This is a genomic window from Rhizobium oryzicola (assembly GCF_030504645.1).
GTDB classification, from domain to species: Bacteria; Pseudomonadota; Alphaproteobacteria; order Rhizobiales; family Rhizobiaceae; genus Neorhizobium; species Neorhizobium oryzicola.
In genome coordinates, this window is sequence record NZ_JAUKWQ010000003.1 from 1 (window position 1) to 57,671 (window position 57,671).

44 protein-coding genes and 10 pseudogenes (1 of these 54 running past the window's edge) are annotated in these 57,671 nt (G+C 57.9%); 25 read left to right on the top strand and 29 right to left on the bottom strand.

Annotated elements, in window-relative coordinates:
* Window positions 1–246 precede the first annotated feature (246 nt).
* Window positions 247–429 (top strand): hypothetical protein, encoded by a 183-nt coding sequence (locus Q2T52_RS10660; protein ID WP_302076732.1) that lies wholly within the window; start codon window positions 247–249, stop codon window positions 427–429.
* 279 nt (window positions 430–708) lie between these two features.
* A pseudogene (locus Q2T52_RS10665) lies at window positions 709–813 on the top strand (transposase); the annotation flags it as partial.
* A gap of 404 nt (window positions 814–1,217) precedes the next feature.
* Here the strand turns inward: Q2T52_RS10665 and Q2T52_RS10670 are convergent.
* On the bottom strand, window positions 1,218–2,504 hold the full coding sequence (locus tag Q2T52_RS10670; RefSeq protein WP_302076733.1) for a CitMHS family transporter: 1,287 nt from the start codon (window positions 2,502–2,504) through the stop codon (window positions 1,218–1,220).
* A 307-nt stretch (window positions 2,505–2,811) separates the two neighbouring features.
* Here Q2T52_RS10670 and Q2T52_RS10675 point away from each other — a divergent pair, with 307 nt between their 5' ends.
* Together Q2T52_RS10675 and Q2T52_RS10680 are read left to right on the top strand one after the other, a co-directional pair.
* Complete coding sequence (locus Q2T52_RS10675) at window positions 2,812–3,768, top strand: LysR family transcriptional regulator (RefSeq protein ID WP_302076734.1); 957 nt, start codon at window positions 2,812–2,814, stop codon at window positions 3,766–3,768.
* Between the two features lie 99 nt (window positions 3,769–3,867).
* Window positions 3,868–4,806 carry a LysR substrate-binding domain-containing protein gene (locus tag Q2T52_RS10680; protein WP_302076735.1) on the top strand — a complete coding sequence of 313 codons (939 nt, stop codon included), beginning with the start codon at window positions 3,868–3,870 and terminating at the stop codon, window positions 4,804–4,806.
* Here the strand turns inward: Q2T52_RS10680 and Q2T52_RS10685 are convergent.
* The gene (locus Q2T52_RS10685) at window positions 4,801–5,667 is read right to left on the bottom strand and encodes an alpha/beta hydrolase (protein ID WP_302076736.1); all 867 of its coding nucleotides are present in this window, start codon (window positions 5,665–5,667) and stop codon (window positions 4,801–4,803) included. The genes Q2T52_RS10680 and Q2T52_RS10685 overlap by 6 nt on opposite strands.
* Before the next feature lie 392 nt (window positions 5,668–6,059).
* Between Q2T52_RS10685 and Q2T52_RS10690 the strand changes: the two are divergent.
* The 8 genes and pseudogenes from Q2T52_RS10690 to Q2T52_RS10725 all read left to right on the top strand — a co-directional run.
* Window positions 6,060–6,287: pseudogene (locus Q2T52_RS10690) on the top strand (hypothetical protein); the annotation flags it as partial.
* A 239-nt stretch (window positions 6,288–6,526) separates the two neighbouring features.
* A complete protein-coding gene (metC, locus tag Q2T52_RS10695; protein WP_302076737.1) occupies window positions 6,527–7,690 on the top strand; it encodes a cystathionine beta-lyase in 1,164 nt (387 codons plus the stop codon).
* A gap of 102 nt (window positions 7,691–7,792) precedes the next feature.
* A complete protein-coding gene (locus tag Q2T52_RS10700) occupies window positions 7,793–8,668 on the top strand; it encodes a LysR substrate-binding domain-containing protein (protein WP_302076738.1) in 876 nt (291 codons plus the stop codon).
* A gap of 150 nt (window positions 8,669–8,818) precedes the next feature.
* Complete coding sequence (locus tag Q2T52_RS10705) at window positions 8,819–9,724, top strand: ABC transporter substrate-binding protein (RefSeq protein WP_302076739.1); 906 nt, start codon at window positions 8,819–8,821, stop codon at window positions 9,722–9,724.
* A gap of 67 nt (window positions 9,725–9,791) precedes the next feature.
* The gene (locus Q2T52_RS10710; protein WP_302076740.1) at window positions 9,792–10,682 is read left to right on the top strand and encodes an amino acid ABC transporter permease; all 891 of its coding nucleotides are present in this window, start codon (window positions 9,792–9,794) and stop codon (window positions 10,680–10,682) included.
* Window positions 10,679–11,455, top strand: coding sequence for an amino acid ABC transporter ATP-binding protein (locus Q2T52_RS10715; RefSeq protein WP_149748075.1), 777 nt, complete (start codon window positions 10,679–10,681; stop codon window positions 11,453–11,455). The genes Q2T52_RS10710 and Q2T52_RS10715 overlap by 4 nt, the downstream gene beginning before the upstream one ends.
* Before the next feature lie 31 nt (window positions 11,456–11,486).
* Window positions 11,487–12,821 carry a M20/M25/M40 family metallo-hydrolase gene (locus Q2T52_RS10720; RefSeq protein WP_302076742.1) on the top strand — a complete coding sequence of 445 codons (1,335 nt, stop codon included), beginning with the start codon at window positions 11,487–11,489 and terminating at the stop codon, window positions 12,819–12,821.
* A 12-nt stretch (window positions 12,822–12,833) separates the two neighbouring features.
* Window positions 12,834–14,069 carry an MFS transporter gene (locus tag Q2T52_RS10725; protein ID WP_302076743.1) on the top strand — a complete coding sequence of 412 codons (1,236 nt, stop codon included), beginning with the start codon at window positions 12,834–12,836 and terminating at the stop codon, window positions 14,067–14,069.
* On the opposite strand, the gene copD is transcribed toward Q2T52_RS10725, so the two are convergent.
* The 8 genes and pseudogenes from copD to Q2T52_RS10765 all read right to left on the bottom strand — a co-directional run.
* On the bottom strand, window positions 14,064–14,945 hold the full coding sequence (gene copD, locus Q2T52_RS10730; RefSeq protein ID WP_302076744.1) for a copper homeostasis membrane protein CopD: 882 nt from the start codon (window positions 14,943–14,945) through the stop codon (window positions 14,064–14,066). The two genes, Q2T52_RS10725 and copD, sit on opposite strands and share 6 nt — an antisense overlap.
* Complete coding sequence (gene copC, locus Q2T52_RS10735) at window positions 14,945–15,313, bottom strand: copper homeostasis periplasmic binding protein CopC (RefSeq protein ID WP_302076745.1); 369 nt, start codon at window positions 15,311–15,313, stop codon at window positions 14,945–14,947. The genes copD and copC overlap by 1 nt, the downstream gene beginning before the upstream one ends.
* A gap of 100 nt (window positions 15,314–15,413) precedes the next feature.
* Window positions 15,414–16,196, bottom strand: a complete 783-nt coding sequence (locus Q2T52_RS10740) for a DJ-1/PfpI family protein (protein WP_302076746.1) — start codon at window positions 16,194–16,196, stop codon at window positions 15,414–15,416.
* Complete coding sequence (locus Q2T52_RS10745; RefSeq protein WP_302076747.1) at window positions 16,193–16,798, bottom strand: SCO family protein; 606 nt, start codon at window positions 16,796–16,798, stop codon at window positions 16,193–16,195. The genes Q2T52_RS10740 and Q2T52_RS10745 overlap by 4 nt, the downstream gene beginning before the upstream one ends.
* Entirely contained in the window at window positions 16,795–17,328 is a 534-nt protein-coding gene (locus tag Q2T52_RS10750) for a copper chaperone PCu(A)C (RefSeq protein WP_302076748.1), read from the bottom strand. Before Q2T52_RS10750 ends, Q2T52_RS10745 begins: the two co-directional genes overlap by 4 nt.
* A gap of 167 nt (window positions 17,329–17,495) precedes the next feature.
* Window positions 17,496–18,152 (bottom strand): helix-turn-helix domain-containing protein, encoded by a 657-nt coding sequence (locus Q2T52_RS10755; RefSeq protein WP_302076749.1) that lies wholly within the window; start codon window positions 18,150–18,152, stop codon window positions 17,496–17,498.
* A 740-nt stretch (window positions 18,153–18,892) separates the two neighbouring features.
* On the bottom strand, window positions 18,893–20,218 hold the full coding sequence (locus tag Q2T52_RS10760) for an LLM class flavin-dependent oxidoreductase (RefSeq protein ID WP_302076751.1): 1,326 nt from the start codon (window positions 20,216–20,218) through the stop codon (window positions 18,893–18,895).
* A 60-nt stretch (window positions 20,219–20,278) separates the two neighbouring features.
* Window positions 20,279–21,205 (bottom strand): annotated as a pseudogene (locus Q2T52_RS10765) (LLM class flavin-dependent oxidoreductase); the annotation flags it as partial.
* Between the two features lie 53 nt (window positions 21,206–21,258).
* Here Q2T52_RS10765 and Q2T52_RS10770 point away from each other — a divergent pair.
* A pseudogene (locus Q2T52_RS10770) lies at window positions 21,259–21,965 on the top strand (IS6 family transposase).
* 41 nt (window positions 21,966–22,006) lie between these two features.
* Here the strand turns inward: Q2T52_RS10770 and Q2T52_RS10775 are convergent.
* The 5 genes and pseudogenes from Q2T52_RS10775 to Q2T52_RS10800 all read right to left on the bottom strand — a co-directional run.
* Window positions 22,007–22,337, bottom strand: a pseudogene (locus Q2T52_RS10775) (transposase); the annotation flags it as partial.
* Between the two features lie 164 nt (window positions 22,338–22,501).
* Window positions 22,502–23,179, bottom strand: a complete 678-nt coding sequence (locus Q2T52_RS10785) for a peroxiredoxin-like family protein (RefSeq protein WP_302076752.1) — start codon at window positions 23,177–23,179, stop codon at window positions 22,502–22,504.
* Window positions 23,180–23,273: 94 nt separating this feature from the next.
* Window positions 23,274–24,137 (bottom strand): alpha/beta fold hydrolase, encoded by an 864-nt coding sequence (locus tag Q2T52_RS10790; RefSeq protein ID WP_302076753.1) that lies wholly within the window; start codon window positions 24,135–24,137, stop codon window positions 23,274–23,276.
* Between the two features lie 63 nt (window positions 24,138–24,200).
* Window positions 24,201–24,971 carry an enoyl-CoA hydratase/isomerase family protein gene (locus Q2T52_RS10795; RefSeq protein ID WP_302076754.1) on the bottom strand — a complete coding sequence of 257 codons (771 nt, stop codon included), beginning with the start codon at window positions 24,969–24,971 and terminating at the stop codon, window positions 24,201–24,203.
* Between the two features lie 69 nt (window positions 24,972–25,040).
* The gene (locus tag Q2T52_RS10800) at window positions 25,041–25,673 is read right to left on the bottom strand and encodes a glutathione S-transferase family protein (protein WP_302076755.1); all 633 of its coding nucleotides are present in this window, start codon (window positions 25,671–25,673) and stop codon (window positions 25,041–25,043) included.
* A gap of 107 nt (window positions 25,674–25,780) precedes the next feature.
* Here Q2T52_RS10800 and Q2T52_RS10805 point away from each other — a divergent pair, with 107 nt between their 5' ends.
* Window positions 25,781–26,656: a LysR family transcriptional regulator gene (locus tag Q2T52_RS10805; protein WP_302076756.1), complete on the top strand. Its 876-nt coding sequence runs from the start codon at window positions 25,781–25,783 to the stop codon at window positions 26,654–26,656.
* 250 nt (window positions 26,657–26,906) lie between these two features.
* Here the strand turns inward: Q2T52_RS10805 and Q2T52_RS10810 are convergent, their stop codons facing one another.
* From Q2T52_RS10810 to Q2T52_RS10840, 7 genes are all read right to left on the bottom strand, one after another.
* The gene (locus tag Q2T52_RS10810) at window positions 26,907–28,175 is read right to left on the bottom strand and encodes a glycerate kinase type-2 family protein (RefSeq protein ID WP_302076757.1); all 1,269 of its coding nucleotides are present in this window, start codon (window positions 28,173–28,175) and stop codon (window positions 26,907–26,909) included.
* Between the two features lie 130 nt (window positions 28,176–28,305).
* The gene (locus Q2T52_RS10815) at window positions 28,306–29,553 is read right to left on the bottom strand and encodes an MGH1-like glycoside hydrolase domain-containing protein (protein WP_302076758.1); all 1,248 of its coding nucleotides are present in this window, start codon (window positions 29,551–29,553) and stop codon (window positions 28,306–28,308) included.
* A gap of 19 nt (window positions 29,554–29,572) precedes the next feature.
* Window positions 29,573–30,631 (bottom strand): ABC transporter ATP-binding protein, encoded by a 1,059-nt coding sequence (locus tag Q2T52_RS10820; RefSeq protein ID WP_302076759.1) that lies wholly within the window; start codon window positions 30,629–30,631, stop codon window positions 29,573–29,575.
* Window positions 30,632–30,644: 13 nt separating this feature from the next.
* Window positions 30,645–31,511, bottom strand: coding sequence for a carbohydrate ABC transporter permease (locus Q2T52_RS10825; protein ID WP_302076760.1), 867 nt, complete (start codon window positions 31,509–31,511; stop codon window positions 30,645–30,647).
* Window positions 31,508–32,359: a carbohydrate ABC transporter permease gene (locus Q2T52_RS10830; RefSeq protein WP_302076761.1), complete on the bottom strand. Its 852-nt coding sequence runs from the start codon at window positions 32,357–32,359 to the stop codon at window positions 31,508–31,510. The genes Q2T52_RS10825 and Q2T52_RS10830 overlap by 4 nt, the downstream gene beginning before the upstream one ends.
* A gap of 113 nt (window positions 32,360–32,472) precedes the next feature.
* Window positions 32,473–33,747: an ABC transporter substrate-binding protein gene (locus Q2T52_RS10835; RefSeq protein ID WP_302076763.1), complete on the bottom strand. Its 1,275-nt coding sequence runs from the start codon at window positions 33,745–33,747 to the stop codon at window positions 32,473–32,475.
* 55 nt (window positions 33,748–33,802) lie between these two features.
* The gene (locus Q2T52_RS10840; protein ID WP_302076764.1) at window positions 33,803–34,801 is read right to left on the bottom strand and encodes a LacI family DNA-binding transcriptional regulator; all 999 of its coding nucleotides are present in this window, start codon (window positions 34,799–34,801) and stop codon (window positions 33,803–33,805) included.
* Between the two features lie 419 nt (window positions 34,802–35,220).
* Between Q2T52_RS10840 and Q2T52_RS10845 the strand changes: the two are divergent.
* Window positions 35,221–35,978: pseudogene (locus Q2T52_RS10845) on the top strand (IS5 family transposase).
* A 13-nt stretch (window positions 35,979–35,991) separates the two neighbouring features.
* On the opposite strand, the pseudogene Q2T52_RS10850 reads toward Q2T52_RS10845, so the two are convergent.
* Both Q2T52_RS10850 and Q2T52_RS10855 read right to left on the bottom strand, forming a co-directional pair.
* Window positions 35,992–36,772 (bottom strand): annotated as a pseudogene (locus Q2T52_RS10850) (IS5 family transposase).
* Window positions 36,773–36,842: 70 nt separating this feature from the next.
* Window positions 36,843–37,034, bottom strand: a pseudogene (locus tag Q2T52_RS10855) (IS6 family transposase); the annotation flags it as partial.
* A gap of 290 nt (window positions 37,035–37,324) precedes the next feature.
* On the opposite strand from Q2T52_RS10855, the gene Q2T52_RS10860 reads away from it, so the two are divergent.
* The 8 genes from Q2T52_RS10860 (at window position 37,325) to Q2T52_RS10895 (ending at window position 49,854) form a co-directional block, all read left to right on the top strand.
* Window positions 37,325–37,969 carry a VOC family protein gene (locus tag Q2T52_RS10860; protein WP_302076766.1) on the top strand — a complete coding sequence of 215 codons (645 nt, stop codon included), beginning with the start codon at window positions 37,325–37,327 and terminating at the stop codon, window positions 37,967–37,969.
* 1,262 nt (window positions 37,970–39,231) lie between these two features.
* Window positions 39,232–41,307, top strand: a complete 2,076-nt coding sequence (locus tag Q2T52_RS10865; RefSeq protein WP_302076767.1) for a hydantoinase/oxoprolinase family protein — start codon at window positions 39,232–39,234, stop codon at window positions 41,305–41,307.
* Complete coding sequence (locus tag Q2T52_RS10870) at window positions 41,304–42,977, top strand: hydantoinase B/oxoprolinase family protein (protein WP_302076768.1); 1,674 nt, start codon at window positions 41,304–41,306, stop codon at window positions 42,975–42,977. The genes Q2T52_RS10865 and Q2T52_RS10870 overlap by 4 nt, the downstream gene beginning before the upstream one ends.
* 40 nt (window positions 42,978–43,017) lie before the next feature.
* Complete coding sequence (locus Q2T52_RS10875; RefSeq protein ID WP_302076769.1) at window positions 43,018–44,565, top strand: ABC transporter substrate-binding protein; 1,548 nt, start codon at window positions 43,018–43,020, stop codon at window positions 44,563–44,565.
* Window positions 44,566–44,577: 12 nt separating this feature from the next.
* Entirely contained in the window at window positions 44,578–45,492 is a 915-nt protein-coding gene (locus tag Q2T52_RS10880) for an ABC transporter permease (protein WP_302076770.1), read from the top strand.
* Between the two features lie 4 nt (window positions 45,493–45,496).
* Entirely contained in the window at window positions 45,497–46,372 is an 876-nt protein-coding gene (locus Q2T52_RS10885; protein WP_302076771.1) for an ABC transporter permease, read from the top strand.
* Window position 46,373: 1 nt separating this feature from the next.
* On the top strand, window positions 46,374–48,071 hold the full coding sequence (locus Q2T52_RS10890; RefSeq protein ID WP_302076772.1) for a dipeptide ABC transporter ATP-binding protein: 1,698 nt from the start codon (window positions 46,374–46,376) through the stop codon (window positions 48,069–48,071).
* An 82-nt stretch (window positions 48,072–48,153) separates the two neighbouring features.
* Window positions 48,154–49,854, top strand: coding sequence for a hydantoinase B/oxoprolinase family protein (locus Q2T52_RS10895; RefSeq protein WP_302076773.1), 1,701 nt, complete (start codon window positions 48,154–48,156; stop codon window positions 49,852–49,854).
* Window positions 49,855–50,082: 228 nt separating this feature from the next.
* On the opposite strand, the pseudogene Q2T52_RS10900 reads toward Q2T52_RS10895, so the two are convergent.
* Window positions 50,083–50,783: pseudogene (locus tag Q2T52_RS10900) on the bottom strand (IS6 family transposase).
* Window positions 50,784–50,908: 125 nt separating this feature from the next.
* Window positions 50,909–51,772 carry a LysR family transcriptional regulator gene (locus Q2T52_RS10905; protein ID WP_302076774.1) on the bottom strand — a complete coding sequence of 288 codons (864 nt, stop codon included), beginning with the start codon at window positions 51,770–51,772 and terminating at the stop codon, window positions 50,909–50,911.
* 97 nt (window positions 51,773–51,869) lie between these two features.
* Between Q2T52_RS10905 and Q2T52_RS10910 the strand changes: the two are divergent.
* Window positions 51,870–52,109: pseudogene (locus tag Q2T52_RS10910) on the top strand (type II toxin-antitoxin system HipA family toxin); the annotation flags it as partial.
* A gap of 237 nt (window positions 52,110–52,346) precedes the next feature.
* Here Q2T52_RS10910 and Q2T52_RS10915 read toward each other — a convergent pair.
* From Q2T52_RS10915 to Q2T52_RS10925, 3 genes are read right to left on the bottom strand one after another with little or no spacing between them, the layout of a single operon-like run.
* Window positions 52,347–53,930, bottom strand: a complete 1,584-nt coding sequence (locus Q2T52_RS10915; RefSeq protein WP_302076775.1) for a hydantoinase B/oxoprolinase family protein — start codon at window positions 53,928–53,930, stop codon at window positions 52,347–52,349.
* Window positions 53,927–55,957 carry a hydantoinase/oxoprolinase family protein gene (locus Q2T52_RS10920; protein ID WP_302076776.1) on the bottom strand — a complete coding sequence of 677 codons (2,031 nt, stop codon included), beginning with the start codon at window positions 55,955–55,957 and terminating at the stop codon, window positions 53,927–53,929. Before Q2T52_RS10920 ends, Q2T52_RS10915 begins: the two co-directional genes overlap by 4 nt.
* A 3-nt stretch (window positions 55,958–55,960) precedes the next feature.
* Complete coding sequence (locus tag Q2T52_RS10925; protein WP_302076777.1) at window positions 55,961–56,977, bottom strand: 1-aminocyclopropane-1-carboxylate deaminase/D-cysteine desulfhydrase; 1,017 nt, start codon at window positions 56,975–56,977, stop codon at window positions 55,961–55,963.
* Window positions 56,978–57,144: 167 nt separating this feature from the next.
* Between Q2T52_RS10925 and Q2T52_RS10930 the strand changes: the two genes are divergently transcribed.
* Window positions 57,145–57,671, top strand: the beginning of a protein-coding gene (locus tag Q2T52_RS10930; RefSeq protein ID WP_302076778.1) for an ABC transporter ATP-binding protein. Its footprint extends 1,318 nt past the window's final position; the window shows 527 of its 1,845 coding nt (coding positions 1–527); it begins with the start codon at window positions 57,145–57,147; the stop codon falls past the right edge of the window.

Sequence of the window (57,671 nt, forward strand, 5' to 3'; positions counted from 1 at the left end):
ACCACTATTGTCTCAAGTCACCGGAAGAATAGCGCTGGTGGCGCCGCTTCCGTACGTACAGCAAAAAACGCATGCGCAATAATTGCCTATCGCTTGTAAAACAATAGTTTTTGCCTTCCCCCACAAGCGACGGGCAGGGGTATAAAGCCGCGTCATTGTGATCTAAAGGGTGTCGCGGCCAACGGCATTCATGATGCCGATTGTGGTTGATCTGTCATTGACCGTGCCCATGGAAGGAGAAGCGCCATGGGCAAACCGCATCCGATGGAGTTGCGCGTGCGTGTCGTTGCGTTTGCGAATGAAGGCAATAGTGATCGGGAAGTCGCCGGCATTTCCGGGCTTCTCTACGGCTGGTCAACACATGCAGATCCTGCACCGTTTCTCTGGTTCTCTTCGCCTGCCCAGATAGGCCCATCGACCTGGCAGTAACTTTCTCCACATAGGGAATGGATCTGTGGGTGCATTGCTCTGCATGGCGAAGTCACTCTGGATAAATTGTATATCGAACTGGCCGAACGCGGCATCGACGTCCATCGCGCGAACGTCGGGCGGTTTTCTCCATCGGCTTGGGCTCAGCAATAAAAAAGCCTCAAGGAAAGCGAGCAGCACAGACAGGAGATCGCCAAAGCGCGTAACCTTTGGATCAACTGGCGAAAGCCGTTCTTCAACAAGGCCTTGTCTCGGCTCATCTTTATCGAAGAGCCTTCCAAGGCGAAGGCGGCCTGGCTTCTGTTCCTGCCGCCCTATTCGCCGGACCTCAACCCCATCGATATGGCAGTCTCAAAACTCAAGAGCCCGCTGCGAAAGCAGGCCGTTCTATATTTCGCCGCTATCGCCCAAGCCATCCGATAAATCTGTAATCTCTAATCCGTCACAGAATTGAAAGCAGCAGGATATGAGTGCGATTAAACGCGATACGCTTTAAGTGCACCGTGTCGATGCCAATTTTGTCTTTCATGTTGCCTTAAACGAGGCGGCGAACAATCATTATTGCACTGGTTTCCCTGCATGCGCTGCCGGTGCACATTGCGTTGCTAAGATGATTTCAAGCAGATGGTGCAATTCGCAACAAAGTCGCGTTGATCAATCCGGGAGGTGCAAAAGCCGACTTCCCGGAAGAATCTACCTCTGCTGGTCTGGAAACTTGGATCTGTAAGACTTCAAATTACCTCCTCGCAGCGGAATCAACTTCGGTGGTAGGTCACTCACTACCGATGTCATAACGCTCCGGAGAAAAATGCGATAGCCAACATGATCAATGCTATGGACCACATGTAAAAGACCGAGTGTCGTATATGAGCAGCAAAATCGACACCTGCAAGACCAACCAGCATGTAAGCGCTGCCGATAACGGGGCTAATAGAGTAGCCGACATTTTCACCGATCAGCATCGCCCGGGCTACCGCCTCCGGCGCGACGCCGTGCGCTTTCCCAACACTCACCAGTACAGGCAAAATTCCGAAGTAATAGGTGTCTCCACCAAACATCATGCCGAGCGGTAGAGCAAGAATGCCAACAATCAGATGGACACTGCTTCCAAGGTTCGCGGGTATGAGTGAGATCAGCAGCTTGGCCAAAGCGTCCAGCATGCCGCTATCGTTGAGGATCCCCAGAAAGACGCCTGCCGCCAAAATAATGGCCGAAAGGCTGACCGCTTCGGCGCCATGTTTCTTGATCGCTGCCATCTGAGCTGTTGAGCCGTTGTAGTTGAGAGGCAGTGCAATAGCTACCGCTATCATCATGACAATTCCCAAGGGAATGCCGGAAAACACCATAGTCGCAATCGTGGCGAGGGTGAGCAACGTGTTCGCTGCACGTTTCCAGTTGTCCGAGATACTTTCTGAACCCAATGCATTGCCATCTGCTGCGGGTTCGAAGCTTTGTTCAGGCAAACCTGTCTGGGGCAAGTTGCGTCCAACCCACCAAGCCAAAGCGAGTGAACTGCATATACCGGCGAGGTGTGCTGGCCAAAGCGGTCGCCACAGTGCCGCAGGATCGACATGCAGCACTGTCGCAGCGCGCAGAACCGCAGGTGTCCACGGTTCAATGTTCATGATGCCGGCCATTAAACCGGTCAGCATAGCCAGGTGAAGTGGGCTGATCTGAAACCGCCTATAGATTGGAAGGAACGCGGAGATGGTGACGAGGTAGGTCGTCGGCCCGGCTCCGTCCAAATGAACCAGCGCTGCGGTGACAACCGTCGCCATCAAAATGCGGTGGGGGCGGTTACCGGCGAACTTCAAGAGGAGGCGAATAAGTGGCTCAAAAATTCCTTGAGCATACATAATTCCAAAATAGACTATGGCGAATATAAATATGACCACCATGGGCGCGACGGTGCTCAGACCCGACAGAACAAATTTCTGTACATGAGGGATGTCATTCCCTGCCAAAAATGCGCCGACAAGGGGTATGGCTGTAAAGGTAACGACGGGCGACACACGTCCGCTCATGAGTATGGCCACGGACAAAACGACGACAAAAAGCCCGATATAGGCAAGCATTTATGATATTCCTCCCAGTCACACGCATCAATTGATTGCAAACGGATCGAAGCGATCGCCGAGCGTTACGACCCGTCGATTATCTCCTCCAGCCACTTCGGTGATGCTTCCGCCCGATAGCCAGCTACCCGCGTTGGCACCCCCTCCAGGAGGTTGACGTGCTCGACCTCCAACAGGGATGGCTAGTCAAGATCGCCGAAACGTTTCTCCCCCTCGATCTCCACGCGTTGCGGAGATTTGAGAGAACCAGAAAATGCCATAATTGACTGTTGAGAATAAGTGAAAAATTTACAGTGTTTATCTCGCTATGAGCATTAATTACAGTCTGACGGAAATACGCGCCTTCATTGCGGTTGCAAGCTTTCAAAGTTTCGGCCGCGCGGCGGATGTCTTGGGTTTGTCGCCCTCTGCTGTGAGCCGGAGGATCTTCGAACTCGAGCAAACATTGGGCACGCAATTGTTCGAGCGGACGACCCGGTCTGTCGTCTTGACTCGCGCGGGGCGAATTTTGCTGGCCGATGTGACGCCTGTTTTGCAGAAGATGGATGAGAGTCTCACAAAGATCGCGCAGGAAGCGCAGGGCGACGGCGGCTGGCTCGATGTGGGTTGCGTCACCTCTGTATGCTTTGCGATCGCGCCGCGTGTCGCCCGAGCCTTCAAAGCTCTTTATCCGAAAATGCATTTGCGCCTGCATGACAGCACGGGGAAAACGGTTACCCACAGCGTTTTGCGCGGCGATACTGTCTTTGCGGTCAACTCGGTTCTCAACCCACCCAGCGATCTCTACGTGCGGGAGGCGTTACACGACAGCTATGTGCTCGTCGTACCAAAGGGTCATGCTATGGCCACAGAAAGCGAAGTTTCCTGGAAAAGATTGGCAACGCTATCGGAACTTGGCCTGACTTTGTTGGCTTTGAACCAAAGTAGTGCAAATCGCCAGGAGGTCGATCAGGAGCTTCGGAGTGTCGGGGTTGCCGTTCCTTGGGGTGATGAGGTTCAGCACTTCTCCAGCCTTATAGGCTTTCTGAAGTCGGGCGGATTTGCAGCTGTTCTGCCTCAGATCGCCATGCATGCTTGCGAGGAATGGGGGTTAAAAGGGATCGCTTTGAAAGACCCAACTATCCATCGGCGGATCGGCCTGATCAGGCGTCGTGACTTTGTTCTGCCGCAACCGGCCGCAGCTCTTTGGACATTGTTTGAGAAGGAACTCGCCAATCTTGCGGCACAAGGCGGGCAGATTCCTGATCTGCTTCACATGGAATAGGCGAGCGATGTGGAGCTTTGATCGCAACCTTTCAAATTGCCTTTTCTAAAGGGTCAAGCGCAAATCGGGCGTTCCTCAATTCAGGCTAGCGGGCATATCGTGAATACCAGCATTCTTTCCCGGATACCTTTGCTCGCGCTGCGTCATTTGGAAGCCGCAGTGCGTTTAGGATCATTTGAAACGGCTGCCCGGGAACTGAATGTATCTGCGAGCGCCGTCAGTCAGCAAATCCATCGCATCGAAAGATCGATTGGCTTTTCGTTGTTCGAGCGCCTTGGCAATCGAACCGTGCCCACCCGACGAGGCCTTGAGCTCGGCAGAGTGCTGACACAGGCGTTCGATGCCATCGCGATCGGTGTCGAGGAAGCGGCCAGTTCCGGAATGTCTCATGGCGTCAAAATCCGGGTCTATCAAACCTTGGCGAATCGCTGGCTGATTCCCAATCTGGAAGATTTCTCCAGACAATATCCAGAGGTCTCCGTGGAGTTTGAAACTGGCAGTGGTGATGTTGACTTCAGCCATACCGATGCGGATATGGCCATTTGCTTTAACGCTGCGTCCAGCCGCCGTGTCCTTCGTCAGGAACTTTTTTCATCCCGCCTTACTCCAGTTTGCACCCCACGCGTGGCTTTGGAAAACGCCACCGATCTCGCTTCCGTCCCGCGCATTTCCTCGCGAAATCGCATGAGTGACTGGCCAACCTGGCTATCAGCTTCAGGGTTTAAGCAAGAGCGGCAAACCCGCCTGCTGCTGTTCTCCAACTCAACATTGGCATATGAAGCCGCTCTGGCGGGAATGGGAATGGTCGTGGCTCAAATTGAACTGGTCATCAATGACCTCCAAAGCGGCCGCCTTGTTCAGCCTTTCGCCACCTGTATTCGTTCCCAACAATCCGTTGCTCTGCTCGAGCCGGAAATCCGTCCCCGTAATCCAGCGGCAACGGCATTTCGGCAATGGGTCGTTCAAGAAGTTAAAGCCTTGACCCATCGTACAGATTTATTCCTAGCCCAGCGGCAGCGCGGTGAGATGAGCTTATAACGCCATCACTCGATCGATAAATCGCACAATTCGATCGGAGATTGGCGGCTGCCGAAAAACCTCATCACCGTGGCCTGCATTGGGGATGATTTCGAAATCTACAGACGCGCCCTGCTTTACCAGTTCGCCAGCAAGGGATGCACTCTGGGCCCAAGGAAGCACTTTGTCCTGTTCGCCGTGCATGATCAAAAAGGGCGGTGCATCACGCCGTGCGTATGTCACGGGGCTGATGGTGACGAGCTTATCCGGATGTCGCAGCGGATCACCACCAATCAACAGACCCAAGGGCGATTCAGCGCTCGATTGGTCGGTTTCACTGTTCTGCACCGCAGTGAGGAATTGCGGGAAATCATAGGCACCGTATATGGCGACCACACCCTTGAGCTCAAGGTTTGGCACGGTGTTGAAATCCGCTTGGTCCCTTGCCAAGGCAGCCAAGGCTGCGAGATGGGCGCCCGCTGAAGTTCCCGCAAGGACAATCCTTGAGGTATCAACGCCATACGTGCTGGCATTCTCTATCAAATGCTTCATTCCTGCGTTGACGTCTTGCACCTGCGCCGGAAAGCAAGCGTCTTGGGCCAATCTGTAGCCAATACTGACCAAAGCGTAACCATGCTCAAGCACAAACATCGTACGCACTGCGCGCTTGTCGCGTCGCATCCAGCCCCCGGGGTGAAAAAACACCACCACGGGCATGGGCGCGGAGAGAGCTTGCGGTAGATATACGTCGTATCGCTGGCGTTCATGCGAACCAAATTCAACGTCACGAATAACGTTGACGCCGGCCGGTGGTTCGGGAAGAGGAATGACGGACCCGGTATATTGCGGCTTTCCGCCGGTTTGAAGGGTATTGTCGATCATATTTGTTCCGCTTCCTGGTTTGCCCCAAATTCCTAATATCCACTCAAGTGGGAGCACCATAACGACGATCGCATGCAACAAAAGCAAGATGCTCTAAGGGTAGGATAAGACAAGCTGGGTGTGGTGCAATTGCGCCGGATTTCGCGCGCCAGATTGTGCCATAGATCCTGCTGGCTTCCGTACGAGGTGAACCGCGCCGGCTTTGCCGGAGCCCCCAACTTCTGAGAAGCAGGGTCTATGACAAGCAAGACGACGAACAAGTTTTCTCCTGAAGTTCGCGCCTGCGCCGTTCGAATGGTGGCGGAACATGAGGCAGAACATTGGTCGCGGTGGGCTGCCGTTTGCTCGATAGCTGCAAGATCAGGTGCTCTGCGCATACGCTGAATGAGTGGGTGAAGAAGGCCGAGGTCATCCATTGGAGAGGACCGTGGCGAAACTTCGAAGCCGTAGAGTTCGCCACTTTGGAATGGGTTGATTGGTTCAACAACCGCCGCCTTCTGGAGCCCATCGGGATCATACCGCCAGCCGAGGCAGAAGAGCGATATTATGCCATGCCGGACGCGCCAGCCATGGCCGCATACCTTAAACCAAACGGTCTCCGGCAGGGAGGGCGCGGTTAAGATCGATACAGGCCATACTTATCAACTGATAGAGCGGAGTTCGAACCGTAGCTGCGGCGTGAAGGAATTTGCAGCAGTGAAAGGTCAAAACGCACCTCATGATCGCGTTGGCAATCTGGAATAACTGGTTCCGGTACCGTCGATCATAAACTTTCGTTATGAACTCATGTGCCGGGTGTGCTTGGCTGAGGTTCCGTCTCCGGGGTATCGCTTGCCGTGCCAAGAGAGGATTTCAAACCATGCATGATCTCACACGCTGCGTTCATCATCCTGCCGTATCGCAGGAGGGCTTCAGTAGTCTTGCTGTTCCGACCTACCGGGCGTCGACGATTGTGTATCCGGATGCGGAATCCTTTTCCGCACGGGGGAAGCGGGGATTCGACGGCTATACTTATGGCCTGCATGGCACGCCGACGACACGCACTCTGGAAGCGCAGATTACCCAGTTGCATGGTGGTGTTCGAACCGTACTGGTGCCGTCCGGACAGGCTGCCGCATCCATGATCATGCTGACCTTCCTGATGCCGGGAGATTGCGTGCTGATCCCCGATAATGTCTATGGACCGGTCCGCTATTTCTGCGCGGATTACCTCAAGCCGCGGGGTATTGAGTACAAAGTCTACGATCCGTTGATCGGCGCCGGAATCTCGTCACTGATCGACGACAAGACCAAACTCGTCTGGATCGAGTCGCCTGGTTCGGGAACGATGGAGGTGCAGGATGTCCCGGCGATCATTCAAGCGGCGAAGGCAAGGGGCGTCCTGACCGCCTGCGACAACACCTGGGCAACGCCATTGCTGTTTAAGCCTCTCGCCCACGGCGCAGACTTTGTTGTCGAGGCGTTGACCAAGTATATCGGCGGTCATTCTGACCTGCTGCTCGGCTCCATCACCGTCTCCGATATTGAGTTGCGCCAGCGCATCAAGCTTGTTCTCCGCGATATGGGCATTGGTGTTTCGCCTGATGAGGTGGCGCTGGCACTGCGCGGCATCGAGACTATGGGGGTTCGTCTACGTCATGTGGGCCGCGTGTCCGAAGAGTTTGCGCAGGCGCTTCAGGAAAGCGCTGTCGTTGAACGCGTCCTGCACCCGGCCTTGCCATCCTGCCCTGGGCATGAGTTGTGGAAGCGGGATATGGGCGGTTCCGCTGGTGTCTTCAGCGTCGTGTTGAAACCAGGCGCAGAGGCCAATCTGAAGCGCGCAATGACGGAGCTGCGGATCTTTGCGATTGGCGCCTCCTGGGGCGGCACCCGCAGTCTCATCGCTACAACGGCGCTGAAGGAGGAGCGGACGGTGCGTCCCTGGACCTCTGCAGGTACGGTGCTTCGCATCAGCATCGGCTTGGAGGATGAGCAGGATCTGTGGCGGGATCTTTCGGAAATGCTCGGCAAGCTTGAACACTGACTGCATCGCTATTCGCTTATACGACAAGGCCTTCGTACAATGAGGGCCTTTTCCTATTTCTGCAGACTGCGCATGATGCAGAAAAGATGCGGGGAGGAGTTGATGAACTTTCGACAGATCGAAATCTTTGCAGCCATCATGAAAACCGGGACCGCGTCCAAGGCGGCCGAACTGCTTGATATCACGCAGCCCGCAGCAAGCCGTGCCTTGTCCGATCTGGAAAGCGATCTGGGCTTTCTATTGTTTGACCGCGTTCGCCAAAGGCTCCAGCCAACGCCGGAAGCTTGGCAATTCTACAAGTCCGTGGAAGCATCCTTTCGAGGCCTTGATACCATCAAGGCGGAGGCGGCGCGCATCCGCGACCAGGGAAGCGGTCGATTAAGAATAGCTTCCCTCGCGCTCCTGGGGTCTACGCTGGTGCCAAGGTCCATTGCTCGATTTCGAACCCGCCACCCGGACATCAATGTGACGCTGCACGTGCTGGTCTCGCGGGACGTACGTGATCTTGTGGCGTCGGGGCAGTTCGATGTCGGGCTTGCCGCGGACGAAATCGATATCACCGGGCTCAATCATCAGCTCTTTCTGTCGCCGCAGGCCATGATTGCCATGCCTGTGGGCCATCCGCTCGCGGCCCGCGAAACGATCAGGCCTCATGATCTGATAGGATTTCCCTTCGTTTCCTATGTGCCGGAGGATCGGGCGCGCCAACGTTTCGATGCCATTCTGTCTGAGGCGGGCGTCAAGCTCGATATTGTCGTTGAAACGATCTACGCTTCCACGGTGTGTGCCCTGGTGACAGAAGGTGTCGGCCTCGGGCTTGTCAGTCCCTATGTCGTCAGCAATCTCGATAAGACCCGCGTTGCTCTTCGACCCTTTGAACCGGCGGTCTCCATCAAGACACTGCTTATTCTACCACCTGACAAACCGAAGTCATTGCTGGTGAGAGATTTCATCACAGCGCTGATGGAGTCACGCTAGCGTCTATCTTCATAACATCTGCGCATGAACTCATGCGGGCCGTTCCCTTGTTCTGCCACGGGTCGAAAAATACGATCTGACCCGTGTTGGTGATGCTCCTCCAGCAAACGAGAGGTTGCCGTCAACACGGTCTTCAGAAAGGGAACGCAGATGGAAAAGTTCATAAGTAACGTATCGGCGGCCAGATTATTGGCGCTGATGTTGGGTACTGCGCTATCGCTGGCGTCGCCCATTGCATATGCCGCCGAGGGTTTCGATGCGGCGAAGATTGCCAAGGATGAGGCGCTGGCAGCCCGACTGCCAAAGGATATCAAGGCAAAGGGTACGCTCACGATAGGATCGGACACGACCTATCCCCCGGCGGAATTCCTTGCGGGACCGGACGGCCAGACGCCCGAGGGCATCGACGTCGATCTGGCCAAGGCCATGGCTCAGAAATGGGGCCTGAAGCTCGAATTCCTGACAGCCCAGTTTGCCAGCATCCTGCCGGCCATTGGCCCCCGTTATGATCTCGGCGTTTCTGCATTTACAATTACAAACGAGCGCTACAAGGCGGTCGACTTCGTCAGTTATTTCAATGCTGGAAAGCAATGGGCTGTGCAGGCTGGCAACCCCGCGCATTTCAACCCCGAAGATCCCTGCGGCACGACCGTTGGAGCACAGACAGGTTCGACAGGCGAAAAGGCTGTGGTTGCAATGAGCAATGCCTGCGTCGCTGCCAAAAAGGCCCCTATCGAAATCGTATCGATGCCAAAGCAGACGGATCTCATCACGCGTTTGATCAACGGCGCCGTTCACGCCGTCTATGCGGGCTCGACCAATATTGGTTACGCAGTCAAGCAGACCAACGGCCAACTGGAAACGATCGGCAAGATTACCAATCCGTCGCCAAACGGCATTGCTGTTGCCAAGGGCCAGACCGAGTGGGCGAAGCTTGTCGCCGATACGATCAATGGACTGATTGCCGACGGCACCTACGGGCAAATCATGGCGAAGTGGGGCATCCAGTCTGCCGCGCTCGAAAAGGCAGAGGTGAATCCGAAGGTAGAGGAATAGAGCGGTGAACTCAGCCGGACCGCCGCGGGGCAGGTCCGGTTCCCACTCATTGCGACCAGGAGGCTCCATGCACCAGGTGCACGAAGATCAACAGATTGAACTTAACCGACCCATTCCGGTGAAGCATTACGGTCGATGGCTGCTGACAGCATTCCTGCTCGCTTCAGCCGTAATCGTGGCGAGCAGCCTTGCAACCAATCCGAATTTTCACTGGGATGTGGTTGGTGAGTATCTCTTCGACGCTCAGATTCTACGCGGTGTCGGCTGGACGCTGGCGCTTACGCTGGTGGCAATGATCTTCTCGATCCTGATCGCTGCCGCCCTCGTCATCATGCGGGATTCTGGAAACCCGGTGCTGTCGACATTGAGCTGGCTCTGGGTCTGGTTTTTCCGGGGTACGCCCGTTTATACCCAGCTTGTGTTCTGGGGGCTACTGTCGGTGCTCTATCCAAGGATTTCACTTGAACTGCCAGGGCTTGGCGCCATCCTTGATCTACGAACAAAGGATGTGTTCACGCCGGCCATCGCAGCCATTGCTGGGCTTGCCTTCAACGAATCTGCCTATCTCGCGGAAATCTTCCGGGCTGGCTTCAAAGCCGTCGATGGCGGGCAGACTGAAGCCGCACAGGCACTCGGTATGCGTCGCATGAAGATCCTTTGCCGCATCATCATTCCGCAAGCGATGCGTATGATCATTCCGCCCACCGGCAACGAAACCATCGGCATGCTGAAAACGACGTCGCTCGTGCTGGCCGTTCCGTTTGCCTACGATCTTACCTTCGCAGCCAACACCATTTCAAACAGGCTGTATCTGCCGATCCCGCTGCTGGTCGTCGCTGGCCTCTGGTATCTCTCGATCACGTCCCTTCTGATGTGGGGGCAATCCTACCTGGAGCGCTATTTCGGCCGTGGCATCGATCGAAATCAAATCAGTATTGCCCCGAAGGAGAGCGCATGAGCACGGTCAGTTCCGATGTATGCGTCGATATCCGAAGCGTCCACAAATTCTATGGTGACTTCCAGGTGCTCTTCGACGTCAACCTTGAGATCGCAAAAGGCGAGGTTTGCGTCGTACTCGGTCCATCCGGTTCAGGAAAGTCCACGCTTCTGCGCTGCATCAATCATCTCGAAACGATTGCCGCTGGGCGGATCTACGTCAACGGCGACCTGATCGGCTACAGCGAGAGAAACGGAAAGCTCTACTGCTTGGCCGAGGAGGCAATCGCCGCCCAACGTCGCAACATCGGCATGGTCTTTCAGAGGTTCAATCTGTTTGGCCATATGACGGCGATCCAGAATGTGATGGCTGGACCGGTGCTTGTGAAGGGGCATTCGCGAAGATGCGCTGAACTGCTGGCGATGTCCCTGCTGGAGCGCGTCGGGCTTGCCGACCGGGCGCGCCAGTATCCCTCGCAATTGTCCGGTGGGCAGCAGCAGCGGGTTGCTATTGCGCGCGCCATGGCGATGCAGCCGGATGTGCTGTTGTTCGACGAACCGACCTCAGCGCTTGATCCCGAACTTGTCGGCGAAGTGCTTGAAACGATGAAGGATCTGGCGCGAACGGGCATGACGATGATTGTCGTAACCCACGAGGTGGGGTTTGCCCGCGAGGTGGCCGATCGTGTTGTCTTCATGGACCAGGGGCGCATCGTCGAAAAGGGTGCACCGGAAAGCGTTCTCGACAACCCGCGCAATCCTCGCACCCAAGCCTTCCTTTCGAAGGTTCTCTGATCTTATCCATTCACTTCTGGAAGACGGTATAATGTCCCTGGTATACGAACCCTCCGCAGCTTTCAGCGTCGCGGAAACTGAAGCTGTTTCCTTCGTCAGCGATCTCATCAGGATTCGCTCGGTCAACACGGGCGACCCGGACACCATAGGGGACGGCGAAGCGATTGCCGCTGCCTATATCCGGGATCGTCTAAACGAGGTTGGACTCGCGTCCGATTATGTCGAGCCGGTGTCCGGTCGCGGCAATGTGATCTGCCGGATTAAGGGATCGAACCCCAACGCACCGGCCCTCATACTGCATGCTCATCTGGATGTGGTGCCGGCTGATGACGCGGAATGGTCCGTGCCTCCCTTCTCCGGCGAGATCCGCGACGGAATGCTCTACGGCCGTGGCGCCGTCGACATGAAGAACATGGCTGGCATGATGCTGGCCGTCGCCCGTGACTTGGCGCGAGAGCGGTTCGTTCCGGAACGCGATATCGTTTTCATGTGGTTTTCCGACGAGGAAAACGGCAGTGTTTACGGGTCGCAATGGCTGACGGAAAAGGAAGCCCACTTCTTTGAAGGCGCATCGGAAGCCATCAGCGAAGTTGGAGGTTTCTCCATCACTCTGCCAAACGGGAAACGCGCCTATCCTTTGGCAACGGCGGAAAAAGGCGTTGCGCGCGTGAAATTGACGGCGCGTGGCACTGCCGGCCATGGTGCGCTGGTCAACGGAGACAACGCCGTCACACGTCTTGCCGAAGCCGTCCATCGCATCGGAACTCACACATTCCCCATTCATCGGACACCGCATCTCGATGCGATGTTACGCGGCCTAGAAGAATTGCTGGACACCAAGTTCGATGATGACAAGCTCGATCAACAGCTTGGGCAGTTCGGTTTCTTTGCCTCGACGATCCGTGCCTCTCTGCGCAATACCGCAAACCCGACGATGATGAACGCGGGCTACAAGCGCAACGTCATTCCATCGACTGCTGAAGCCATTATCGATGGTCGGGTGCTGCCCGGGCTGCAGGACGAATTCGTACGGGAAGTGGAGGCATTGGTTGGACCCGGTATCGATATCGAATGGACGTTTGGCTGGACGATTGAGTCACGCGTGGATGGTCCCCTGATGGAAAAGATGTCGGCAGCCATCCGCGCCGAAGATCCGGATGGGACGGTCATCCCCTATTTGCTGCCAGGAGGTACGGATAACAAGTTGCTTTCGAAGATTGGTATCTCCGGTTACGGCTTCGTGCCGATGAGAGTTCCCGCCGATTTCGATGTCTGGGGCCTGTTCCACGCGGTCGACGAACGCGTGCCCATCGCGGGGCTGGCCTTTGGCGTGCGGGTCTTCCTGCGTCTGCTCAAAGCCTGTTAGCAACGCTCGGTCATGCGTTTATTGCGACCCTTGGGTCACGGCCAGTTTCTCGGGCTGTGGACGGCGTATACATTGTCGATCGCTGCGACAACGGTATTGCCAACGATCCTGGCATTGATGATTCTCGATTGGCAAACTGGCATCGGGGATCTCGGCATTGCACTTTCCTCCAGGACGGCCGGATTTCTCGTGGGGGCATTGCTGGGCGGACAGATCGCTGATCGGTTCCCGCGGCATGCCGTCATTGCCTTTGCGTCGCTATCTCGCGGCTTGGCGGTGATCTTCATTGCTCTTTTCTTTGGTCGCGACATCACACTGATCGCACTCTGCCTGTTCATTGCCGGAGCTGGTGAGGGTGCATTCCGCAGTGCCTATCAATCAGTATTGGTCGAGGTTCTGGAGCAGGATCTTCTGCAGCAGGCCAATGCCTTAACGACGCTCAGTGCCCGCATCCTGCAGACCGGCGGTCCGCTTGCGGCAGTTGCCGTCTACAGCCTCTTCGGCGCAGCGACCGCTCTGCTGATTGCGGGATCGCTTTGGGTCTCGGGCGCGCTCCTTATCGTCATTATGTGGCGAACGTTCTCGACTATCAGCCCTGAAGAAGAACATTACGGCGGATCTTCTGCCGGATTTTGGACATCATACCGCGACGGCCTTCGCGAAGCGCTCAGACATCACTGGTTCCTTGCGGGTCTTGCCGCATTGCTTGTCTGGTTGGCACTGGGGAACAGCGTCCAGCAACTTCTGCTGCCCGTGATCAGCCGAGATCTGCTTGGCGGTAATACCTTTATGGGACTTGCGCTGTCGTCCTATGCGGCTGGTGCGCTCATAGGCGCCCTGTACCTTGGTAGCACGAAGGCGCAGCCATTAGGATGCATTGCCTTCATTGGCCTTGCCCTATACGGCTTGGTACCGCTCGCCCTTGCTAGCGGTGAAAACTGGTTCATCCTGGCGGCATATTTCCTGGGCGGCCTTGGGATAGAGCTGTTCAACATCCCCTGGTTTACCACCATCCAGAGCAGAATACCGCGCGATTTACTTGGGCGCATATCGTCGATCGACTTCCTCGTATCCTATGGCATTTCCCCTCTCGCGCTCGCCGGATTGCCCAGCATCACCCTGGCAGTGGGAAGGACTGAAGTGTTGATCGTCGCCGGCGTACTGGTGATATTCGCGCCGCTCGCCTGCTGGATCCTTCTCATCACTTCCGAATTTCGTCGAACGCAAAAGACGCAGGACAAATCATGAAGGATCGAGCGTACCGAACCAGGCGACAAGACCAAGAACAAGTGATGCTAGGATACACTCGACCAGCGTCATCATGCGTAGATGCGCATATGCCCGCTCCCGGGAAAGCCCTATTCTGGGAACCACAACATAACGATTGAAGACTGCGACGAGGACCATAATGCTGACGATCAGGATTTTGATCGCCAGAAGACGCAGATATTCCGAGTTCGGATCAAGCGATGTTCCCTGGAGTATCAGCGATGAGTTGATCACTCCTGTCAGGAGGACGAGGAGAACGGTAACGTGACCGTATCTCGAAAAGCGGATAAGCGCTTTTTCGCGCTCCGGGATGCTATCGGCATGCGAAGCATGGCTAAGTGTCAGGAGGACAGGCACAAGTGCTCCGGCCCAGGCGCCACCAGACAGGATGTGCAGGCAGTCGTTGATGCGGTGGACAACATCCCGCCATCCATCATTCATCGTCGCATGCCCTGTCATGCTGGAGGTTGCCAGAAGCGCTCCACTTGCCATGACGATGAGGGGAAGCGCGTGCCTTCTAGCGCGCGATGCCAGACAGAGCGCGATCAGGCAGGCCGATTGGGCGAGCCAAGCCTGCCCGATCGAGGTCGAGAAAAGAACGTCCTTGATGACGGTGGGGGAGACGGCATCAGTCCATCCGTCTGCGATCAGTGCCGTTCTGACAGGCAGCAGCAACACGGTCGCAGTGAACACTGTGACCAAGGCTATGCGGTTTCCGCGTCGTAGCGGCAGTTCCAGGACTGGCAGAAGCGGCCCGCGAACGCAGGCCGCGAGATAGGCGTTGGCGCCCCACAGATAAATGGCGGCGCCAAAGAAAGCCCATCGGCACAGGATGAATACCGTCTCCGGGGACATCAGGGCTTCACGGAAAAGCCGTAGGTGCCCTCGGTCCTGTGCCCATCCGTGGAAAGAACGTGCCACTCGACAGTGTAGTCACCCGCCGAGAGCTTCACAGGGACAGTCACCATCAGCGTCTTGTCGGCATCCATGAGCATCGGTGCTCCAGTCTTGATCTCGGACTTATCGGGACCAATGAGCTTGATGCCGGAAAACTTGAGGTTCAGGGGTTCGGAAAAGGTCAGGTCCAGTTCCTTGGGAGAATCACTGACGGCCGCCTTGTCGGCAGGTGTCGCGGCTTTCAGATGCGCGTGGGCCAAGGCCGGACCCGCAAAGGCGAGAGTGATCATGATGGCGGCCAAGCGAGAGGCAGATGTCTTGGACATGGAAGCGTTCCTTATTGATGTGAGTATATGAGACGAAGGGTGGTTTGTTGTCTTGAGGATGACGGGCCGGCGAACAAGGGCGGCAAGCGTGGGCAGGTCACTAGAGCTTGGTGCGGGGATGCCAGCGTTCTGCAGCAGCCCGGGCTCCATCGAGGGCAGGCTTTCGTCGTTTGAGAAGAGCAGCCGTCAGATCATGACCTGCCTTCTCGGGCGATCCCGCAGTGAAGGGCGGTTCGGGATCGTATTCCAGGAGTAACTGGATTGATTTCGCCGCATCTTCCCCCAGAAGCTTTGCCGCGATCGCCAGGCCGAAATCCAGGCCTGCTGTGACGCCCGCTCCAGTGATGACATTTCCATCGACGACCACGCGCTCGGACACCGGGGTGGCACCGAAGATCGGTAGCAGATCGCGTGTATACCAGTGCGACGTTGCGCGTTTGCCCTGGAGCAATCCGGCGGCACCCAGCACCAGCGATCCCGTGCAGACACTGGTGATATAGGTGGCATTTGAACCACGAGCTTGGACGAAATCGAGAACCTCCTGATCCTCTATCATTGCCGTGGTGCCGCCGAGCCCTCCTGGTACGAACAGAATGTCAGCATCCTGGGGGCACTGGGCAAATGTCGTCGTCGGGGCAATGCTGATCCCTGTGTCTGTCTTGACGGGGTCGTTTGTTTTCCAGGCAAGGTGGACATCCGCCATCATCATGTTGAAGCAGGTCAGCGGTCCCGTGAGGTCCAGCAGGATCATGCCTGGATAGATCAGGACAACGACAACAGGCTTTTTGCCCTGAGGCTGCATGGTCTGCGCCAGACCAATCGAGCTTGCGGACAGCATCCCAAGCGAAGCGAGCGTCACTGCATTGAAGGTGCGGCGTTTCATGCCTTTGCATCCTTTTCCTTGAGAAGAAGTCCGCGAATGCGCGTGAGTGCTTCCTGTTTGTCGACACCATAGGGCAGCATGCCCTTCAACCGGCCATCCGGACCGACGAGAAGAAGAGAAACGGTATGGCTCATGTGATAGTCGCCATCTTCGCTCGGCAGCTTGGCGGCATGAATCATCCATCCATCGACGACCTTCTTCATTTCTTCCGGCTTGCCGGTGATCCCGGTGATCCGGTCGGTAAAGGCGGTCACATAGCCGTGCATGACATCGGGCGTGTCACGCTCCGGATCAATGGAGAAGAAATAGGCCTTCAGGCGCTCACCTTCCGGTCCGAGCGTCTTCAACCAGTCCGCAACCTCGAAAAGGGTTGTCGGGCAGACTTCCGGGCAATGGGTATAGCCGAAATAGACGAGCGCCGGAGATCCCTGGAATATGGATGGCCCGACCGGGTTGCCACGATCGTCGCTCAGCGCGAACTGTGCTCGAAACGGTCCAGGCCGCTGGCTGTCAAACGCCACCCAGACCGTGACGCCGATCAGGCACGCAACGAAGATGCCAGCCACCGAGAGGGCGAGAATGCCAAGAGGATTGCGGATCATTTCGCAGGATCCGTATGGCCATGATGGCCGCTATGATCGTCCATGCCACCATCCTGCTTCATGCTGGAGGCGTCCCCTGCCGCAGGACCGACCGCAAACTCCACGTTGACGGGTCCGGCTTTCTCGAACGTCAGGGTCGCCTTGATGATCTCGCCCTCCTTGAAGGGCTGAGCGACATTCATGAACATCACATGGTAGCTGCCGGGCTTCAGTTCGACTGTCGCGCGTTTCGGGACCGGTATCCCGCCCTGCAGCTCGCGCATGATCATGATGCCGCCATCAATCTTCATCTCATGCAACTGAACGGAGGCAGCGCGGTCCGAGGTTGCGCTGACCAGCCGATCATCGGTTGCGCCTTCGTTGGTGAGCTTCAGATAACCGCCGCCGACCTTGGCGCCAGGAAGCATCGCGCGGGTATAGGGGTGACCGATCTCGATGTCGCCGACCTTGAAGCCATGGGCAAGAGCCGGTGAGACGGCGATGATAGTCGCCAGGGCGAGCCCAAGTTGTTTCAGCGTGTGGATCTTCATTATACTGCCTCCGTTGGATGACGAGTGTTGTTAAGTGAAGGAGCGATGGGGAGAATCACGGGCTGCCCCGACGAACATTCGAGGAATTCAGCCTTGATGCCGTAGCATTCGCCCAAGCTCAGTTCCGTCACGACATCGCCGAACGCGCCATGGCTAATGAGCCTTGATCAGGCTGCGGGCGTGGCACCAGTCGCAAGCGTGCGAAGTGCTTGCGGGTCGCGAATGGTGATCAGTTCAGGCTGGTTGAACCCGATCACGCGATCGCGTTTCAAACGGCTTAGGCAGCGACTGACCGTTTCCTGGGTCAGGCCAAGCCAGTCCGCCAATTCGTAGTGCGACAGATGAAGCAGGAAGGTGATCTGTCCGCTGTTCCGTCCATATCCGTGGCGGGCAAACTGTCCGGCAAGATCCAGCAGGGTAGACGCGACGCGCTCAGCCGCCGTCTTGCGGCCAAGCAACAGCCCGTGCGCTTGAGCGCGCTTCAGCATTCGCCGTGCTGCCTCGTTGATCACTTCAGCGTTCTGCTCGGTCTCGATCTCCTCGACCCTGCTCTCGCAAATCGCCATGGCCCGGCACGCATGAAGATCGACATGCTCGCCGCTAATGACCCAGCCAGGGCCGAAGACGTCCAGGATTTGCCGACGCTCGTCGCTCAGGTCACGATAGAGGGCGACGCACCCTCGCGAGAGACGGAATGTGATTGGAGCACCAAGCCGAGCCAGCGGAATCCCGGTTTGCGCCGAAAAGCTGCGCGAACGGGCCTCAGAGACTTGTCGGAAAGATGTCAGGACCTGTGCGAGGGACGCTTCATCCCTGGATGACATGCTTAACATGCGCGTGTTTCCAGCCATGTGCCGGAACAGCGCAGCAACGCGAAATCCAACGGCACAGATTGTCGAATGGTGACCGCTAAGAAAGCGGTCACGGTTCAGGCAATCAGGCCGAATGGAGGCGCACGTGGTGATGCATTGGGAGGAAAGAGCTGCCTGTAGAAGGCTTCATAACGAACCGGAGTATACCGATCTGACTCGCGGGAGACCGCTACGCCGCCCACTGCAGGTGGTTCAGGCAGCAGGATCGCTGAGGCGAGCCGGCAGGCTTCGCAACCGTTTCCAAAATCATGGCTGTGCTTTTTGCTGGCCCCGTCTTCAGACGACAAGCAAAACACAGGAACGGTTCCATCTGGCAGAGTGTAGGCCGCGAGCTCGGCAGGCGTGAGCGTGCTCGCTGAAACAGTCGGAGGTTTATGCGACAAGCCGACAAACAATAGGGCGACTGCGCACAATATGCGCGTCAGAACTCCCGCTTGTTTGCTGCTTCGCTTCATGATGTCCCCTCGATTGGCAAAACATAGCGCCACTTCCAATCGAGGACAATGCGACATCTGTGCTCAGGGTAGGTGCTTCACATTCGAGATGATTTTCGAAATCAGAAATCGCCCAGCATGCCTCTTAGTTTGAAGGGCATCGCTGGTCCAGCCTTAGGGGTTCATTCCCTAAACGCTTCATGTCTCGGTGGAGAGCAACAGTATCAACTCCTGAGGAAGGGAGCGGACACAACGCGATTAAGCGGGAAAGAACCGGTTGGCCGGACGCGAGAGACCAAGATGTTCGCGCAGCGTCGATCCCTCATAATCTTTGCGGAAGAGACCACGCCGCTGTAGTTCCGGCACTAGCTTCTCTGTCACATCGTCCAGCCCTTGCGGCAGGAAGGGGAAAACGCAGGTAAAGCCATCCGAGGCCTCTTCGTTCAGCCATGTTTCCATCTCGTCCGCAATGGTCTTGGGCGTGCCGATAAGGGCGAGACCCGCATAGCCGCCATAACGCTGGGCCAGTTGGCGAACGGTGAGCTTTTCCTGCTCCGCCAGCCGCAGCACCTGCGCGCGTCCGCTCTTGCTGGCATTGGTGTCCGGAATGTTGTCCGGCAGGGGTGCGTCCGGATCGAAGCCCGAGGCATCGTGCCCAAGTGCGATGGACAGCGAGGCGATGGCGCTGTCGTAATGCACGAGACTATCCAGATGAGCGCGCTTGGCCTTTGCCTCGTCCACGCTGTCGCCAATGACGATCATTGCTGCAGGCAGGATCTTCAGATGGGCGGGATTGCGACCAGCGGCCGGCATGCGGCCTTTGATATCCGCATAGAGCGCCTTGGCAGTCGCCAGATCGCGCGGGGCGGCAAAGACGAGTTCCGCTGTTTCTGCCGCCAGCTGCTTGCCCGGTTCCGACTGACCCGCCTGCACAATCACCGGCCAGCCCTGAACGGGACGCGCAATGTTCAGCGGCCCGCGCACGCTGAATTCCTCGCCCTTGTGATCCAGAACATGCAGCTTTTCCGGATCGAAGAAGATGCCGCTTTCCTGATCGCGGATGATGGCATCATCGGCAAAGCTATCCCAGAGGCCAGTCACCACATCGAAGAATTCACGGGCTCGCTGATAGCGCTCGCCATGCTCCACATGCTCCGAGAGGCCGAAATTGCGGGCCGCATCCGGGTTGGAGGTAGTGACGATGTTCCAGGCCGCCCGCCCGCCGCTGATATGATCCAGTGAGGCAAACCGGCGGGCCACGTGATAGGGCTCATCGAATGTGGTGGAGGCAGTCGCGGCAAGACCGATCTTGTCGGTGACGGCGGCAAGGGCGGAGAGAAGCGTGAAGGGCTCGAAAGACGTTACCGTGTGGCTGCGCTTCAGGGCTTCCACCGGCATGTTGAGAACGGCCAGGTGATCGGCCATGAAGAAGGCATCGAACTTTGCCCGCTCCAGCTTCTGGATAAAGGATTTCAGATGGCCGAAGTTGAAATTGGCATCCGCATAGGCACCCGGATAGCGCCAGGCACCGGTATGAAGGCTGACGGGGCGCATGAAGGCGGTGAGGTGAAGTGTCTTGCTCATGGGCGTGTCTCGCGGACCGAAAAGTTGACCGTCGACAGAATGCGACGAGGGCGGGACATTTCATATCGAAACGGGCAGGCTGCCTTGCAAGGGGCAGCGCTCATTCCGATCGGTTCTGTCCCGCCAGTCCTGTTCAATCCGGGTAGGGAAGGGGTAGCGGTCGCGGATGGTGCGGCCTTCATATTCGCGCGGATAGACACCGCGATCCTGCAAGATCGGAACGACCTTCTCGACGAACTCTTCGATATCATCGGGCGCACGCGGCGGCTGCAGCGTGTAGCCATCCACTGTTCCGTCTTGCCACAGATCAATGATCTGGTCGGCCACCTCTTCGGGCGTGCCGAGCACAAGGCGATGGTGACCTTCGGAACGACGCACTGCCTGACGCGCCGTCAGCTTTTCGTGGGTGAGGAGGTCGGACAAGCCAAGCCCCATGCCGACCGCCCATTGACGGTTCTGGTCCGGCACGAAACGCTCGGCTTCCAGCACGGCATCAGGATCGAAGGTCGCGGGATCGATGCCGTTCTCCTTTGCGAAACGGGCAAGCAGCCCATCCTCCGACCCGGTGCCGCTGAAAAGCTCGTGTTTGCGCAGCGCCTCTTCGCGGGTCTCGCCTATGATGGCGACGAGGCCAGGTACAATGCGAATGGCGAAGGGATCGCGCCCGACTTCGATGGCCTTGCCCTTCACCTTCTTGGTAAAGGCCTGCCCAGCGGGCCGGGACAGGATGTTGCAATAAATGATTTCGCCATGGCGCGCGGCAAGTTCAATGCCGCCTTCCGAGGCCCCTGCCTGCGCGATAACCGGATGTCCCTGCGGACTGCGCGGCACGTTGAGGGGGCCGCGCACATGGAAAAATTGCCCCTCGTGATCAATGGTGCGCGCGCTCGATGCATCCCAGAAGCGGTCCGGCGGAACCTCGCCTTCGCGCCGCGGGTCCCAGCTTGCCCAGAGCTTCTTGGCCACATCCAGGAATTCGATGGCGCGAGGGGACACTGTAAAGTTAACGAGGCTGCGACAACGGTGCGCGATTTTACAGCATGAGCCAATCCGCCCGTAATCCACTCTACCGCCGCCACCGCTTCCCCGCCGAAATCATCGCACATGCTGTGTAGCTGTATTTCCGATTTCCTCTCAGCCTCCAGATGGTCGAGGACATGCTGGCAGCGCGAGGGATCATCGTTTCGCATCAAACAGTCCGGCTTTGGGCGGAGAAATTCAGGCGGGCCTTTTCCAGCGAGATCCGCCGCCGCTCAGCGGGCCGACTGGGTGACAAGTGGCATCTCGACGAGGCCGTCTTTTCGATCGGCGGCACGAGGCACTGGCTCTGCGGCGCCGTCGATCAGGACGGTTTCGTCCTGGAGGTTCTGGTGCAAAGTCGTCGCAATGCTAAGGCGGCTAAGCGTATGATGGGCAAGCTATTGAAGCGCCAAGGCCGCGCGCCGCGCGTGATGATCACCGACAAGCTTCAAGCCTAAGCCGCCTCAAAGCGACAGATCATGCCGGGTGTCGAGCGTTGCCCCAGAAAGGCTTGAAACACCGGGCGGAGAGTCCCCATCCGCCAATCCGAAGACGAGAACGGATGATGAAGCGCTTCAAGTCTGAGCGCCATCTGCAACGCTTTGTCTCTATCCATGATCCGATCGCTAACCTCTTCCACATCCCCTGACACGAGATTTCCTTCAGCCATCATCGCGAACTGCGTTCAGAGGGAATGAACCTGTGGGCAAAAATCGCTCGACCATGAACCGCCGTGGCGAAGCGCGCTACGACTGCCGCGCGCCCATGAAGTTTACGATGCCTCGTCCGCACCGAAAACAGCAGGCGATGCAGCGCAATGAAAGCGTATTTCACTTTGCATTCCTGGCGAAATACGCGATCGCTTTTTTTTGATGTCTCGCTCCTCGGTGACGCGAGCCAGTCCCTTCTTCAGCCGCCTGATCTCGTCGGCCTCGACGTCGGCTTTGGCATTCGGCGTGCTAAACTTCTTCTTCCCCTCGTAGAACGAATGCTGGCTAATGCCGAGACGCTGCAAAACCTCCGCAACCGGCTAGCCTCGCTCGGTGATCGGACGCACAGCGTCACGCTCGAGCGTGTGCAGTTGCCCCGGACAGCCCACTGTGAGATTGCGCGCGACGCCGATAACGCGATGGCCGTCCGAGGCCAGCCTATGCGAGAGCGCCAGACCAATGCCCTTGCTGGCGCCGGTAATCAGGGATGTTCTTGTCATGGGAAACCTCCGGCCCTGCCGCGAGCGAGGCAGGGCTTTTTGAGCATCGGGGTTCAGACCGCGGAACGGCCTGCAGCGATCTTGAGCGCAGGCAGCATGTCTTCCGGTTCCGGGCGGCGGGTATAGTCCGGGTTCACCTCCGCATAGAGGATCACCCCATCCTGGCCGACGACGTAACGAGCGGGCATGGGCAATGTCCAGCTCGGGTCGCCGTTGAAGGCGGGAAGATCGTTCTTCAGCGACTTGTAGAGGTCGATCAGATAGTCCTGCATCTCAAACCGCAGGCCGAAGTGTGCCGCAACATCGTTATGCGGGTCCGAGAGGATGGGGAAACTCAGATTGTTCTGCCGGACCGACTTGCGGCTGTTGACCGGGTTCTGCGGCGAGATGGCCACCAGGCTTGCGCCAAGCGCCTGGAACTGGGGCAGAGCCTCCTGCAGCGCCTGTAGCTCCATGTTGCAATAGGGGCACCAGACGCCACGGTAGAAGCTGATGACGAGAGGGCCATGCGCAAGGAGGTCCGTCGAGGAGACGATCTTGCCATCGGGATCGGACAGGCTGAATTCCGGCAGCATGTCGCCGGCCTTCAAAGCCCGCTGGGCAGCGCCCGATGCGATCAGTTCGGCGGTGGCACGATGCATCGTTTCAATGACTGAATAGGGCACGTTATAGGGGGGCTTGCCGGCTTCGAAATCAGCCTTGAAGGCGTCGAGCTTTGATTGAAGGGTCATGGATCTTATCTTTGATGTCTGGGGTGTTGATGAGGATGTTGTGGGGACGACCCAAAGGGCGCCCCGAGAAGGCTAGGGATGCCGCGCGCGGCGATCACGCAGCCTGCCTGTCCAGCAGTTCGATGATGGCGGCTGCGATCTCACCCGCATGGGTTTCGAGGGCGAAATGGCCGGTATCGAGAAAGCGGATCTCTGCGTTGGGCAGGTCCCGCCGATAGGCTTCGGCACCTGGAGGCAGGAAGAACGGATCATTCTTGCCCCAGATCGCCAACAGCGGCGGCTGGTGCTTTCGGAAGTAGGCCTGGAAGGCAGGGTAGAGCGCGACATTGCTGGCATAGTCACCGAAGAGATCGAGCTGGATCTCGTCGACTTCCGGCCGGGCGATGTAATAGGCGTCAAGCGCACTGCCATCAGGCGACACGGCAGTCGTGTCCGGCACGCCGTGCTCGTATTGCCAGCGTATGGAGGCCGGCGTCAGCAGGGCACGGAGCGCCTGCCGGTTCTCATCGGTGGGTTCGCGCCAGTAGCGCTGGATCGGGTCCCAGCCTGCGCTTAAGCCTTCTTCATAGGCATTGCCGTTCTGCGAGATGACCGCTGTCACGCGTTCCGGATGCGCCATAGCGAGGCGAAAGCCGGTCGGCGCACCGTAATCGAAAACATACAGTGCGTAGCGATCAAGCCCGATGACTTCGGTGAAGCGACCGATCACGCGGGCCAGCGCGTCGAATGTATAGGTGAAAGTCTTGCGCGGTTTGATCTCGGAGAGGCCGAAGCCTGGCAGGTCAGGTGCAATGAGATGGAAGCGTTCGGCCAGCAGCGGGATCAGATCCCGGAACATATGGCTTGAGCTTGGAAAGCCGTGCAGCAGCAGAAGCGTCGGTCGGCTTGGGTCGCCGGCTTCGCGGTAAAAGATGGTGTGGCCGTCGACATCGGCGGTCTGATAGCGGATGTCAGTCATTGTCTTAATCCTTCGTCGAGGGGGAGGAGCGCCGACCGGCAGCAACCAGCCGGCGCAGTCGCGTTAGCCTTGGGCGGCCATGGATCGGGCCACCTCGGCGGCGCTGATGCCTTCGAGCGCCAGGCCGTAGCCGGCGCCTTCGTCGATGATGCGGCGCAGCTTCTGGGTCAGGGCGACGCGGGTGTAGCTGGAGGTCAGCGGCGGGAGGGCTGCAATGCCCTCGGCAATCTCATGGGCACGGGCGAGCAGTTTGTCCGCCGGCACGATCTCGTTGACGACGCCCCAGTCCTTAGCGGTTGCGGCATCCAGCACCTGACGCGTCAAGATGAAATAGCGCCCGCGGATACTGCCGATCACTTCCGGCCAGAGCAGGTTGACGCCATCGCCGGGCACGATGCCAAATTCGAAATGCGGCTTGTCCTGGAAGACGGTTTCCGGCGTGGCGAGAATGATGTCCGTCAACAATGCATATTCGGAATGCAGCAGCACCGGGCCGTTCAGCGCGGTGATCATAGGCACCTCGATGTCGAGGATGTTCATCAGCACCTTCTTGCCCTCGCGCAGGATCTTGTCGTAGCCGCGCGGCGAGAAGAAATCGAAGCCTTCCGGGCTGATCGCATCCATGAAGGCGTCGCCCGAGCCAGTCAGGATCACGACCCGGTTGTCGGGATCGGAGCCGATCTGGTGGAAGAGATCGACAAATTGTTCGTGGGTATGGCCGTTGAAAATGAGCTTGCCGCCCTCGGTGTGGAATGCGACCTCCAGGACACCGCTCGGCGAGCGGGTGAGACGAGCATTGGGGAAGGCGTTCTTGTAAGTGTCGAAACGGGACATGGTCGTATTTCCTTGTGTCTGGGTTTCACGTTTGCGGTTGAAGAGGAAGCTGGGCAGAAAACGCCTGGGTCAGGCCGCGGAAGCGGGCGCTTCGATGAGCGCCTCAAGGCGAGCAATGGCCCGCTGGACGCCGGCGCGGTTCGCCACCACGTCGTACCAGCGGGAAAGATTGGGGCGGCCGTCCAGCGTCAGACCGGGGAACTGCCGGCGCCAGAGCCAGCCGAAATGCGCGATGTCGGCGATGGTGAAGGCCTCGCCAGCCACGAATGTCTGGAGAGCGAGCTTGTCATCAAGCAAACCTAGAATACGCTCGGCCTCCGTTGTGAAACGGGCTTCTGCAATCGGCTGCGGCTCCGGCGACGAGCGTTTGAAGAAGCCGGCGTTGCCGAAGGCGGGGCTCAGGCCCGAGGCGTGGAAGAACAGCTGTTCGAAAACACGCGCGCGGTCTTCTCCGTCCGTCGGCAACAGCCTGCCTGTCTTTTCCGCCAGATGGACGAGAATGGCGGCGCTTTCCGTCAGGACGAAATCGTCATCCACCAGCACCGGCACCTTGCCGTTCGGATTGAGGGACAGGAATTCCTCGTGTTTCTGTTCGCCCTTGCGGATGTTGACCGGCTTCAGCTCATAGGGGAGGCCCAGTTCTTCCAGGGCAATGGCGACCTTGACGCTGTTCGGCGTGGCGAAGGCGTAGAGCTCGATCATGGTGTGTCTCCATAGATTGTGTTTCGGTGAGGAGAGTTATGATCATTCCGAGATCATTGCGGCAGCTGGCCCGAAGCGATAATGCTTATTCCAGATAGGAATGGCGCATGGACAGATTGCAGCAGATGACCGCCTTTGTGCGGGTGGTGGAAACGGGATCGTTTTCGGCAGCGGCACGGCGGATCGGGGTGGGCCAGCCGGCCATCTCGAAGACGATTGCGCAATTGGAAGACCGCCTGCAGGTGCGGTTGCTGGTCCGCTCGACCCATGGTCTGTCGCCGACCGATGCCGGCATCCGCTTCTACGAGCGGGCCAAAACCGCAATCCAGGAAGCGGATGAGGCGGAACTGGAGGCGAGAGGCGCCGGTGCCGGTCTGTCCGGGCGTCTCAGGGTGTGTGCCGCGACCACCTTTGCGCGGCTGATGATCGTGCCGCATCTGCCGGCCTTCATGGCGGAGCATCCAGAGCTTGAGGTGGATGTCGTGCTAGACGACCGCGTGATCGATCTCGTCTCGGAGGGGATCGATATCGCGTTGAGGATGGGGGAACTGGCAGACTCGTCGGCCATTGCCCGCCGCATCACGACCGGCAGGCGTTCGGTGGTCGCAACATCTGCCTATCTGGAAAGGCATGGCGTGCCGAAGGTGCCGGCCGATCTCGCAAGCCATCAGGCGCTGGTCTATACGCAGCTCGGCAACAGCTGGACGTTTCGCAAGGACGGTACCGAAGCATCCGTCGTCGTCTCCGGCCGCGCCCGTTTTACGGCCGCCGAGGGCATTCGTGCGGCGGTCCTCGCCCATATGGGGCTGGCGGTCACGTCGGACTGGATGTTCTGGCCGGAGCTTCAGACCGGCGAGGTGTTGCGAGTGCTGGAGGAGTGGGCATTACCGCCGCTTGATCTATGGGCCGTTTTCCCGACAGGACGATTGGCCAGCGCAAAGGCACGCGCTTTTGCTGACTTCGTGCAAACAATCGTCCTCTGAGGGCATGCCTCTATTGGCGATTAGGTTAAATCACGCTTTGTGCGACTTCATCTGCTTTTGGGCCAAGCTGTCACGAGGTGAGTGACTGCACTGGAGTACCTAAAGCAGACCTCGGGGCGCAAGCCAAAAGCATCGAACGTCAAGATCTAAGTGCTAACGTGGACAAAGGAATTTGTGCCGAAGCCTGTGCGGAGAGAAAGATCCCTGGTCCCGCCGCTACTCCTTCGATCAAGGAGGCGCACGGTTATCCTTATAAAACAAAGATAGCGCGGAAGTCATTGACATTGGTAAGCGTCGGGCCGGTTTTGATCAGGTCACCAATCCCCTCAAAGAATGAGTAGCTGTCATGGCCTGCAAGGAGCTTTTTCGCATCAAGCCCCGCTGCGCGCGATCGTCTCAGTGTGTCCGGTGACACGATTGCGCCCGCTGCGTCTTCGGTTCCGTCTATCCCGTCCGTATCACCAGCGATCGCCCATATTCCCTCATTGCCGGACAATGCCAACGCCAGGCTGAGAAGAAACTCGGTATTTCGGCCGCCACGGCCCGACTCCCCTCCACGGATGGAAACCGTTGTCTCGCCGCCTGATAGGATCACCGCCGGACCCTTTACAGGGTGCTCGCTTCTCCGCGCTGAAAGCGCAATGCCGCCCATGATCGTGCCCATTTCTCGGGATTCGCCTTCAAGAGCGTCGCCCAGAATGAGTGTTCGAAGTCCGGCCTCCGACGCCACATGCGCCGCTGCTGCGAGCGCCATGGACGGAGCGGCGATGATCCGCACTTGGCCCGTCAGGTCGCCACGCCGCGGCAGACCAACACCGGCTTCCAGGACGGCCAGCGCACGAGGTGGCAACTGGATGTGCCGCCGCTGCAGAATTTCACGGACATCGGCGATGGTGGAATCGTCACCGACGGTCGGGCCAGACGCAATGGCTGCTGGATCATCGCCAGGTACGTCCGAAATCACCAGCGTTACCACGCGGGCTGGCGCCGCAGCCAATGCCAAGCGTCCTCCTTTGATGAGAGACAAGTGTTTGCGCACTGTGTTCATCTCGCTGATCGTCGCGCCGCTCTTGAGCAAAGCCGCGTTCACCGCCTGCTTGTCTGCCAGCGTCATGTCGCCAGCCGGCGCGACCAGCAGAGATGAGCCGCCGCCAGACATCATGGCGATGACAAGATCGTCCGCCGTCAATCCGCGAACCGTCTCCAGAATAGTGCGGCCCGCTTTCAGACTCATTTCGTCCGGAACCGGATGCGAGGCCTCGATGATGCGAATTCGACCAGCCGGAACTGCATGTCCATAGCGTGTCACAACGACGCCCGAGACATCGACATCCGGCCAGGCCGCATCCAGGGCAGCGGCCATGGCCGCCGATGCCTTGCCCGCGCCAACGACGATACACCGGCCGGCGGGCTTCGGCGGAAGATTGCGCAGGACAGCCTTTGACGGTGCCGCGCTCTCGATGGCCGCGTCGAAAATTCGCCGCAACAGGCTGCGGACAGTCTGATCGTTCCATAGCATGGCTTGTTCCGTTATCGAGTCCAGAGGCACCAAACCTGCAGGTTGTAGGCTCGGCGGCGCTCATTCAAGTCCATCTAGTGTTCGGCCGGTCACCGTTTGTCTCGAGACCATGTGCCGGCCAGAACCATCATCAAGCGGCAAGAGAGAGATAAGCCGCCGCAGTCCATGAAAATCCAAGACCGCCACATCCTTCACCAGTAATCGGATCGAAATATTCCGCAAAGCCTTCCGTTTCGATCGCGCGAACAGTGCTCAATCGCAGAGCCTCGGCCATGTCCGCACGGGAATTTCGCGTCAGTCCTTCAATCAGCAGCCAATTGATAATGGCCCAGGACGGCCCCCGCCAGTACCGCTTGGCTTCGAAGCTATCAACATACGGTTTCGTCGTCGGAAATGCCACTTTCATGCCGTCCGACCAGCGCTGCATTTCCGCAACCACCGCATCAGCAAGGTCCGCACTGAGATCAAGCGCCAACAGGGGAAGGAAGCCAGCATGCGTCGGTGCCTCGATATCCTGGCCGGAGACGAGATCGCGCGAAACGAAGCGCGAAAATGCCGGACGCCATTGTGCCAGAAGCGCGCGCCTTGACTTCTCATTGAAGGCTACGATCTCCGCGGCATCATCGAGCAGGCCGAATTCTTGCGCAAGCGCCCGAAGGTCTTCGCCAGCTTTGAGGAGGATCGCCGTGGTCTGGACTTCCGCAACCTTGAATGGCGCTTTTTCCCACTGCTTTGCCCAATTCCATTCACAGGCCGCGTAGACGTCGACCAGATGGATGAAGCGCTGGTAATCCTCGTTGCGTGGACGCATGTCAGCGTTGACGTGACTGGTGTCCTTGCGCACGACCGGCGTATCGGTCGTGGTCGGCACGCGGGCCAACGCCACGTCCCAGGCTGGGGAATTGTCGCTGCCGCTCTCCCAAGGATGCAACAGGGCAACGAGGCCGGTGCCTTCCGGATCACGCGCAGAATACCACCAGCGATGCCATTTCAGGGCAGCTTCGTAGAGCGGCAGGGTGCGCGTCCTGTCTCCGCTGGCCTCATGCAGTTTGCGCAGCGCTATGGCGAAAACCGGAGGCTGGGTAATCCCGGATGTCGGGATGCTATGACGAGTCCGCCAGACATTCGGCCCGGGGAAATAGCTATCACTTGGCTGGTGGAAGACGATATGCGGGATCATTCCATCCGCCCATTGTCCTTCGACAAGCCGCTCCAATTCACGATAGGCGCGGTCGGTATCGTAGAGCGCAAAGCCCATTGCCACGAAGGCTGAATCCCAATTCCATTGAAAAGGATAGAGCCGATCGGTCGGTACGGTATAGCCGCCCCGGTCGTTGGTGACCAGGATGCGCTTAGCCTCATTGATATGCATGTTCATTTCGGAGACTCCACTGATCTCAGGCCATCTCGGCCGAATAGGATTTGCCGCTTTCGGGAGAAAGCCATGTGATGCGTTGGGAATCGAGCTTCAGACCGATCGTGTCACCGTTCTTCACGGTTTCCGACGCCGGCAGGATCACGCGCACCGGCTGATCGTGGATGGAGCCTGTCAACAGCAGATGCGAGCCCATCGGCTCTGCGACACGGACCTTCATCTCCAACCCTTGCGGCAGGCTTGAAAGCTCAACCGCTTCGCCGCGAAGGCCGAGCACCACTTCCGCACCAGCCTCTCTCGGCACCGGCAAGTGATCGGCGCCCACGACGACTTTTCCGTTTGAGACAGGAACCTTGATGAAATTCATCGGCGGGTTGCCGATAAAGCCCCCGACGAAACGCGTTGCCGGATGATTATAGACATCGACCGGCGAACCGACCTGTTCGACAATGCCGCCATGCATGACCGCGATCCGGTCCGAAAGGCCCATGGCTTCGGTCTGATCGTGGGTGACATAGATCGTGGTGGTGCCAGCCGATTGCAGCACCGTCTTCAGTTCGGTGCGCATTTCTAGGCGCAGTAGAGCATCGAGATTGGAAAGCGGCTCGTCCATGAGAAGCACTTTCGGCTCGACGGCCAAAGCTCTTGCGACCGCAACGCGTTGCCGCTGACCGCCGGAGAGCTTGTTGGGATAGCGATCGAGATACTGCTCGATGTGGAGCAGACCAGCCGCCTTTGCCACCTGCGCCTTCACGCGGGTCTCATCAGCCTTCTGCCTTCGCAGGCCGAAGGCGACGTTTTCATAAACCGTCATATGCGGGAAGACGGCGTAGTTCTGGAAGACCATCGCAAGTCCGCGATCCTTCGGCGCAAGCCCGATCACGGATTTGTCGCCAATGCGGATGTCGCCTCTGGAAGCAGTTTCCAATCCGGCGATGATGCGCAACAGCGTGGTTTTACCGCAGCCCGAGGGACCGAGCAGTGAGACGAATTCGCCATCGTTGATAGTCAGCGAGACCTCCTTCAACGCCTGAAAGGCACCAAAGCTCTTGCGGACACGGTCGATAACAATATTGGCCATGAGATGACTCCCTTTACTTGGAGGAGATGCCCCAGATCGCGAAGAGATATCGTCTGACCGCGAAAATGAAGACTACCGAGGGAAGGATGAGAAGCAGGCCTCCGGCGAAGCGATAATGCATCGGGCTTTCGGAGAGGACCGTAAGGAGATAGGCGGTGAGCGTGCGGTTGCGCACCGTCAGGACCGAGGCCGCAAACACCTCATTCCAGGAGATGACGAAGGCAAAGACAGCGGTTGCGACAAGGCCCGGAAGCGCCAACGGTGCAACAACCTTGAAGAAGGCCTGAAGGCGTGTGCAGCCGAACACCCAGGCGGCTTCCTCAAGCTCCTTTGGCACGCCCAGAAATATGCCCTGGGTCACGAGGGCCGCAAAGGGCAGCGCGAGTACCGTATGAATGAGGCCGACGCCGAGAACCGTATCGTAGAGCCCGAGCCTGATGAAAGAGACGGTCAATGGCAAGGCCAGAATTGCCAGCGGGAAGGCGCGCGTCAGGAGAACCAGCAGTCGGTAGCTATCTTTGCCCCAGAAATTATAGCGGGCCAGCGCATAGCCTGCCGGCGCACCAAGCAGGATGGAGAGTGCCACGGTGATGCCAGCGGCTCCGAGCGAATTGAAGAAGGAGTGAACCACGCCTTCCGTCGTCAGAAACAGGATGAAGGGTTCCAAGGAAATGCCGGTGGGCAGGAAAGATTTTGGCCATTGATAGACACCCTGGCGACCGCCCAATGCGCCAAGCGCCACCAAATAGATCGGCACAAGGACCCAGGCACACAGCATAATGATGCCGCTCCATAAGAGCCAACGGCTGGACGAGGCAAAGCTGGCGGGACTTCTGGGCGCGCCACTCGCGGAATTTTGGGTAAGCGTTTGCTCGTTCATGGCAGGCGCTCCGGATCGACCTTAAGGGCCTTGAGATAAATGAGGGTCGCGGAAAGCGAGATGATCATGATCAGAACCGCGTAGGCGGCGGCAACGCCGTAGTTTTGGTTCTGGTTTTGCCAGTTGTAGGCCTCGCCAACGAGCACCGGAAAATTACGCCCGCCAAGCGCATAGACGACCGCGAAGACTTCAAATGCAAGCACTGTGCGCAGGATCAGCGCCGATTGCAGGGCCGGACGGATGAGCGGTAGTGTGATCTTGCGGAAGCGGGTCCATGGACCGGCACCGAAAATCTCGGCAGCCTCCTTGAACTCTTTCGGCACCTGGTTGAGGCCAGCGACGATGATCACCATCACGATGGCCGTGCCCCGCCAGATCTCAGCAACGGCAATTGCAAAGAACAGTGCCACCGGTGTCTGGTAGGACAGCCATCCGGTCTGCCGTTCGATCAGGCCGAGCGAGAAGAGGATGGTGTTGAAATAGCCAGTGTTCTGCAGGATCGACAGCCAGACGAGACCGGCCGCGAGATCGGAAATACCGAGCGGAATGGTCCAGATCCAGAGGATCGTCTCGCGCCCGGTCCCGACCTTGGACACCATCGTGCCCATCGCCAGTGCAATCGCGATCTGCACCGGCACGACCGCGAGGGTCAGGAGAAATGTGTTCCTGAGGGAGTTGGTGAAATTGATGTCCGCCACCATACGCTGCATGTTGTCCAGCGAGGGGGAACCGTCGCTCGATACGGCCAGCCAGAGCGTCTGAACCAGCGGCACGATAAACAGAAGCGCCAGGAATGCGACGGACGGCAGGATGAGCAGATAAGGGGTCCAGGGTCGGTTTTGGGTCATAGCTACCGCCTTGCGAAGGTGAGATCCGACGTCCGCTCACTCGCAGGCGGACGTCGTAGGCTCTGGGGCTTGTTCAGGTCAGGATCGACTTCACGATCCCGAGACCAGCCGTATCATTGGACCGGGCAGGCCCCGTCGCTCTTTGCATCCGGCGCCCAGCAGGGGGCCTTGGTGTCGGCCATCAACTTGGCCATCACCGCGCCCTGCTTGGCGAGGACATCGGCCACAGGCTGTTTCTGCAGCACGACGAGCTGGAAGGTGTCCATATAGACCTTGTTGAACTCGCCACCCTTGTCGCCGAGGCCGACGGGCAAGAGCGAGATCACCGCATCCTTGGCGTTCTGCGTCCTGGTGACTGCTCCGGCAAGAAGCGCGACACCTTTGTTAAGATCCGGCGGCAACTGAACGTTCAGCGTCGGGAAAAATCCGACCTTCGAAGCCGTCAGAAGCTGCACCTTCTGGGTGGAGAAGCTCTCGATGATTTTGGTCGCGCCCTCCTTGTCCGGCGCGCCCTTGGGGATCGCGAGACCAGCGATGACGGGCATGTAGCCACGGCCCTTCGGGCCAGCCGGTGCCGGAAACACGACATAGTCATCCGGAGCGGCAGAAACAGCGTTTTTCAGACGCGCGATATGATCCCAGGCGACCATGACTTCACCGGCCGCCAAGGGCTCCTGCATGAAATCATAATTGGTTGAGTTGGGGCTGACATAGGCCCACAGCGCTTTAAGCTTTTCCCAGCCAGCGGCCGCGTCGGCGGTCTTGAAGGTGCGCACCACGCCACCTGTAAAAGATGGATAGAAATAGCCCTGGAAATAGCGCGCCATCAAACCCTTCGGGCCCGCGGGAAAGCCAATCTGTGGCTGACCGGTCGCATCCTGCATCGCTTTGCCCCAGGCAATCAGCTCGTCATAGGTGAGCGCGTTGACATCGGCACCTTTGGGCAGCCACTGCAGGGCTTCCTTCTTGGCAGCCATGACATAGGTCGCCTGCATCCACGGAATATACTGCTGATTGGGCTTGCCCAGCTTGCCGAGATCAAGGACCGATTGCGGCATGCCAGCACCGGCGAGCTTCTTGGCCAGATCGTCCAGTGGTTCCAGCTGATCCTTGTCGGCCAGCGGCGAAAGCTCTCCATGCAATGCGCCGACGAGGCTGACGGTATGCTTTCCGGCCTGCCGTTCTGCCTCCATGCGCACGGCAAACTGCGGTGGCTCCTCAACCACATAATCGACCTTGCCAACATCCTTCAAAAGGTCCTGACGAACAATCGTCGCCTCCTCGATTGGACGCAACTGGGTGGATACGAAGACGGTCTGGGCCAGCCCTGGCGTAGCAAAAGCGAGCACAGTGGATGCGACAATTCCCAATTTCACCTGATGTTTCATAGTCTCCTCCGTTCATCATGTTGGCTTGGTATGACTGCCTGCGTTGAACCGCTCCCTATCGAGGCCGATGGCTGTCGCGGTCGACGAATTCAACGGCGTGAAGCTCCTGAAGCTCCTCCGCCGGTTCTCCTGCGATTGCGCGCAGCAGGAGGGAAGCGAAGCTCACGCCTAAGTTTTGGCCCGTCATGCGCATGGTTGAGAGCGAGGGACTGGTAAACGCCCCCATCGGCAAGTCGTCATGTCCGACGATGCTAATGGCGTTGCCGCCAGGGATCTCGCGCAGTGCACGGAGCGCGCCGATCGCCATTTCATCGGTGGCACACACCAAGGCGGTCGGCGGCGAGGGACGATTGAGCAGTTCGAGAGCTGCCACATAGCCACCCTGCTCTGTCGGAGCCGCTTCTGTGCACAGATCAGCATCGAGCCCCGCTTCATCCATCGCGGCTTTCCACCCTCTGCGGCGCACATTGGCGAAATAATACTCCTGAGGCCCGGCGATATGGGCGATCCTTCGATGTCCGGCACTCTGGAAGCGGACCGTCGCAGCGTGAAACCCGGCGAAGCCGTCGCCGTCGATGAACGGGTGCGGGATCGGGCTTTCCGTACGGCCGTTCGTCACAAAGGGGACACCGCGGGACTGGAGAAATTCAACGCGTTCGTCGTGACGTTTCGTACGCACAAGAAGCATTGCGTCGATACGGCGTCCGTCGACAAAACGGCGGCACATATCGAGTTCACTCTCGCCGCGTGGCACTGGCGCGATGACAAGATTGAGGCCCGCTGATGCAAGATGTTCAGCACAGCCGGACAGCATATCGAGGAAATGCGGCGGTCCGATATTGCCGGGATCGCTGGGCAGCGTCACTGCGACCAGTTCCGCACGCTGCTTGCGCAGCCGACGTGCGGATGCGTTCGGATGATAGCCCGCTTTTTCCGCGGCTTCACGAACCCGTTCCCGCGTTGCGGCAGAGACATCGCCATAGCCATCGAGCGCACGCGAAACCGTGGTAATCGACAGTCCGAGCGACTGAGCAAGCTGCTTGAGATTTGCCAAAGTTTCCTCCCTAGGCATCAGGACAATGTTCCAAAACGTTTTGGGAGTCAACCAAAACGTTTTGGAACATTGGGTGGAAGCACCTACTAGCGCCGTCTTCCATTGCATACCCTATGCAATAATTTGGAAAATTCACCCTCGAATACATTGTGTTGACATTCTCCGCTTTGGCGATGGGCTGCTAGCACCATGAGCTGCTTCTTTGACTTAGGGCTCGCAGACATCCGCTGATTGCTCAAGCTGGCTATGGTAGGAGACTGTAGATGTCCTGGGAAAGTCGTGCCAACACCGCATATCCGGCGATATGCCCAAATGGTTGCGTCGCCTTAACGGTTGGAGCTCTTGGTTAGGACCAGATCAATGAATTGACATGATTGGCTGATTCCTTGCTTTTCGAGGTTTGGAAAGCAAGGAGGCTCATGATGAGCGATCTTTTCTGGTTGTCCGATGAGGCTTGGTCTGCGCTTGAGCCCCATCTGCCCAAGAACCAACCGGGCGCGCCACGCGTCGATGATCGACGCATCATTTCCGGCATCCTGCATGTCTTGAAAGTCGGCTGCCGCTGGCGCGATGTGCCGCCGGAATATCGTCCTGCCAAGACTGCCTATAACCGTTATCACCGCTGGGCGAGACGTCGCATCTGGCACCGTCTCTTTGAGAAGATGGCAGCCAAAGGCCCTGTTCCCCAGGAGCTATCCATCGACAGCACCCACATCAAGGCGCATCGCTCGGCGCAAGGCTCAAAAGGGGGGTGTGGGCGCAAGCGATTGGCACCTCGCGTGGCGCAAGAACAAGCAAAATCCATTGCTTGGCCGATGATTGTGGCCGACCGGTCGCCTTCACACTGACTCCCGGAAACATTGCGGATATCAAGATGGCGATCCCATTGCTGGAACTCGCTCGCCCGACAAAGCGCCTCCTGGCAGACAAAGCCTACGACGCCGACAGCTTGCGGGACTGGCTGGGGCGCCAACACATCAAGGCAGTCATTCCATCATCAGCCGCAGGAAGGACGCCGTATCCGTTGGATCGCAAATCCTACAGCCGCAGGAACGTTATAGAGCGGTTGTTCTGCAGCCTCAAGAATTGGCGACGCATCGCAACCAGATACGACCGCCTCGCAACAAATTACATGGCAGCTATCGCTCTCGTTTCAGCAATAATCGCTTGGATATGATTGAGTCCTCACCCTAGGTGCCGGACTCATTAGTTGAGGCAATCCATATCCTCGCCGCCGCAAGTTTGAGGGCGGTGAGATAGTTATCAGCGCGCCGGTCGTATCGCGTCGCGAGGCCACGCATCTGCTGGATGCGGTTGAAGAACCGCTCCACGAGATTGCGCTGACGGTAGACCCAGCGGCTGAAGCTTTGAATGTCTTCTTTCGATTGCTCTTGGCCGGGATATTCGCCCAGCATTTGCGTTGCTTGGCGAAGTTACGAATGGCATCGGTGTCATATGCCTTGTCGGCAAGGATCGTTGTTCCGGGCTGAACGTCGCTCAGCAACTTTTCAGCCATAGGAGCATCGGCCGCCTGACCTGCGGTTAACTCCAGACGAACCGGCAAGCCATCAGCATCGACAAGAGCATGGATTTTTGTCGTCAGGCCGCCGCGGGAACGTCCCATGCAAGGATCGGCAGATCCCCCTTTTTAGCGTTGGCAGCACGCTGGTGAACGCGGACACAAGAACTGTCGATCATCACGATGTCTCCATCATAACGCTTTGAAACAGCGTCGAGAAGACGATCCCAAACACCTGCTTTGCGCCAGCGGGAAAACCGATTGTAAAGCGTCGTGCGCGGGCCATAACGCTCCAGCACATCTCGCCAAGACGAACCGGTTCTGAAACGCCACAGGATGCCGTTGATCACTCGGCGGTCGTTAACACGTTCAATTCCACGGGTATTGGTTGGCAGAAGCGGTGCAATGACGTCCCATTCTTCGTCGCTCAATTCGTGACGGCGCATGGCAATCTCCTTTCACGGAGATTGAATCACACACCGTCCCCAAGATGAACCCCGTTTATGGGGACACTGCCTAATCAGCGAACTTCAGGCCAAATTTCGCCGCCCGCTCCGAGCCAGTCTGGAATGAAACTTTGATGCCGCGCTCAGCCAACAGATCTTCGACGTCGCGTGGGCTGGGTGGGAACCGATAATTGAGCCATACGGCGTGGGCAATGATCTCAGCGGGAAAGCGTTGGCATCTGAAGTGAGCACGAGCAGCTTCGGTCATGACAACCCTAATACCAACTCAACACCAACCAAGAAGTTAAGGCGTCGCCATCAAACTGCGGACACTGATTACGAAAACAGGTCTGGACGCGATTTTCTAGCTATGAGACCCTGAATCGGTAGTGAAATGGTAGGCGCGTGAAACGGCTTGCCTTTTACCGCCGCGCCTGGTCGTCTATGAGACAGATTAGACGAAGTTTCTGGAGAGAATTCACCTAGCGATCGATGTAGAAGCAACGGCGCTGCGCGATAAGAGGAAGTACGTCTTAAGCATCAAAAAAGGATAATTTTATGCCGCGCACTTACATTGACCATTTTATCTACGGAGGGGCCTCAATTGAACTTATTGAAGCGGATGTTCGGTCCAGATTCGGAGTAGCACCGCAAGCGGGAGGAAGTCACCAGGGTCGTGGCACGCGCAATTCCTTCATTCATGTGGAGTGGGATGACGAGACAAATAATTGTTTTCTGGAGTTGATTGGGCCAGACTTGATGCAGGGGGGCAAGGGCGCGGTCGGAACCTACTTTAAGGCATTTCCAAAACCCAGGTTGGATGGCTTCTCTGTCTGGACGCCGGACATTGAGGTGACTAAACGCCTGCTTCAGCAAGAGGGATTTACAATCCGCCCTGAACCTTTTACGCGCATGCGTCCCGACGGTATACTCTTGAGTTGGAATGTGATTCACGTGGAAGGCCACGATCTCGGCAAATTCATTCCGTTTTTTATGGACCGGTCGCCGGAGGACGGCCCGGCGTCGACGGCAACTCCGGGCTGTAGTTTGCTAGCATTCCGGGTTCGACATCCTCAGGCTGAGCGCCTCAATTTGGCCTACCGCGCCATGGGGTTGCGAGTTATTGCTGAGCCATCGAAGAACCCATCGTTGGAACTGTCGCTTATGACACCGCAGGGGCTTGTCGAGCTAACAAGCGAATAGGCATTTGTTTCCTGAAGTCTCGGTTTTCCTTTCCTGCTGGATTTCCCCATCGACGGGTGCTGGCATCCGGTTTCTGCCGCGCTTGCGTTTGGGGTTGTAGCGCACTTCATGTGGTCGAACGCGTGCCTCCTCGCAGGTTTGACGTGAGTTGCACACAAGATAAGCCGACGTATCGAGACAGGGATGGACTTGCCAATAAAATTCATCCGGCTGAAATTGGAGCAGAGGCGGGTCTTGATGAGCTCATTGGCGCGGTGTGTGTAGCAGGTAGAAACGGGAATCGTCTATTTGCGTAGCTCAGAAGCCGGCTGCAGGGATAATCCCTGCGTAGGCATATGGGGTCAGATATCGGCGGTGAGTGAGGCCACAGATTGTTGTAGTCGTCAGCCTGTTCTGCAATGGCGCTCGGGATAGGAGTACGCTCCAAGAACAGGCTCTCGCTGAGCGACCTATAGCGCATCCACCAGTTGTTGCTCTCGACACAGCCCTTTTTGCATAGGCCGTTACGTCAACGAGCATCGGCGTCCGCGTCCCAACAGCACGACGTTTCGCCTTTTGCCTGCGCATGGTGAGACTTCCATCGCGATAGAGCCGATAGATGCAGTTGACTCTGGAAGGCTCCCCGTCTCGTCGAAGCAAAATGAGAACCAATGCTCGCTAAACCGGCGGCGCTTCCTCGCGAAATCGGACAGTTTTGGACGTGACACCAGCTTGGGCGGCCCAGAGGGTAGGCAGCCGACGTTTTCCGTTCTGCGGATATGCCTCGCAGGCCCGCAATTATAAGGCCTGGAGTCGCATTCGAAGGCCGCGCGACAGGATGCCGTTTTGCGGCAGCCCGAGTCAGGGCTGCAGAGAAGCTCCCAGCGCGCAGCCGTAGCCGGTATCTGTTCGGTAAGCAGCTTCTTAAGCTAGAACCGCCATCCTCCGGAGCCTTGAGACGCTCACGTCAGACAATTTTGACGCCGCCGTACGCAGCTGTCTAGCTTTAGAAGCCAGCCCCGCAAATTCAGTATCTTGGATGAAGATCAGCCGCTTTCGCCATGGCCTGCCGCATCTCCACGCATGCCTCGGGAGCGGGCAAGCTTTTGATTTACCTCCCACAATTCCTCAGCGGCAGGTCGCTCGATGGGGTTGGCCACAATCGGCAATTCCAGTCGACTTCCGATGTGCCGCCCATGAATTTCTTTGGGCAGCTTTAATTTTTATTGCTCGACGGGAGAGAAAAACGATCGCTAGATTTAGCCCAGCTAGAGAGGTGAACAATGCATCACGTTCCATCAAAGCAGAACGTACTTATTGGTGTTGATACTGGCGGCACATTTACAGATTTGGTGTGCCATTCGGGTGATGGCCAAGTCCGGCTGCTTAAAGTTCCAAGTACACCATACGATCCCAGCCAAGCAGTTCTCAACGGTCTTGAGCGAGCGTGCAGAGAATGGGACTTGGAGCCCGACCGTATCGCCGGTGTGGTCCATGGGACAACCGTTGGCACGAACGCGGTGCTCGAACGAAAAGGTGCGCGGATCGGGTTGTTGACGACGGATGGGTTCCGCGACGTCTTCGAGATCGGCCGGCAGGTTCGTGATCCGATGTATCGGATCCGCTTAACGCCCGGAACCCCTGTATTTATGCTGCCTCGTTCGCGTCGCAAGGAGATCCCGGAGCGGCTTGATGGGCAGGGGCGCGTCTTGGAACCGATCGATCTTGATGCAGTGCGGCGTGCGGTGACGGAACTCCGCGACGACGGTGTCACGTGTGTAGCCGTCTCATATCTCTTCTCATATCTCAATCCCGAGCACGAACTGGCCACGCGCCGGCTGATAGAGGAAGAGTTCCCAGAGATCCAGTGTTCTCTGTCGATCGAAGTTGATCCCCGGTTTCGTGAGTATGAGCGAACGCTTGCGACTTGTTTCGATGCTTATATCAAGCCGGTCGTCTCGACCTATCTTTCGCGGCTGAGGACATCTCTGCTTGAGCGGGGCTTCAAGCAGGGCCTGCAGCTTATGCAGTCCGGCGGCGGCACCATGGCCAGCCAGGTCGCCATGCTGCGCCCAATTCGCCTTTTTTTGTCAGGCCCTGCAGGTGGCGTCATCGGCGCACAAAACGAAGGCATTCTCGTGGGAGAGCGCAACCTCATCACTATCGACATCGGTGGCACAAGCTCGGACATCGCATTGATCGCGGACGGCGTCCCGCTCAGCTCTTCGGAAGGCAAGATCGGTGGCTGGCCTGTCCGCGTCCCGATGGTCGAAGTCCATGCGCTCGGAGCAGGCGGTGGGTCGATCGCGAAAGTAGATGCTTCCCGGTCACTGTCGGTGGGTCCCGAGTCGTGCGGGGCCGTGCCCGGCCCAGCTTGCTATGGCCAAGGCGGCACGGAACCCAGTGTCACAGATGCGTCCGTCGTTCTCGGGTTCCTCAACACGGAGCATTTCGCCAATGGAGAAGTCACCGTGTATCCCGAGCAGTCGCTCGCTGTCATCGCCGAGAAGGTGGCTGATCCTCTCGACATCACGATCGAAAAGGCTGCGCAGGGCATCCATCGTGTGGTGAATGCGAACATGGCGGAAGGTATCCGCCTCGTTTCGACGCGCAGGGGCTTCGATCCCCGCGACTTCACCCTGGTCCCGCTCGGCGGCGGCGGGGGGACGCACGCGACGGCTTTGGCTGATGAGCTCAAGATGCGCCGGATCATGATTCCCCGCGCTCCCGGCGTACTGTCGGCGCAAGGCTTGCTTTCGGCCCCGATCGAGCATGAAACGACGCGTAGCTACCGCGCTCCGCTCGCAGAACTGAACGTCGCCGAACTCAAGAGCGACTTGGCGAAGCTTGACGAGCACCTGGCAGCGTTTATGGCACTGGAGAACGTATCCAAAGATGATGTCGAGATCAGCTACTCGGCCGAACTTTGCTATATCGGTCAATCATTTTTTCTGGATGTCCCGCTCGATATTGGAACGAGCGATCTTGCGAACAGTCTAACTCGCGCTTTTATCACCAAGCACACCCGCTTGTACGGCCATGCGCCAGATGTGGCGATCATGATCGCCAGTATCCGCAGCGTGCATCGGGTGTCGCGCAGTGACGTTGCCACGGGACCGGGGACCACGCTCCCATCAGAACCGGCAGCCCCAGTCGGGAGCCGACAAGTGCTTTTCCTTGAGACAGAAAGCTATGTAGATGCCCCGGTATATGAGCGCCTACAGCTCGCAGCGGGCCAAGAGATTATGGGTCCCGCCGTCCTGGACCAGCCCGATACGACAATCGTGATCGCGCCAGGCTGGCGAGGCAGGGTACATCCGGAGGGGCCCGTAATTCTAGAGAAAGTTGATGGCGCATGAACACGGTAGCTCGGTCTTATTCGTCAGAGTATCGGTCCCGCAGGGCATCAACGCTCGACCCGATCACAATTGATGTCGTCCGCCACAAGTTGGATGGCATTGCCAATGAGATGCAGGCGACCGTTCTGCGAAGCTCGTTCTCTGTAATTGTCAAAGAGGGCATGGATGCTTCATCAAGTCTTTTTACTCTGAGTGGAGAGACTATCTCGCAAGGGATGTCGATCCCTATCCATCTTTCCACGCTAATCCCCATTGTTGAAAAAATCATCGAGGTTTTTCCCGTCGAAACGATGCGGGAGGGCGATCTCTACACATTGAACGATCCATATCATGGTGGCACTCACCTACCTGACATCGCAGTCGTCATGCCCTGTTTCTTCGACGGCAAGCCGATAGCACTGGCGGCGGTGCTGACCCATCACCAAGACGTGGGGGGGATGTCTCCTGGGTCGTTGCCTACGAATGCGACGGAGATCTTTCAGGAAGGTCTAAGGATCCCTCCACTCAAATTGCGGGATGGGGGGGTCTTCAACGACACACTACTCGCGATGATCAAGCTGAATACGCGCCTTCCTGATACGATAATGGGCGATCTAAATGCTCAGATTGCAGCGTGCAATGTAGGCGCTATGAGAATGCAAGATCTCTGGCGCGTCTACGGTGAAAAGACGCACGAGATTATCGACGAGTTGCTGGATCGGTCCGAATTTCTGACCCGAAAAGCCCTGAGCGAAATCCCCGAGGGCTCATACAATCACGTCGGCTACATGGATAATGACGGCGTAAAGCTCGACGAACGTATGCGGTTCGAGACTACCGTGACGATCCGCGACGGCTCGATGCACGTGGATTTCACGGGCACCAGCCCTCAGGTCGCCGGGCCTTTCAATTGTGTTCCCTCGGGAGCGTTGGCTGCAGCCTGCTATGCCATCCGGATCTTTACTGGGCCCGACATTCCAACCAACGGAGGCTGCTTCCGTCCCATCAGCATGCATATTCCCGAGGGCACGGTGATGAATCCGCTGTTTCCTGCCCCTGTCAACGCAAGAAGCTCGGCCATCATGCGGTCAGCTACGACAATCCTCGGTGCGCTACGCGATACTCTTCCCACCCGGCTTTCTGCTGACCCAGGCAGTCAGTCCGTAATCATAGCCTTCGGAGGTCAGCGAACTGACGGCTCACGCTTTGTGATGACGGACTTGCTGGTGGCAGGGAGTGGCGCGTGTCACGATATGGACGGTGTTGACGTGATCGCGAGTGACGTAGGCAACAGCACTAATGTGCCAGTCGAGACCATAGAGCCTGAGTTCCCGATTCGCATCCTGCAGTATCGATTGAGAGAGGGGTCAGGTGGTGCGGGGCGCTTCCGCGGCGGACTTGGCTGCATCCGCGAGTACGAAATCTTGAAGGGGCCGATCAGGCTGTCGCACCGGGGCGAGCGCGTCTATTGCGTTGCGGAAGGCTATGACGGCGGTGGGAGTGCGCCTCCGCACGAAACGGAGATCGTTCGAAGTGATGGACGACGCGAATTCGTGCCATCGAAGCTGGAGACGATCCTTGGTACGGGAGACCGAATGATCGTACGCACGTGCGGTGGAGGCGGCTGGGGACCTCCGGAAGAACGCGATCCAGCGAGGATTCAAGAAGACCTTAAAAATCAGAAAATTTGAATATCAAGAGTTAAAAACTCCAACAAAAGAGGGAACCGTCATGTTAAGCTTTTCGCCGTTGTTCGATAGAAGACGCTTTATGCAATTGGCAGCAGGAGGCGTCCTCGCCACCGCATCCGCCAAAGAAGTATTTGCTCAGTCGAAAAAGCAGTTGCGCATTGCCTATGGGGCAATCGGAGCCGACCGGCACCCCTTTCAGCTCTCAATAACACCGGATTGGGACATCAACGCGCTGGTCTTTGACTCTCTGATATCCCTAAACTCCAATGGCGAACCGGTGGCTGGAACCGCGACAGCCAAGATAGAGAGACCATCGCCTGTCACCATTCGGCTGACCCTGAAGCCTGGCATTCAGTTCTCGAACGGTGAGCCGCTCGGCGCAGCAGATGTAAAGACTTCTATGGAGACCTATCTCCGTCCAGAGGTTCTAAACAGCTACCTCTACACGCCCTGGCTCGAGCGTGTCGAAATCGTTGATGACCTTACAGTCGACCTAATCTCCAAGCGCCCCTTCCGAATAGCACTGGGTTACATGGCGTACCAGTCCTTCATAATTCCGCGCACGGCAACCGATCTCCAGCAGTTCTCGCGCGCCCCCATCGGAAGCGGCCCCTTTATCATCGCCGAAACCGAGAGCTCAAATCGTATCCTGCTCCGGCGCAATCAGAAGTATACGCGCAAGCAGCCAGGCTTCGAAGAGATCCTTCTGAGAAAGATTCCTGAAGACTCGACCCGCGTGGCTGCACTTTTGGCCAAGGAAGTCGATTTTGCGTCGTCCGTTCGCGTCGAAGATGTTCAGGCAATTCGTTCGATGGGGGGCTCGATCGACGAACTATCGACGCTTCGAATGATGTTTGTGCGCTTCAACATGTCTTTCGATAGCCCGCTACGGGATGTTAGAGTTCGGAAGGCGATCAATCATGCCGTTGATCGTGTTGCAATCCAAGAGGCGTTCTATGGTGGTCGCGGAGCCATCGCGAAGGCGCCGGTGGCGAGCGGGACGCGCTTCTTTGCAGAAGGCTTGGAGCCCTATTCCTTCGATCTCGCTAAAGCTCGCAAGCTGATGGCAGAGGCAGGACATTCCAGCGGGTTCAGTATGAAGCTCGCCACGCCAATGGGCCGTTACTATCGTGATCGGGAGATCGCCGAAGCGATCGCTGGGCAAGTCCAGCAGATCGGGGTCAACCTCGAGATCGTTCCGATGGAGTGGGCTACGTATCTGCAGCGCGTTCGCACTGAATGGCAGACGACCGGCAAAGAGTACGGTCTGTCGCTCATGGCATGGGGCAATCCGACGCAGGATGCGGACTTCGGTGTCATCCCATTCGATACCGTCTCAAACGCGTGGAACATCCAGGGCTACAAAAACGAACGTGTTCAGGAACTCATGACGCTCGGCCGGACCGAATTTGACCCAACAAAGCTTAAAGCCATCTACGATGAGCTTCAATCTCGGATCTGGGATGATGCGCCGTGGTTGTTCTTGTTCGAGATGCCCATTATCAATGGCATGTCTGGAAACCTGTCGGGCGTTCGGCAGAACAGAACTGAGACAATGGATTGGATCAACGCTCAACCTGCCAAATAAGGCTGATCCAGAATGCTCAATTTTCTCCTGCGAATTCTGCGAAGTGTCCTCGTCCTTTTGGGTGTCGGCTGCCTCATCTTCGCACTAATCCGCTTGGCGCCTGGCGATCCGGTGACTTTGCTCGCCGGACCGACAGCTGACATCCAGACGGTTGAGGCGTTGCGCATCCAGCTTGGACTTGATCAGCCCATGGGAGTTCAACTCCTAAAGTTCTTGTCCAATGCGCTCCGGGGTGATCTCGGCGAGTCTCTCGTGCACCGCCGCCCAGTGCTCGACCTGATACTCTACGCGCTTCCGCAAACCGTCTACCTAAGCATCTGCGCACTCTTCACAGCATTGCTGGTGTCAGTGCCCGCAGGACTGGTGTCCGCGTTGAGGCCAAGCTCGGCGGCAGATCGTCTGGCCGAAGGAGTGGTGCTGGCCGCCCAGTCTGTACCCGTCTTCTGGGTCAGCATACTCCTGATTCAGCTATTCGCAGTACGACTCGGCTGGCTGCCCTCGTCTGGCAATGATCAGTGGGCTGCTGTGATCCTGCCAGCCTTCGCCCTCTCAATCCTGCAGTGGCCTCTGTTAACAAAGACAGTCAGAACAGCTGCGATATCTGTCGGATCGCAGGATTACGCCAAGACCGCGCTTGCCAAGGGGCTAAGTTCAAAACGCATCGTCTTTATCCACCTTCTACGCAACATGCTGGTTCCCATCGTTACGATCATCGGACTGCAGACCGGCGCCATGCTATCCGGGTCGGTGGTTACAGAGGCCGTCTTTGCGTGGCCGGGAATCGGAACCCTAGCGATGGCCTCTCTACTCGCGCGAGACTATCCGACCGTGCAGGGCATCGTGCTGTTCAGTGCGGCGATTGTGGTGACGATCAGTATCGTCGCCGACGCGCTCAGCCTGATCATTGATCCCCGATTAAGGAGCTAGCCTAATGTCAGCATCGGCCTTCAATGGAGTGCTGGGAAGGGTAATACGAAACCGTCGTATACTTATCGCAACAGCGCTGCTCGTCATAATTGCCTGTGTGGCCTTGGCGTCGAAGTCTTTGGCCCCGTTCGACCCTCTCCAGCAAAATCTGCGTTTTCGCCTCATGCCGCCTGGGTCTTTAGGTGCCGATGGCCGCATGTTTTTGCTTGGCACCGATCAATTCGGGCGCGACGCTTTCTCACGCATTTTGGTCGGAGCACGCGTGCCTCTCATCGTCTCGTTCAGCGCCGCATTGTTGGGTGCCGCTATAGGCCTCCTGATTGGGGTCATCGCGGGTTACTTTCAGGGCTGGATCGACAGTCTCATAGGCTTGCTAATCGACGCTCAGCTATCAATTCCTTTCGTTCTCGTCGGCATGATGGTGGTCGTTCTTTTCGGCCCCAGCCTCCACAACATCGTTCTCGTCTTCACCCTTTTGTCCTGGCCGATCTTCGCAAGGATCGCGCGCGACGAGGCACGATTAGCCGCACGCCAGCAGTTTGTCGAAGCAAGCCTCATCGGTGGAGGCACGACAACGTGGATTCTCCTCAGGCATATCATACCGGCCGCCCTCCCGCGCGTCATAGTCGTTGCTGCGATTCAGCTCGCCTACTTCGTAGTTTCTGAGTCCGCTTTTGGTTTTTTCGGCCTCGGCGTTCCTCCGCCGGAACCGACGTGGGGCAATATCTTGTCCGACTCCCGCAGCTATCTGTTCCAGGCGTGGTGGCTGGGTTTGTTCCCGGGCCTGGCCATCGCGCTCATAGCTTTTGCCGCCAACCTGTTCGCGAGCGGTCTGAACGAAGTGGTAGACCCCGCCAGCACAAGAGGAAGCACCTTCTAGGATGAAAAGCGACGCTCCCCCGAATGTTGATTTGCTGTCGGTTACCGGACTGACCGCGTCGTTCCATGTGAAGGGCCGTATAATTCCGGTGCTTCATGACGTAAGCTTCTCGCTAAAGGCCGGTGAAACCCTTGCTCTGGTCGGTGAGTCCGGGTCGGGCAAGAGCGTGACCGCGCAGTCGATCATGCGGCTTATGCGTGATTGCAGCATCGGCGGGCGTGTGGAGCTCAATGGAAAGGACCTGTTATCCCTTTCTCGTCGCGACATGGCCCGAGTTCGAGGACGCGAGATCGCAATGATCTTTCAAGACCCGCGGATGTCCCTCAATCCCACGCTCTCGATTGGCGTGCAAATCTCCGAGGTACTACAGCGGCACCGTGGCCTGTCAGCAGCCCAGGCACGAGCTGAGGCATTGCGCTTGCTTGACGCCGTGCGAATTTCGGGACCGAGCAGGCGCTACGACGAGCACCCTCATCAACTCTCTGGGGGCATGTGCCAACGAGTGATGATAGCTTCGGCAATCGCAGGGGAGCCGCGACTTCTGATCGCCGATGAGGCGACGACAGCTCTCGACGTCACTGTGCAGGCAGAAATCCTAACTTTGCTGCGTGAGCTGCAGAACGAGACCGGCATGGCGATGCTTGTGGTAACACATGACATGGGCGTAGTCGCCGAGATAGCTAACGGCGCGGCTGTGATGCGGCAGGGGCGGATTGTCGAGTTCGCCGATACGCAGACGCTACTTACAAGACCGGCCGACCCCTATACACAGGATCTGCTGGCGAGTGTGCCAAAGCTGGGATCGATGGCGGGTCAGGCCGCACCTCGGTATTTTCCCGTCGCTGGAAAGGTGCCTGCAGCGACGGATTGTGTTGTCGCGGGTCAAGATACAATTCTTAGTGTTCGCGATCTGAACGTCAGATACCGTTCTCGATCTAGCTTCCTTGGAATTTCCAAAGGCAGCAACCATGCGGTACGAGGTGTGACTTTTGATCTGCGCTCCGGAGAGACGCTTGCGCTAGTCGGGGAATCTGGCAGCGGGAAGTCAACGATAGGTCGCGCGATCCTCGGCCTGTCGCCCGTCACCTCTGGACAAGTCATCCTTGCTGGGCAGGAAATGACATCACTGCGCGGCGAGCCCCTCAGGCAGGCACGCCGAGCAGCGCAAATGGTATTCCAGGACCCAGCTGCCAGCCTGAGCCCAAGGCAGCGCATACGCGACGCTATCAGCGAGCCGTTGCGAGCTTGGGGGGAGACTGGGGACATCAACGCCGTTGTCCACGATCTGCTCGTGCAGGTTGGGCTGGAGCCCGAGATGGCTGATCGTCTACCACACGAATTCTCGGGAGGGCAGCGACAGCGAATCTGTATTGCACGCGCAATGGCGCTCCGCCCGTCACTGATTGTCGCTGACGAGGCAGTCTCCGCCTTGGATGTGTCAGTAAAGGCTCGGATATGCAACCTGCTGCTTGACATTCAGCGGCAGACAGGCGTCGCCTGTCTGTTCATCTCGCACGACATGGCCGTAGTCGAGAGGCTGAGCGATCGAGTAGCTGTAATGCGCAACGGAGCGATCCTGGAGATTGGTTCGCGGCGCGACGTATTCGAGTCGCCACAGCATGCCTACACGCGGGCCCTTCTCGCTGCAGTGCCAAACCCGGTTCCAAGGACATCCCAGGCTTCTATCTCTCGACAATAATCATTCAGCGCAACACCTGTCACCTGCAGGGATGATCGTCGCGCTAAGCCGGTCAGCTCACGCCCGAAAGGAGCTATGACAAATGCACACCGCCCCCGCCACAATGTTCTACCAGCGCCGCCCCAACGTTACTCTCGATCCCATTACCATTGATGTGGTGCGCCACAAGCTTGACGGTATCGCTAACGAGATGCAGGCTACCGTCTTGCGCAGTTCGTTCTCTGTGATCGTTAAGGAAGGCATGGACGCATCCTCTAGCCTTTTCACCATCGAGGGTGAGACAATCGCGCAGGGTATGGCGATCCCGATCCATCTTTCAACGCTCATTCCAATGGTCAAGCGGATTATCGAGGTCTTCCCGGTCGAGATGATGCGGGAAGGTGATCTCTACTGCCTGAACGATCCATATCACGGCGGAACACACCTCCCCGACATTGCCGTGGTGATGCCGTGCATCTGCGACGGACGCGTCGTAGCCCTCGCCGCCGTGCTGACGCATCACCAAGATATGGGGGGGATTGCGCCGGGCTCTCTGCCGACGAACGCAACGGAAATCTTTCAGGAGGGACTGCGAATACCGCCATTGAAGCTGAGGGACGGGGGTGCGCTTAATCAGACACTGATTGATCTTATTAAAATCAACACGCGGCTACCGGACATCATCATGGGCGATTTGAACGCTCAGATTGCAAGCTGCCATGTCGGTGCGATGCGAATCTCGGAGCTTTGGGGCGCGTATGGTGATGACCTCATCGACATCGTGGAAGAGCTCCTGAACCGCTCGGAAATCCTCACGCGCAAGGCATTATCCGAAATTCCGGAAGGCACCTACCGAAATGTTGGTTTCATGGATAATGACGGTGTCAACCTAAACGAACGTATCCGCTTTGAGGTTGCCGTGACAATCAAGGCGGGTACGATGCATGTCGACTTCACCGGCACAAGCCCGCAGGTCGCAGGCCCATTCAACTGTGTGCCATCAGGCGCGTTAGCTGCCGCGTGTTACGCCATCCGTATCTTCACGGGCCCGGATATCCCAACGAATGGGGGCTGCTTCCGTCCGATCACTCTCCATATTCCAGAGGGGACGATCATGAATCCGATTTTCCCAGCGCCCGTAAATTCCAGAACGTCGACTATCATGCGCTCCGCAACCACCCTTCTTGGAGCGTTGCGCAGTACGTTACCGACTCGCCTATCAGCCGAGCCGGGAAGCCAGGCAGTCCTTTTGACTTTTGGCGGAAAACGCCACGACGGCACGAGGTTCGTAATTACGGACATCATCGTCGCGGGAAGTGGTGCCTGCCACGACATGGATGGAGTCGACGTTATTTCGAGCGATGTCTCCAACAGCACCAACACGCCTGTCGAAACCTTTGAGCCAGAATTTCCGATCCGGATCCGACGTTTTGGCCTACGTGAAGGCTCGGGTGGCATCGGGCAATTCCGCGGGGGATTAGGCTGCGTGCGTGAATACGAGGTGTTGAAAGGCCCCATTACCCTATCGCATCGCGGCGAACGGGTGTTTTGCGTTGCCGAAGGCTACGAGGGCGGTGGCGCGTCTCCACCGCACGAGACAAAGATTCTCCGAGCTGATGGGCGGAGTGAGCTCGTGCCGTCGAAGCTCGAGACTGTCCTAAACACGGGCGATCGGATGATAGTCCGCTCAAGCGGCGGCGGTGGCTGGGGTCCGGCGGAAAGCCGCGATCCCAAAGCGATTGAAGAAGACCTAAAGAACCAGAAGATGCCGATCATACGAGTACCGGCGAACAGCCAACGATAACCACGTAGGTTAACTTTTATGCGTTTTGGGCATCGGCAATTTCCGTCGTAGGGCGCGCTCGACATGTGCGACGAGCGTTAAGTTAGAGCGGTTCATCTTTTGAGGGAGATAGATCCTGCATTTCCGACGTCCTTGGTTCATTCGTGGGGTGCGTTTGTTTCGATCAGGCCGCCCGGGTGGCGTCGCGGTAACGGAGCTTGAGACGCGGTGGTATCTTGGGCCCGAACTTCATACGTGAACAGACATAGCAATTTCCCGCCAGATGCTGATTGCGGTGGAGCGCAGCCGGCGATGATTTGTGGCCGTAAGGTATTTTCGATGAAGAAGGAGGAGATTTGCCACTTAGCCATGGGTTGAGACGAAACGCTGGCATTGCCGAGCCGATCTGAAGCGCATCATTCGGCTCTCGCGCCGCCGCACGGCAAGGTGCGAATTCTCCGCTCGATTGTTCCGTCCTTGTGCGCGCGATGCTCGAAACCCGGTATCAAGTCCGCGTTTGCGGGCGAATAGGAACGCAGCTTGTCAGTCACCAGAACGCGTGGGGTGCTACCCTGGCGCTTGAGCAGCTTCTGCATCAGACGGAGGGCTGCTGCTTTGTTACTTCGGCTTTGCAACAAGGCATCAAGGACGTAACCGTTGGCATCGACGGTGCGCCACAACCAGTATGTCTTCCGTTGATCGTCACCACCATCTCTTCAATCTGCCACGTGTCTGCAAAGTGACGGCGTGAATGCCACCGGAGCGTATGAGCAAATTTGATCCCGAACGTCCCGACACGGTCTGGAACGAAACGTCAATGCCGCGCTCAGCAAAAGATCCTCGACGTCGCGCAGGCTTAGCGGAAACCGGTCATAAAGCCAGACCGCATGGGCGATGATCTCGGCGGGGAAGCGGTAGCGATAATGGTGGGTGGTCGAGGCTTCGGTCATGTCGGCACATTATCGTGCCGATCCGCATAGATCGGTTAAGGCAACGCCAGCCCATCAAGGACGATACGCGCGGTCATGTTGCAAAACCTGAGTGCGCCCCTACGTCGATTTCAGGAGCTACTTATTTAACTTGAGCTGAGCAAAATAGCTCTCTTAAGGAAGCCTTGGAATTCACGCATTTCGGTAGTGAATTTATCTTGCGCATAAATTATAGATAACTTGTACTCGGGTGGATTCTTCAACCTGATCAGGTTAATACTGCTCTTGTCGCGTTCAGCTTGGTAAACCAGTTCCGGAACGATGATCGTCCAGTTAGAGGCGCGCACGAGGCTCAGGCCAGCAGTCAGAGAATCTAGCTTGATCTGCCTCGCGACAGTCAAGACACCAGTATCGAGGTAACTTTCGATTAGAGCCCGTGTAGGATCCAAGGACGACGGAACTATGAGATCGATTTTGTCTTTGCTGATGTCTAGATCGCGCTGGCTTCTAGTGACTAACACTCCAGGGGTTTGCACGAACACGCTTTGTCCGTCGCCGAGAGCATGTGTCGACGCAATTGCCATCGAAAGCTCGCCGCGGCGCACGAGCTCGGCGAGCTGTGGGGACGCATCTTCAATTACGGTCAAATTCGTGTGAGGAAATCTCGTAGAGAAGTCCCTTATTGCCGATGCTACAATGTCCCGACCCATCCAAGCATTGACGCCGATGGCGAGACTTTTGCAGGCAAGCTTCTGATCTCGTATCTCCTCGATGATCGAGCGGTGCCTCTCCAACAGTAGTATGCAATGATCAAAGAAGCGTTTACCGGAAGAGGTCGGCTCGATCGTGTTATTTCTGCGTTCAAACAGCCTAACTCCAATATCGGCTTCGAGCCTCTTAATGCATTGCGAGATGCCGGGCTGCGTCGCGTTCAAGGTGCTCGCCGCGGCCGCGAAAGAGCCGAGCTTGTAGACCTCGATAAATACTTCGATCTCATGGATGTGGCGCATGAAATCCCTTGCCGATTATGAACTATCCTAGCAATCTGCCTGCCAGTCCGCAACACACCGGTGAGCTAACGATACCTATAATTTCAATACGTCGCCGATATCGCTTGCGCGTGAAAGGCCGTTCAAGGCAATGAACCCCCAACGATGGAAAGTCTTCGCTCATCGTGCACGACTGCCGGAAGCTGCTGTGCTGATGGCGGTTACGGAGACGGTGGAGCGCGTCAACCAACTTTGGTGGTCTCTGCCTGACCGAGCTGTTCTACCCCAAGGGGTGTTGCAATGGGTTGATGCCCACATAATGCTGATGTCGCCGGTTCTAGCCACGTGCGCGGGTTAGCAATTGGCTTTTGTGCTTAACGCGTTGGCAGTTTCGTTGCCCAGCAATGCCAATCGGGTCGTAGGTGCGAATGCCTTCAAGAGCATTTATGCGAACAACAGATTAGCTGATCCAGCCTATTACAACCTTCTGCTTTAAATATTCCTTCGGACACCTTCAAAATGGGGCTCGCCAAGCGGTAAGCCCTTCAAGTTTGATCGCGTGTCATCGGTTCCAGGGTTCGGCAGCGATGCACCATCATACGCGTTTGATACCGTTTCCCCAGCCGCCCCCGCCAGCTGTTTCCATGGTAATGGTCGTGCCAGCCCTGACGCGGGTCGTACTCTTGCCCGGAGCACTGCGTTCTCCGTCCACGTCCGAAATGCGGATCCGCGATCCACAGGCGGGTGAGCCGCCCATGACGCCCCAAGGCTGATGCCGCGTGCGATCAAGATGGACCGTGAGAACTGAGTCGGCATTGACGAGAATCGTCCTTCGAAGACCATGGCCGCCGTCAAATTCACCCGTGCCACCGCTTCCATCGATCAGGCCGTAATCGATGACCGTCAGCGGATATTCCCGTTCGATCAGTTCCACGGGCGAATTGGCTGTATTGGTCATGTGGCAGTGGACGCCGCTTGCGCCGGCCTTGCCCGGCAGGCCGCCCTGGCCGCCGGCATAGGTTTCCACATAGGAATAGGAGCGGCCGCTTGCAGGATCTGTTCCCCCCAGAATGAGCGCATTCATGCTGCCGGTCGAAGCGGCTATGGGCCTGTCCGGGCGGATCTGGTTGAACGCGCCGATCAGGGCATCGGTAATGCGCTGACTGGTGATCGAGGTGCAGAGCGCGACCGGCGATGGCGCTGCAGCGCTGACGATCGATCGTTCCGGCGTCTTAAGCAAGATCCGGCGAAACAACCCGGCATTCGAGGGAATATCCGGGTCGAGCATCGCCTTCACCACATAAAGCACACAGCTTGCTGTCAGGAAGATCGGAGCGTTGACGGGTCCCGCCACCTGTCCGGACGTACCTGTAAAGTCAGCATGCAGAGTGCCGTCGGCAATTGTGAGGCTGACTGTCACAGTGAGGTCCATATCGTTTCCGGCATCATGCCATTCGAGCGTATCCGAGAAACAGCCTGTGCGCCCCTCCAGTGCGCGAAAAGCGTTTTCCAGCCGCTTCTCTGTGGTGGTGAGCAAGGTTGTTACGGCCATGTCAAAACGTTCAACACCGGTGCGTTCGACAAGGGCGGCGAGCCGGCGGGCGCCGGTCGTGTTGGCTGCAGCCTGGGCCAGCAGATCGCCCGCGACCATGTCGGGCGTGCGGCTCGCCAGTTTGAACAGGGCCAGCGTCGAGCGCTCGACATCTCCGTCACGCACCAGGATCATCGGCGGAACGCGTAGCCCCTCCTGCGTGATATCGACGGTTCCAAGCGCCAGGCTGCCGGGTGCAAAACCGCCGAGATCCACCTGATGCGCCATATTGGCGACATAGCCGAGCCGACGGCCATCGGCATCAACAGGGGCGATGACGACGACGTCGGGCAGGTGCGAACCAGTCAGCCAGGGATCGTTGGTAACGACCATTGTCCCGGGGGCTATTTCTTCGCCCAGGTTTTCAATCGTGCGGCTGACGACGCCGGCAATCAGCCCGAGATGGACTGGAATGTGCTCTGCCTGCGCGATGAGTTGGCCCGTGGCATCGAACACGCCGCAGGAAAAGTCGCGCCGGTCGCGGATGTTGATCGAGTGGGCAGTCCGGATCAGGGCCGCTCCCATTTCCTCTGCAACTGCCTGCAGACCGTGGCGAACCACCTCGGCCAGAATGGTATCGTTCTTCATTTCTGCATCCTGATGATGAGGTTGCCATGGTCATCGACCTTGAGCGTCTGGGCGCCGACGATCAAAGTCGTGTCATGTTGCTCGACGATCAGCGGGCCTTGAAGTTCTGTCGCGATCGCGAGCTTGGCGCGGTCGTAGACAGGAACATCGACCATGGCGCCCTCGAACCACAGCGGCGAGCGAGTGATCACGGGATCGTCGCTGGCGGTGATGGTGGGAACCGGCAGCCGGTCGGATGGCGGCGGCGCACTGGCGCTGAGACGCAGCAGGCAGATCTCAATGCTCTCACCGCGCCGGGCGTAGCCGAAGCTGCGGTGATGGGCCTGATGAAACGCCTCTATGGCAGCGTCAAGTCCATCCGCGGTCCAGTGGATTGGCAACTGGTGTCCCTGGCCGCGATAACGCATTTCCAGGACCGGATTGAGCGTAACCGATTTGAAGTCGATCTTGTCCTTGTTCGCCTGGTCGATGATCTTGCCGACCAACATCTCGATCGCTGCGCGGATATCGGAGTTCGACATGCTACCAGTTAAGCCGGACATCATCGATGTCTCGTCGTGCTTCCACGGCGCAAGCAATAGGCCGATCCCGCAGAGCAGGCCAGGCGAGGGCGGAACGATGACGGTCTCGATATCCATTTCGGCGCAGAGATCGACCGCATGCAATGGACCGGCGCCACCAAAGGCCATGACGGCGAAATCCCGCGGTTCCAGCCCGCGTTCCACCGTGATGCGCCGCATGCCGCGCACCATGGCCGCATTGACCACCTGCAGGATGCCGACCGCCGCCTCTTCAACGGAGATACCAAGCGGTTTGGCGACATGGGTTTCGATTGCCTTGGCCGCCCTCTCCCTGTCGATGACGATGCCACCGCCTATCTGGCGGCCCGGACGGAGGCGACCGAGAATGACATTGGCGTCCGTCACGGTCGGGCGCTCTCCGCCCTTGCCGTAGGCTGCTGGCCCCGGCCGAGCGCCTGCGCTTTCCGGTCCCACCTTAAGGAGGCCGCCGGCATCGACATGGGCGATCGAGCCGCCACCAGCACCGAGCGTAATGATGTCGAACATCGGCACGCGCAGGGGAAAGCCTTCGATCTCGCTCTCGTAGCGGGTCAGGATCTGGCCATTCTCGATCAGGCCGACATCGAAGCTGGTGCCGCCCATGTCGATCGTCACGACATTCTGATAGCCTGCGGCCTCGGCGAAGCGGCGGGCGCCAATCATTCCGGCCGCCGGGCCGGAAAGACAGGTATGCACGGCCTTGACGCCGCTTGCGGTTTCGATCGGCATGACACCGCCGCCGGACTGCATGATCGCGGGTTCCACCGTCACGCCATCGGAAACCAGCGTGTTGGCGATGCGTTCGAGATAGTCCTTCAACGGCGGCATCAGATAGGCGTTCATGACGGTCGTCGAGGTACGTTCGAACTCACCAGGTTCTGCGAGAACGTCCGAGGAGATCGAGATCTTCAGACCTGGCGCCATGGCGCGAACGATTTCGGCCGCACGCCGTTCGTGTGTCGGATTCGCGTAGGAATGCAGGAAAGAGATAGCCACGGTCTCGATGCCGGCGGCCAGCATCGCGCTGACGGCACTGCGAACAGTTTCTTCATCGAGAGCTCGCGTAACTGCCCCATTCGGGGCGAGCCGTTCAACGATCTCGTAGACGAATTCGCGTGGTACAAGCGGCTCAGGTTTGCGGGCGTACTGGTCGTAGAGATGGGCGCGCGTCTGGCGCCCGATTGCCAGCACATCGCGAAAACCGCTGGTCATGAGGAGCCCGGTGCGCGCTCCGCGCCGCTCCAGGATCGCATTGGTTGCCACTGTGGTGCCATGAGCAAAACCGGAAAGCTCATGGGGGGTGATGCCCGCCATGCCGAGTGCTGTACGCGCGGCATCGACGACGGCCGTCGCCTGATGGCCGGTCGTCGTCGGCGTCTTCACGAAGAAGGTCTTGCCGGTTTCCTCTTCAAACAGGCAAAGGTCGGTGAAAGTGCCGCCGACGTCACATCCAATGCGATAGACCATGACTCAGCCCGCCTGATCTTCTTTGAGATCGCTGGTGAGCAGACCGGCGAAGGGGTAGAGCGCCGGCGAACCGCCGCAATGGATGAAAAGGACCGAACTGCCCTTCGCGATGCTGCCTGCCTTGACACAGCCCATGATGCCGGCAAAGGCCTTGCCGGTATAAACGGGATCGAGCAGCACGCCTTCCTTGTTGCCGGCGAGCTTGATCGCTGCGTTGCCGGCCTCGGAGGGAATGGAATAACCAGGGCCGATATAGTCATTCTCGATGCGGATCTCGTCCGCCGTCCATCGCCGGTCATAATCGAGAAGCTCGGCTGCAGCATTGGCCATCACGGCAATACGTTCGCTGAAGGGAACGGCGCTACCAGTCACGGCGATGCCGATCACTTCCGTCTTCGGCATGAACATGGCGCAACCGACATGGAGACCGGCTAGCGTACCGCCCGAACCGACCGGCGCGACGATATAGTCCGGTGTCGCGGTGCCAGCGGCGGCGTATTGCTCTGCCAGTTCCTTCACGGCATTCACATAGCCCATGGCACCCAGCGCGGAAGCGCCGCCGAGCGGGATGATATAGGCCTTTTCGCCGCGCGCCTCGGCTTCCGCTGCATGATGAGCCATGCGCGGATTGATCTCGGTGAAATAGGCGTCCGGATCGAGGAAGTCGATCTCGGCACCGAACAGGTGATCGAGAAGGAGATTGCCCTGATACATATCCGGGCGGTTGCCGCGCAGAACGAGGATTGGCTTCATGCCGAATTTGCGGGCGGCAGCGGCCGTCATGCGGGCATGGTTGGACTGATGTCCCCCTGTGGTGATCAGCACTTTCACGCCCTGCGCCACCGCATCGGCCATCAGATATTCAAGCTTGCGGACCTTGTTGCCGCCGCCGCCGAAGCCGGTGAAATCGTCGCGCTTGACGGAGAGCGAAATCCCCAAGTCTGTGCTTAGCCGCTCCAGCTTTTCGATTGGCGTCGGCAGAAAGCCGAGGGAGAGGCGGGGGATGTCTTCAAGCTTCATGGAATTCTCCTCGTGTCTCGACCACTGCCTATCGGCGTGTCGGCGCATGTAACCAAAATATATCATATATCATGTATCCCGACTGGCAAGGTGCTTTTATTTGTGGCATGCAATAGAATGAGGCAGATGTTCCCTATCGCCTTATGGCGACCTCGAAAGGACTTGATATGGCAGAGCCCGTCATCCGCGTGTCCGGCTTGAAAACCTCTTTCCAGCGAAAGGGCTTGTGGCTCCCGGTTGTCCGCGACGTATCCTTTGATGTCGCCGCCGGAGAAACGGTAGCGCTGGTCGGCGAGAGCGGCTCGGGCAAAAGCGTGACAGCCATGTCGCTCATGCGGCTCTATCCGCCAGAGACCTGCCGTATCGAAGGGGAGGTGAGGCTGGAGGGGCAAGACCTGCTGCAGTTTCCCGAACGTAGGATGCGCGACATTCGTGGCAATCGCGTCGCGATGATCTTTCAGGAGCCGATGACCAGCCTCAATCCATCGCTGACCATTGGCGACCAGATCTCCGAAGTGCTCGTTGCCCATCGCGGCCTGTCCCTCAAGGCGGCCGCCAAGGAAACCCTCGCCCTGATGGAGAAGGTGCGCATCCCGTCTGCGGCAAAGCGCATGCAGGAATATCCACATCAGCTGTCCGGCGGCATGCGTCAGCGCATCATGATTGCGATGGCACTGGCCTGCCGCCCGCGCCT

Excerpts from the sequence above, each read along its gene's own strand:
- Q2T52_RS10920 (WP_302076776.1), bottom strand. The coding sequence starts at position 55,957 with ATGGTCTATCGCATTGGATGTGACGTCGGCGGCACTTTCACCGACCTT.
- metC (WP_302076737.1), top strand. The coding sequence starts at position 6,527 with ATGCATGATCTCACACGCTGCGTTCATCATCCTGCCGTATCGCAGGAG.
- Q2T52_RS10815 (WP_302076758.1), bottom strand. The coding sequence starts at position 29,553 with ATGAACATGCATATCAATGAGGCTAAGCGCATCCTGGTCACCAACGAC.
- Q2T52_RS10785 (WP_302076752.1), bottom strand. The coding sequence starts at position 23,179 with ATGACCCTTCAATCAAAGCTCGACGCCTTCAAGGCTGATTTCGAAGCC.
- copD (WP_302076744.1), bottom strand. The coding sequence starts at position 14,945 with ATGTCCCCGGAGACGGTATTCATCCTGTGCCGATGGGCTTTCTTTGGC.
- Q2T52_RS10820 (WP_302076759.1), bottom strand. The coding sequence starts at position 30,631 with ATGGCCAATATTGTTATCGACCGTGTCCGCAAGAGCTTTGGTGCCTTT.
- Q2T52_RS10790 (WP_302076753.1), bottom strand. The coding sequence starts at position 24,137 with ATGACTGACATCCGCTATCAGACCGCCGATGTCGACGGCCACACCATC.
- Q2T52_RS10860 (WP_302076766.1), top strand. The coding sequence starts at position 37,325 with ATGCCGCGCACTTACATTGACCATTTTATCTACGGAGGGGCCTCAATT.
- Q2T52_RS10880 (WP_302076770.1), top strand. The coding sequence starts at position 44,578 with ATGCTCAATTTTCTCCTGCGAATTCTGCGAAGTGTCCTCGTCCTTTTG.
- Q2T52_RS10915 (WP_302076775.1), bottom strand. The coding sequence starts at position 53,930 with ATGAAGAACGATACCATTCTGGCCGAGGTGGTTCGCCACGGTCTGCAG.
- Q2T52_RS10660 (WP_302076732.1), top strand. The coding sequence starts at position 247 with ATGGGCAAACCGCATCCGATGGAGTTGCGCGTGCGTGTCGTTGCGTTT.
- Q2T52_RS10760 (WP_302076751.1), bottom strand. The coding sequence starts at position 20,218 with ATGAGCAAGACACTTCACCTCACCGCCTTCATGCGCCCCGTCAGCCTT.
- Q2T52_RS10750 (WP_302076748.1), bottom strand. The coding sequence starts at position 17,328 with ATGAAGATCCACACGCTGAAACAACTTGGGCTCGCCCTGGCGACTATC.
- Q2T52_RS10830 (WP_302076761.1), bottom strand. The coding sequence starts at position 32,359 with ATGACCCAAAACCGACCCTGGACCCCTTATCTGCTCATCCTGCCGTCC.
- Q2T52_RS10895 (WP_302076773.1), top strand. The coding sequence starts at position 48,154 with ATGCACACCGCCCCCGCCACAATGTTCTACCAGCGCCGCCCCAACGTT.
- Q2T52_RS10740 (WP_302076746.1), bottom strand. The coding sequence starts at position 16,196 with ATGAAACGCCGCACCTTCAATGCAGTGACGCTCGCTTCGCTTGGGATG.
- Q2T52_RS10825 (WP_302076760.1), bottom strand. The coding sequence starts at position 31,511 with ATGAACGAGCAAACGCTTACCCAAAATTCCGCGAGTGGCGCGCCCAGA.
- Q2T52_RS10720 (WP_302076742.1), top strand. The coding sequence starts at position 11,487 with ATGTCCCTGGTATACGAACCCTCCGCAGCTTTCAGCGTCGCGGAAACT.
- Q2T52_RS10805 (WP_302076756.1), top strand. The coding sequence starts at position 25,781 with ATGGACAGATTGCAGCAGATGACCGCCTTTGTGCGGGTGGTGGAAACG.
- Q2T52_RS10670 (WP_302076733.1), bottom strand. The coding sequence starts at position 2,504 with ATGCTTGCCTATATCGGGCTTTTTGTCGTCGTTTTGTCCGTGGCCATA.
- Q2T52_RS10685 (WP_302076736.1), bottom strand. The coding sequence starts at position 5,667 with ATGATCGACAATACCCTTCAAACCGGCGGAAAGCCGCAATATACCGGG.
- Q2T52_RS10905 (WP_302076774.1), bottom strand. The coding sequence starts at position 51,772 with ATGCGCCACATCCATGAGATCGAAGTATTTATCGAGGTCTACAAGCTC.
- Q2T52_RS10725 (WP_302076743.1), top strand. The coding sequence starts at position 12,834 with ATGCGTTTATTGCGACCCTTGGGTCACGGCCAGTTTCTCGGGCTGTGG.
- Q2T52_RS10745 (WP_302076747.1), bottom strand. The coding sequence starts at position 16,798 with ATGATCCGCAATCCTCTTGGCATTCTCGCCCTCTCGGTGGCTGGCATC.
- Q2T52_RS10795 (WP_302076754.1), bottom strand. The coding sequence starts at position 24,971 with ATGTCCCGTTTCGACACTTACAAGAACGCCTTCCCCAATGCTCGTCTC.
- Q2T52_RS10875 (WP_302076769.1), top strand. The coding sequence starts at position 43,018 with ATGTTAAGCTTTTCGCCGTTGTTCGATAGAAGACGCTTTATGCAATTG.
- Q2T52_RS10700 (WP_302076738.1), top strand. The coding sequence starts at position 7,793 with ATGAACTTTCGACAGATCGAAATCTTTGCAGCCATCATGAAAACCGGG.
- Q2T52_RS10710 (WP_302076740.1), top strand. The coding sequence starts at position 9,792 with ATGCACCAGGTGCACGAAGATCAACAGATTGAACTTAACCGACCCATT.
- Q2T52_RS10810 (WP_302076757.1), bottom strand. The coding sequence starts at position 28,175 with ATGCTATGGAACGATCAGACTGTCCGCAGCCTGTTGCGGCGAATTTTC.
- Q2T52_RS10890 (WP_302076772.1), top strand. The coding sequence starts at position 46,374 with ATGAAAAGCGACGCTCCCCCGAATGTTGATTTGCTGTCGGTTACCGGA.
- Q2T52_RS10705 (WP_302076739.1), top strand. The coding sequence starts at position 8,819 with ATGGAAAAGTTCATAAGTAACGTATCGGCGGCCAGATTATTGGCGCTG.
- Q2T52_RS10755 (WP_302076749.1), bottom strand. The coding sequence starts at position 18,152 with ATGTCATCCAGGGATGAAGCGTCCCTCGCACAGGTCCTGACATCTTTC.
- Q2T52_RS10870 (WP_302076768.1), top strand. The coding sequence starts at position 41,304 with ATGAACACGGTAGCTCGGTCTTATTCGTCAGAGTATCGGTCCCGCAGG.
- Q2T52_RS10835 (WP_302076763.1), bottom strand. The coding sequence starts at position 33,747 with ATGAAACATCAGGTGAAATTGGGAATTGTCGCATCCACTGTGCTCGCT.
- copC (WP_302076745.1), bottom strand. The coding sequence starts at position 15,313 with ATGTCCAAGACATCTGCCTCTCGCTTGGCCGCCATCATGATCACTCTC.
- Q2T52_RS10925 (WP_302076777.1), bottom strand. The coding sequence starts at position 56,977 with ATGAAGCTTGAAGACATCCCCCGCCTCTCCCTCGGCTTTCTGCCGACG.
- Q2T52_RS10715 (WP_149748075.1), top strand. The coding sequence starts at position 10,679 with ATGAGCACGGTCAGTTCCGATGTATGCGTCGATATCCGAAGCGTCCAC.
- Q2T52_RS10885 (WP_302076771.1), top strand. The coding sequence starts at position 45,497 with ATGTCAGCATCGGCCTTCAATGGAGTGCTGGGAAGGGTAATACGAAAC.
- Q2T52_RS10800 (WP_302076755.1), bottom strand. The coding sequence starts at position 25,673 with ATGATCGAGCTCTACGCCTTCGCCACGCCGAACAGCGTCAAGGTCGCC.
- Q2T52_RS10865 (WP_302076767.1), top strand. The coding sequence starts at position 39,232 with ATGCATCACGTTCCATCAAAGCAGAACGTACTTATTGGTGTTGATACT.
- Q2T52_RS10675 (WP_302076734.1), top strand. The coding sequence starts at position 2,812 with ATGAGCATTAATTACAGTCTGACGGAAATACGCGCCTTCATTGCGGTT.